Here is a 55,782-nt window from a genome sequence, read left to right as displayed (position 1 = left end):
GGGCGGCATGGAACTTTCCCTGTTCGAGGACCGGCTCTCGGCCCTGGCTTCCACCCGGGCGGAGGCGGCGCGGCTCCTGGCCGAACTGGTCGCCGAGACCGAAGCGCGGATGCAGCTGTGCCGTTCGGTCGGGGCCCGCTCGATTTGGGACCTCCCGGCCAAGCTCCGCAAGATGCCCATCGTCGTCATCGTGGACGAAGTGGCCGAGCTGTATCTGATGGCCACCAGGGAGGACAAGGCCGAAGTCGGCGAGATCTCCACCAACCTGCTCCGTCTCGCCCAGCTCGGCGCTGCACTCGGCATCCACCTCGTCATCGCCGGGCAGCGGGTCGGCTCAGACCTCGGCCCCGGCGTCACGGCCCTGCGCGCCCAGTTGGCCGGCCGCATCTGCCACCGGGTGAGCGACCCCGGCACGGCGGAGATGGCGCTCGGCGACCTCAACAAGGACGCCCTCGAAGCCGCCCAGCGCATCACCCTCGCCGAACAGGGCGTCGCCATCACCACCGACACCGACGGCCAGTGGACCCGAGCGCGTTCGGTCCACGTCACCCCCGAACAGGCCCGCCGCGCCGCCGAGAAGCACGCCCGCCTCGCACCCTCCTGGCCCGGCCTCCACGTGGCGGACGAGCCGACCGAAGGGGTCTACCTCTGATGGCCACCGCCGTCATCCTCTCCGCCGTCCTGGCCCTCGTCACCTACCTCCTGCTCCGCTCCGGCGAACTCAAGCTCTGGCACGTCCTCCTCGTCGGCGTCCTCGGCATCTTCCTCGACCGCATCGGCTGGGCCGACCCCGTCGTCTACGCCGTGATGTGGCTCGTCCAAGGCCTCACCCACACCACCACCTGAAAGCGCGTGATCACCGTGCCAACCCACCCAATCCCCACCGGCGGCCCCACCCCCACCCGCCGGCCCGGCTCCACCTGCCCCAACGCCACCCCCGGCCGAGCCACACACAAGGCCCGGCCGGGGCCCGGCGAACCCTGGCCCTGGAGACACCCACCATGACCCGCACCAACCCGCACAACGACCCCACCGCACGCCGCGCCCTCCTCAGCCGGGAGGCGCGGCTGCGCCAACTCCCGCTCGTTGACCGTGACTTGGTCCGCCTCGGTGAAATGCCGGACCTGAGCCGCTGGCTCGACCAGATCCGCGCCACCGGCGGCTGCGCCGAACCGGTCTACCTTGCCGGGCACACCACTACGCTCGACGCCGAGACCGGCGAAGTCCTGCGCCGCTACTCGACCGCCACCGAACCCGGCGGCCGGCTCGCGGTCCGGTGCCGCAACCGCCGGGCCACCCGCTGCCCGTCCTGCTCGCGCGAGCACAGCGGCGACACCTTCCACCTCGTCCGCTCCGGCCTCATCGGCGGTAAAGGAGTCCCCGAAACGGTCCGGACGCACCCGCGGCTGTTCGTCACCCTGACCGCCCCCTCATTCGGCCCCGTCCACCGCGCCGGCGAATGCCATCCGGCCCGGCGCCGACGCTGCGAACACGGCGGCCGACACGGCTGCGGCCGAACCCACCTGGACACGGACCCGCTCATCGGGCAACCGCTCTGCGCCGACTGCTACGACTACCCGGGTCACGTCCTGTGGAACGCCATGGCCCCGGCCCTGTGGAAGGCCTTCCGCGACAACCTCTACCACCACGTCGCCACCCGGGCGGGCGTCGGCCGGTCGCAGGTGCGCACGCTGGCCCGGGTGTCGGCAACCAAGGTCGCCGAATACCAGAAGCGCGGCGCCGTCCACTTCCACGCCGTCGTCCGCTTCGACGGCCCCAACGGGCCTGCCTCCCCGCCTCCGCTCTGGGCGACAGCGGACCTCCTCCTGGAGACCGTTCACTCCGCGGCTGCGGTTGTAGCGCTGCCGTGCCCCGACTCGGCGGCCTACAACGGCGGACGGCTCCGCTTCGGCGCTCAACTCGAAGCCCATCCGATAGCCAACGGGGACGGCAGACGACTCACCGACGACGCGGTAGCCGCCTACGTCGCCAAGTACACGAGTAAGAGCGTCGAGGCTGCCGGTGCCGTCGATCGCCGCATCGAGTCCCTGGCAGAGATACGTGCACTCCGTGTGACGCCGCATGTACGGGCGCTCATCGCTACCGCCTGGCGTCTTGGTGGCCTGCCCGAACTGGAACACCTGCGCCTGCGCACCTGGGCCCACATGCTCGGCTACCGGGGGCACTGCCTCACCAAGACGCGGGCCTACTCCACCACCCACGGTCAGCTTCGAGCCGACCGCGCCGAACACGTCCACACCATGGCCAGCGTCCAAGACCTGTATGCCGACTGGGACAGCGAGACCGTGGTCGAAGGTGCCTGGCGTTTCGTGGGAGCCGGTCACACTCCCGGCGAAGCGCTCGTCGCCGCCGGCATCGCCAAAGACATCGCCACAAATCGTGAGATCGCGCGCGAAGTGCTGGTGCGCTCCGATCGGTCTCGGGAGCCGCGGTGAGCGCGAGCTACCCGGCTGAGGGCACGCCCCGGACGACTGCGCAGGTCGTCGAGAGTGAGATCGTCATCGTGGACGACGACGGCAATGAGGAGCCGTACGACCCCGCCAAGCACTGACGACGACAGCCCCCGGCTTGATGACCGGGGGCCGTCGCATGTCAGTCGCGGGCGTCAGAGCTTGCCCGCGAAGTGGTCCTCCTTGACGATCAGGCGCTCTCGGTAGTCCTTGGGGATCTTGAGCTTCATCTTCACCTCTGGCGCGCGCTGGCCCTTGATCTTGGTGCGGGTGATCTCGCACCGGATGCCCACCCTGAGCAGGTCGGCCGACATGGCCTCGACGCCGCCGTCCTCCCAGCGCTGCCGGAACGTCTTGCCGTTGGCCACGTTCACCCATCGGTCTTCGGTGGTCTCGGGGTCGATCTCCCCGAGCTCCGCGATCAGCCTGTCCAGCGTCGCTTCGGCCTGCTCGCGGGTGAACCGGGTCTTCGTGAACCGCCCGCCGGGTTCGAGTTCCGTCATGTAGTAGGCGACGGACTGCTCCAGCTGCGCCACCTTGGCGCGGGCCTCGGCGCCTCGCGCGTACTCCCGGACCTGCACGGGCTCATCGCCGAGGACGGAGAGCACGTCGCTGACGAGCTTGGTGTAGACCCCTTCGGGGTTGGGGAAACCCGCGCCCCCGGCCTTGCACCCCTGGCACCGTAGATACGCGTACTCCCGGTCCTTGACGCGGTTGAGCTGCACCGTCATGTTCGTCGTGCAGTCGACGCAGATGAGGACGCCGAGGAACTTGGTGGCTCCGCCCGGCTTGCGCTGCGGCTGGTTCCTGCTGCGCTTGTCGAGGTCTGCCTGGAGCTCGTGGAAGTCGTCGTCCTCGAAGATCGCCGCGGCGACCCGGATGGGTTTCCCGTCCTTGTCGAGGATGAGCTTGGACCGGCGGACGCCGCCCACCTTGTCCTCTTCCACCCGGTAGCCCATCAGCGCGGGGTTGCGCAGCTGACGGAGGAGGGTGGCCGGAGTGAGGCCGTCGCTGCCGAGACCCGCGCGCTTCAGCAGCCGCACCATGCGGCGGGCGGACACGCCACGACGGGCCATCCGCCGACACCAGTGCAGGGCCTTGTGGGCATCTGCCTCGATGACGAGGACGACGTTCCCGTTCTCGTCCTCCGCCGTGGTGTAGCCGAAGGCCGGCTTGCCGACCAGCCACGCGGACTGGGTCTTCGCGTAGTCCCACAGGCTCGCGACGCGCGTGCTGGTGTTGGTGGCCTCGATCTCTGCGATGCCGCCGATCAGCGTGACCATGATCTTGCCGACGACCGTGGTGAGGTCGATCGAGTCGTGCTTGGAGATCAGGTTCTTCCCGTACTTCAGCGCCCAGTCGATCATGGTGTTCAGATCGGACAGTCGACGGATGAAGCGGTCGAGCTTCCAGAACAGGAGCACGTCGAACTCCGGCGCCCGGTTGTTCAGCCATTCACCCAGTTGCTTCCGCTTCCATGGCGGCACCTTCGTGGCCGACACGTTGAGGTCGCTGGCGACGCCGACCACGCGGCAGCCGCGGTTCAGCGCCTCGCGGCGGAGGTCGAGCTCCTGGCGGACGGGGGAGGTGGTGTCTTCCGTAAGCACGGAGAGACGGACTGAGAGCAGAGCCCGGGGCGCGTCGGCCGGGAGGGCGGCCTCGGCCTTCTTCAGCTCTTTCAGCAGCGCCAGATCCGCTGGGGTCCACTCGGCTTCGACGGTGTAGGCCTTCTGCTGCTCGGCACGCGCGGTACGGGAGCGTTTCGCCATGTCGGGGAAACCTATCCATGGTTTTAGGCCCGTATTCGTATAGCCGCAGATGGACACCCACATTCAGGTCGGTCCGACGGGCAAGAAGCTGCTGCCGCTGACGGTCGTCGGCGGCGCCGACCAGCAGAAGTAGGCGACGACGTAAGTGGCACGGTCGGCGAGCTGTGTGACTGACTTCACATCCTCTCGGATCTGAGGCCTTGAGGCCACGCGTAGAGCCCTCCCCGATTCCTTCGGGGAGGGCTCTTGCGTACGCTCCTCTGCTGCCGGCCACGGACTTCCGGTCCTCTGCGCATGTGCTCGGCATAGTCTTCCGCGAATGACAGAGATACGGTCCGCCGCGTACGGCCCGGCCTGGGCCACGCTGACCTCAGTCACCGACGTCGACCGGAGGTCGGGCCTTTCCTGGTTGTCCGGGCTCGGGTTCAACCGTGCGGCACCCGAAGATCTGCTTCTCAGACTGCTGGACTGCGGTGAGGACGCGTTCCTGCACCGTGGAGACCTGCCCGACGCTGTCGTGGACGCTGCCGCTGTCCACCCGACACGGAAAGTCCGCATCGGAATCGCGGAAACCGGTCGCCTGTCACCGGCCCAGTGGGAACAACTGATCGCTGCCTCGCCCGAGTCCGGCCTTCGCGGGCTGTTCGTGCAGCTTGACGAGGAACATCGGGAAGCTCGGCGACTGTCGCGCGGCGGCCGAGGCGTCGGACGCGCACCCCACCCCGACGCCGTGCCGCCCACCACCCCTGACGAGATCGCGTCGATGGCCTCCGGGGTTCCCGACATCGACCCGCAGAGCGTGACAACCGCTTTGTGGTGGGTCGGCGCCCTGCACACCAACGCAGCTGCCATGCGCCAACTTGCGACCTCTCCGAAGCTGCTGATCCGCCGCAGTGTCGCGAGGGCACCGCGTCTGCCCGTCGGGCCGGCATCCGTAGGTCCAGCTCCCGGCGGACCGGCGACGTGGTCCCGTCCGTGAGGACACTCGGCAAGTAGGCGAGCTGTGGTGTGAGTTAGTTCACGGCCTCGGAGGGTTCGGGGCCGGTGCGGAGCCCTTCCCGGGTGGTGTCGGGGAGGGCCCTCGTGCTGCGGGGGCCGGGGCGGGTTCGAGGTGGCGGCTGACCAGGGGCGGAGCGAGGGGGGCGGCGGGGCGCGTACCCTTGAGGTGACAGAGTCCGGGCAGTGGCGGAAACGCGCTGCGCCGGACGGGGACAACTGACTAAAGGACTGAGCGACCCTGGCACGCCGTACGCCCGACGGTCCGCCGCCCGCGCCGACGGTGCAGCGGATTCGTCTCCGCTACACCAAGCGCGGCCGGCTCCGCTTCACCAGCCACCGTGACTTCCAGCGCGCCTTCGAGCGCGCCCTGCGCCGGTCCGCCGTTCCGATGGCCTACTCGGCCGGCTTCACCCCGCACCCGAAGGTGTCCTACGCCAACGCCGCCCCCACCGGGGTGGCGAGTGAAGCGGAGTACCTGGAGATCGGCCTGGCCGCCGTGCGCGACCCCGAGCAGCTGCGGGCGCAGCTGGACGAGTCGCTGCCCGCCGGCCTGGACGTGATCGACGCGGTCGAGGTCCGGACGCCGAACTTCGTGGAGCGGCTGGAGGCCTCCGAGTGGCTGGTGCGCCTGGACGGTGTCGAGCCGGACCAGGCGGCCAAGGCGGTCCGCACGTTCCTCGCCGAAGAGAAGGTCGAGGTCGAGCGCAGGACCAAGAACGGCGTGCGGGTCTTCGACGCGCGCGGTGCGGTGGCGGCGCTGGAGGCCGTCGAGCCGCAGGTCGACGGTGGTAGGGACACGGCCGCCGGAACCGACCGCGATGTTCGGACCGGCCGTCCCTGTGCGATACTGCGCCTGGTAGTACGACACGCCACACCCGCCGTACGACCCGACGACGTATTGTCCGGTCTCCGTGCGACGGCCGACCTGGCGCCGCCGGTCCCCGCAGAGGTGACCAGGCTGGCGCAGGGGCCGCTCGACGAGGAGTCGGGCACGGTGACCGACCCGCTGGCGCTCGACCGCGCCGCGGCCCCGGCCGGCTGAGAAACGGCCGCCGGGCCGCGCGCTACCGCGTCCGCCTAGGGGGCGGAGGCCGGTTCCAGTGCCTCACTGGAACCGACGGTCCTCCAGGGTTCCCGCGGCTCCCCAGGGGAGCGAGCGTCGTCGCAGCACAGGCCGGCCTCTCGGGGCCCGCCGACCAGGACGGTCGGTGGGCCCGGGACCCCTTCCGGGAGCCACCCGGGGTTGGGGGACGGCTCAGCTTGGGAAAACCTCAGAAGACTGGTCAGACCAGAAGACTTTCGACACCCCGCGGAACGCGGGGCGCCGAGCGAGACTACGAGCCCCTGTGCGGCCTCGCGTCCGCGCGGCGGCACCGTCAGAGGGTCCGGCCCGAGCATCCTCGCGATGCCGGCCGCCCACAGGTGCCGCGCCGTGCCCGGATGTGGAGCCCGGGGGCCTGACGGGAGATCCACCCGCATGCTCGATAACACCGATCCGCAGCAGTCTGCGGCCACGGAACAGAACGGAACCGCCGGGACCGGTGGCGAGGGCGCGTCCGCCGCGCCGCCGCGCCGTCGTCGCCGGGCGGTGTCCCGCCCGGCGGGCACCCCGCAGGGTGCGGCCGCCGAGGCGGCCGAGACGGTCCTCCCGGTCGAGGCGCACGTGGCGCCCGCCGCCGAGGCCCCGGCGGCCGAAGCCGCCCCGGTGGCGGAGAAGCCGGTCCGGGCCCGCCGGACCCGCAAGCGGGCCGAGGCCCCGGCGGGTGCGCCGGAGGCCGGCGCGATCGTCGTGACCGCCCCGGAGGCCGCAGTGGCCGCCGTCGAGGAGGCCGCCCCCGCCGAGGCCGAGAAGAAGGCCGAGCCGGAGGCCGGCCGGACGGACGAGAAGGCGGAGAAGCCCGCTCGGGCCCGTCGGACCCGCAAGCGGTCCGAGGCGCCCGTCGCCGAGGTCCCCCTGGCCGAGGAGCCCGCCGTCGTCGAGGCTCCGGCGCCCGTCGCCGAGCCCGTGGCCGAGGAGGCCCCGGCCGCTCCGGCCCGCCGCACCCGCCGCCGTCGCGTGGTCGAGGCCGCGCCGGTGGTCGAGGCGCCGGTCGAGGAGCCGGTGGCCGAGGAGCCCGCCGTCGAGGAGGAGCCCGAGGAGGAGACCGTCGAGGCCGCCGCCGAGGCTCCCGCCCCGGCCCCGGCCGTCGAGGCCGAGCCGCACCACCGGGTGCGCCGCCGTGCCGTCCGCCCGGCCACCGCCGTCTTCCAGGCCCCGGTCTTCCAGGAGCCCGCCCCCTACGTCGCTGCCGCCGCGCCGCAGCAGCCCGCCGCCGCCCCGGCTCAGGTCGAGGCCCCGGCCGCCGCCGAGCAGCGCTCGGAGGAGGACGAGTACGAGTACAGCGGTGTCGGCCGCCGCCGCCGGGTCCGCACCCGGGTCGAGCCGAACCGCCGCAAGCCGGCCGCCGAGGCGCCGGTGAAGGCCGCCCCCGCCAAGGCCCCGGCCAAGGCGCCCGTGGAGGCCCCGGCCGCCGAGGCGCCCGCCGTGGAGGCCCCCGCCGCCGGTCCGGAGACCGAGGGCGAGTGGGAGGAGGACGGCCGTCCGTCCCGCCGTCGCCGTCGCGGCGGCCGCCGCCGTCGCCGTGGCGAGGCCGAGGAGTTCGAGGCCGCCGAGGCCGTCGAGGCCGAGCAGCCCGCCGTCGAGGAGCCGGTCCGGGCCGCCGCCGAGGAGGAGGACGAGGAGGACGACGACGACCTGGCCGCCGGCCTGTCCTCGTCCCGCCGTCGTCGCCGCCGTCGCCGCCGCAGCGGTGAGGCCGGCGCCGTCGAGACCGCCGAGACCACCGAGGACGGCGTCCGCACGGTGGTGAAGGTGCGCGAGCCGCGCCGTCGTTCCACCGAGCCGTCCTTCGACCCGGACGAGGTGCAGTCCATCAAGGGCTCGACCCGTCTGGAGGCGAAGAAGCAGCGCCGCCGCGAGGGCCGCGAGCTGGGCCGCCGCCGGGTGCCGATCATCACCGAGGCCGAGTTCCTGGCCCGCCGGGAGTCGGTCGAGCGCGTCATGGTGGTGCGCCAGAACGGCCAGCGCACCCAGATCGGCGTCCTTGAGGACGGCGTGCTGGTCGAGCACTACGTCAACAAGGAACAGGCCACCTCGTACGTCGGCAACGTCTACCTGGGCAAGGTCCAGAACGTGCTGCCGTCCATGGAGGCCGCGTTCGTCGACATCGGCAAGGGCCGCAACGCGGTGCTGTACGCCGGTGAGGTCAACTTCGGCGCGCTGGGCCACGGCGGCCCGCGCCGGATCGAGTCGGTGCTGAAGTCCGGCCAGTCCGTGCTGGTGCAGGTCTCCAAGGACCCGATCGGCCACAAGGGCGCCCGCCTGACCAGCCAGATCTCGCTGCCCGGCCGCTACCTGGTGTACGTGCCCGAGGGCTCGATGACCGGCATCTCGCGCAAGCTGCCCGAGAACGAGCGCGCCCGCCTGAAGCAGATCCTCAAGAAGATCGTCCCGGACGACGCGGGCGTCATCGTGCGCACCGCCGCCGAGGGCGCCTCCGAGGAGGAGCTGACCCGCGACGTCCAGCGCCTCCAGCAGCAGTGGGAGGACATCCAGAAGAAGGCCGCGACCGGCAACGCCCCGGCGCTGCTGTACGGCGAGCCGGACATGACCGTCCGGGTCGTGCGCGACATCTTCAACGAGGACTTCACCAAGGTCATCGTCTCCGGCGACGAGGCGTGGAAGACCATCCACGAGTACGTCTCCAACGTGGCCCCGGACCTCGCCGAGCGCCTCCAGCGGTGGACCTCCGAGGTGGACGTGTTCGCCACCTACCGGATCGACGAGCAGCTGATGAAGGCGCTGGACCGCAAGGTCTGGCTGCCCAGCGGCGGTTCGCTGGTGATCGACCGCACCGAGGCGATGGTCGTCATCGACGTCAACACCGGGAAGTTCGTCGGCCAGGGCGGCAACCTGGAGGAGACGGTCACCCGGAACAACATCGAGGCGGCCGAGGAGATCGTGCGCCAGCTGCGGCTGCGCGACCTCGGCGGCATCATCGTGATCGACTTCATCGACATGGTCCTGGAGTCCAACCGCGACCTGGTGCTGCGCCGCCTGCTGGAGTGCCTGGGCCGAGACCGGACCAAGCACCAGGTGGCCGAGGTCACCTCGCTGGGCCTGGTCCAGATGACCCGCAAGCGGGTCGGACAGGGCCTGCTGGAGTCCTTCTCCGAGGCCTGCGTGCACTGCAACGGCCGCGGTGTGATCGTCCACATGGAGCAGCCGAGCGCCCACGTCCACGCCCCGTCGGCCGCGGCCGTCGAGGCGGGCTCGGGTGGCGGCAAGCGCCGTCGCCGGGGCAAGGGCGGCGCGGGCCACGAGGAGCCGCAGGCCGTCGAGGCCGGGCCGGTGGCCGAGGCCGTCGTCGAGTCGGTCGTGGAGCCCGCGGAGCCGGTGCGCGAGGAGATCGAGGGCCAGCTGGCCCTGGAGGTCCCGGGCGTCGAGGCGGAGGCCGTCGAGGCCGCGCCGGCCGAGACCGCCGTGGTCGAGGCGCCGGTGGCCGAGTCCCCGGCCGCCGCTCCGGCGGGCCGTCCGCGCCGCCGCGCGGTGCGCAAGGCGACGGCTCCGGCGGGTTCGCCGAAGGCCGCCGAGATCGTGGTGCTGCAGGCGAAGGCCGATGCGGCCCTGGAGGCGGCCCTGGCGGCCGCCGCTCCGGCCGCCGAAGCCGCTGTCGAGGCTGTCGCCGAGGCCGTGGCCGAGACCGCGCCGGAGGCCGCCGAGGAGCTCGTCGTCGCGGAGGCCGTGGTCGTCGAGGCTCCGGCCGCGGAGACCACGGAGGCTGCGGAGACCGAGGCGCCCGTCGAGGCTCCGGCCGAGGCCGAGGCCCCCGCCGAGGCGCAGGCCCCCGCGGAGGAGGCGTCCGCCGAGGAGGCCCCGGCGCCCAAGAAGCGGGCCGCCCGCAAGACCGCCGCGAAGAAGACCGCCGCCAAGAAGACGACCACGGCGGCCAAGAAGACCACCGCCCGCAAGACCGCGACCAAGCGGACGAGCGCGGCGGCCAAGAAGGCCGCGACCGCCGAGGGTGATACGGCGGCCGAGTAGTGCCCACGCCCGGGGCGGGAGTGATCCCGCCCCGGGGCGTACGGGCCGGTTTGCCCCGAGGGCGGCCGGTCCGTATTCTTGACCATCGGCGTGTCTACGCCGCGCTCCCGAGCACATCACCTTCCCGAGAGTCCCGCGCCCAGCGCGGAGCGGTCGGGAAGAGGCCCCTGTGTCCGTACCCAGGTGGCTGGCGTCGGGAGTTCCGACCGAGTTGGGAAAGTAGGTACCGCATGTACGCGATCGTTCGCGCAGGCGGCCGCCAGCACAAGGTCGCCGTCGGCGACGTGCTGGAGATCGACCGTATTGAGGCCAAGCCGGGTGACTCGGTGGAGCTCTCGACCATCCTGGTCGTCGATGGTGACGCCGTCACCTCCGACCCGTGGGTCCTGGCCGGCGTGAAGGCTCACGCCGAGGTGGTCGACCAGACCAAGGGCGACAAGATCGTCATCCTGCGCTACAAGAACAAGACCGGCTACCGCCGCCGTCAGGGTCACCGTCAGAAGCACACCGCGGTGCGCATCACCAGCATCGACTCGGTCAGCAAGTAAGGGGTTAGCGAGATATGGCACACAAGAAGGGCGCAAGCTCTACCCGCAACGGCCGTGACTCGAACGCCCAGCGCCTCGGCGTGAAGCGCTTCGGCGGCCAGGTCGTCTCCGCCGGCGAGATCCTCGTCCGCCAGCGCGGCACCCACTTCCACCCGGGTGCCGGTGTCGGCCGCGGTGGCGACGACACGCTGTTCGCGCTGACCGCCGGTGCGGTGCAGTTCGGCAACCGTCGCGGCCGCAAGGTCGTCAACATCGTGGCCGTCGAGGCCTGAGTCCCAGCGGACTCGCGAGTCGCGCCAGACTCACACTGAAGGGTGGGCCGGAATGTTCCGGTCCACCCTTCGGCTTTACGCAGCAAGCAAGCAGACTCATCCGCACTGGAGGCACAACCATGACCACCTTCGTGGACCGCGTCGAACTTCATGTCGCCGCGGGTAACGGGGGCCACGGCTGCGCCTCCGTGCACCGCGAGAAGTTCAAGCCGCTCGGCGGCCCGGACGGCGGCAACGGCGGCGAGGGCGGCAGCGTCATCCTCACCGTGGACTCCCAGGTCACCACCCTGCTGGAGTACCACCACTCGCCCAAGCGCAAGGCGACCAACGGCAAGCCCGGCGCGGGCGGCAACCGCACCGGCGCGGACGGCGAGGACCTCGTCCTGCTGGTGCCGGACGGCACCGTGGTGCTGGACCGCCAGGGCAACGTGCTCGCCGACCTGGTCGGCCACGGCACCAGCTTCGTCGCCGCCCAGGGCGGCCGCGGCGGCCTCGGCAACGCCGCGCTGGCCTCGGCCCGCCGCAAGGCCCCGGGCTTCGCGCTGCTCGGCGAGCCCGGCGAGGCCCGCGACATCGTGATGGAGCTCAAGTCCGTCGCCGACGTGGCCCTGGTCGGCTACCCGAGCGCCGGCAAGTCCTCGCTGATCTCGGTGCTCTCCGCCGCCAAGCCGAAGATCGCGGACTACCCGTTCACCACCCTGATCCCCAACCTCGGCGTGGTCACCGCGGGCGACACCGTCTACACCATCGCCGACGTGCCCGGCCTGATCCCGGGCGCCAGCCAGGGCCGGGGCCTGGGCCTGGAGTTCCTGCGGCACGTCGAGCGCTGCTCGGTGCTGGTGCACGTGCTCGACTGCGCCACCCTGGAGCCGGGCCGCGACCCGCTGAGCGACCTGGAGACCATCGAGGCCGAGCTCGCCGAGTACGGCGGTCTTGAGGACCGCCCGCGCCTGGTCGCGCTCAACAAGGTGGACGTCCCGGACGGCCAGGACATCGCCGACCTCACCCGCGCCTCGCTGGAGGAGCGCGGCTACCAGGTGTTCGAGGTCTCGGCCGCCTCCCGCAAGGGCCTGCGCGAGCTGAGCTTCGCGGTGGCGAAGATCGTCGCCGAGGCGCGCGCCGCCAAGCCGGCCGAGGAGTCGACCCGGATCGTGCTGCGCCCCAAGGCCGTGGACGACGCGGGCTTCACCATCACCGAGGAGGACGGCGCGTACCACATCCGCGGCGTCAAGCCGGAGCGCTGGGTCCGCCAGACCGACTTCAACAACGACGAAGCCGTCGGCTACCTCGCCGACCGGCTGGCCCGCCTCGGTGTCGAGGAGCAGCTGTGGAAGATCGGGGCGCAGGAGGGCGACACCGTCGTCATCGGCCCCGAGGAGAACGCCGTCGTCTTCGACTGGGAGCCGACCATGGCCGCCGGTGCCGAGATGCTCGGCCGCCGCGGTGAGGACCACCGCTTCGAGAGCCCGCGCCCGGCGGTAGACCGCCGCCGCGAGAAGCAGAAGGGGCGGGACGCGGCCGAGGCCGAGTTCCTCGCCTTCGAGGCGCTCTCCAGCGGCCGGCAGTCCGCCATCGAGGGCGACGACGAGGACTACTGAGCCGGTAGCCGGTAGCCGGTAGCCGTGAAGCGGACGGCCCCGCCACCCAAGGACAGGTGGCGGGGCCGTCCGCTTCGTGCGGTGGTGACGAAACGTCACTTCGTCCAGGCGGCCTGGACCTTGGTGATGTCGCTCGCGTCGCCGAAGCCGACCATCACCGGGGTGACTCCGGCCTGGAAGCTGACGATGGAGCAGCCCTTGAACGCGACGCCCTTGGTGGCGCCGGCCCAGCTCGGGGTGTTGCACTTGGCGACCGGGGTCGACCCGACCGGGTCGGCGCCCATGCCGATGTTGCCCGAGGCGTCGTAGACCTTGAGCTTGGCGGCGGGGTCGCTGAAGGTCAGCTTGGTGTCGCTGAGGTTCGTCGTGGTCCAGCTGACGTAGAACAGCGCGCGGCCGTCCAGGCCGGCGGTGTTGGCCTTGGCGTCCTGGAAGTCCTTGATCGAGCCCGGCTGGATCCCGGTGACGGTCCACTGCAGCTTGGCGGCGGCGTTGGACGTCTTGTCGGTGAAGTCGATGCTGGCCGGCTGGCCGAACTTCACCGAGGTACCGGCCTGCGGCAGCTTGCCGCCGCCCGCGCCGCCGCCGGACGCTCCGGCCGTACCGGCACCGCCGGTCGCCGCACCGCCGGTGGCGGCACCGCCCGTACCGGCACCGCCGGTGGCCGCTCCCGACGGGGCGGCGGTCGAACCGCCGGCCGTGCCGCCGGTGGCCGCGCCGGTCTGGGCCGGAGCCGCTCCGGTGGCGCCGCCCGTGCCGGCCGGGTCCGCGTTGTCCGGACCGCAGGCGGCGAGCGAGAGGGCGGTGGCCGCCGCCAGGGCGGCAACGGTCAGCTTCGTGGTGTACGAACGCATGGTGCGCTTTTCTCCTGGGCGCGCGGCCGCGAACCGTTGCCGGCCTGCCCGTTGCGGCGCCGCCCCGTGTGACGGGAACGTCGAAGACGAGTGGGTACAGCGGGCAAGAAGCCGTCCCCCGATCTGGCTTTCGGTCAGGGACCATACCAGCCATCCGGATTGGCGGGCGGGCTGTGGCGGGCGCGTGACCGTGCCGGGTCCAGCCGGTGAAACACGGTGGGGGTGACCTGCGCGGATCGCGTAGATTTCGGACATGGCGGCCGGGCCCGGCCCCGTCGTACCCGCACCACCGGAAGGGCGTACAGCGAGATGAGCGAGGACTCACTGCGGGAGGAGGTGCTGACCGCACGGCGGATCGTGGTCAAGGTCGGCTCCTCCTCACTCACCACGGCGGCCGGCGGCCTGGACGCCGACCGGGTCGACGCCCTGGTGGACGCGCTCGCCAAGGTGCGCAGCCGCCCGGACGCCCCCGAGGTCGTCCTCGTCTCCTCCGGCGCCATCGCCGCCGGGCTCGCCCCGCTCGGCCTGGACGGGCGGCCCAAGGACCTGGCCCGTCAGCAGGCCGCCGCCAGCGTCGGCCAGGGTCTGCTGGTCGCGCGCTACACCGCCTCCTTCGCCCGGTACGGCATCCGGGTCGGGCAGGTGCTGCTCACCGCCGAGGACGCCAGCCGCCGCGCCCACTACCGCAACGCCTACCGCACGCTGGACCAGCTGCTGGCGATGGGCGCGATGCCGATCGTCAACGAGAACGACACCGTCGCCACCGCCGAAATCAAGTTCGGGGACAACGACCGGCTGGCCGCGCTGGTCGCCCACCTGGTCCGGGCCGACCTGCTGGTGCTGCTCTCCGACGTGGACGGCCTCTACGACGGCGACCCGGCCAAGCCCGGCACCAGCCGGATCGCCGAGGTGCGCGGCCCGCACGACCTGGACGGCATCGAGATCGGCAGCGCGGGCAAGGCGGGCGTCGGCACCGGCGGCATGGTCACCAAGGTCGAGGCGGCCCGGATCGCCACCGGCGCGGGCATCCCGGTGGTGCTCACCGCGGCCAGTCACGCGGCCGACGCGCTGGCCGGGCGGCCCACCGGCACGCTCTTCCTGCGCACCGGCGGCCGCTCCTCCGGCCGGATGCTCTGGCTGGCCCACGCGAGCAGCCCGCGCGGGGCCCTGCACCTGGACGCGGGCGCCGTCGAGGCGGTCGTCTCGGGCGGCGCGTCGCTGCTCCCGGCCGGGGTGACCAAGGTGGACGGGGAGTTCGCCGCGGGTGATCCGGTGGACCTTCTTGCCGAAAACGGCCACATCGTGGCTCGCGGACTGGTCAACTTTGATGCGAGGGAGTTGCCCCGCCTGCTCGGCCGGTCCACCCACGACCTGGCCCAGGAGTTCGGCGCCGCGTACGAGCGCGAGGTCGTCCACCGCGACGACCTGGTCGTTCTGCGCGGCTGACCGGCCGTCCGGTCGGCACCGGCCGGACGGCGCAGTGCGGTCGGCGGGCCGCTCCGTACCGGGAGCGGCCCGGCCGCGGGCGAGGAGGGGCGCAGCCGTACCGGTCGGCCGAGGGCCGACGGGGGCGGTGGGGACGACACGAGATCGCCGAACAGGAGGCCGCCGGTGGAACGCAGGCGCGAGGCAGCGCTGACCGGAGGGACGGCGGGCCGGCGGCTGACCAGCATCGACGGCGGACGCGGGGACGGCCCCGCCGAGCCGGCCGGTCCGCCGCCGCAGGGGCCCGGCGGGGCGCGCGGGCTGCGGCCCCGGCGCACGGAGGCGCCGGAACCGCCCGCGGTGCCGGAGCAGGCGCGGCTGTGGCACGTGGTGCTGAGCGTGGCCGGCCAGGCCACCCCGCTGTCCTCGCTACGGGCCTCGTTGGAGCGGCTGGCACACGACCACTCGTTCTTCCTGACCGCCCGCTACGCGGCCGACCACGCCGAGATCCGCTACTGGGAACAGGCCCGGGACCTGCACGACGCCGCGGCGATCGCGCTGCGGCTGTGGGGCGAGCACAAGGTGACGGCGAACCTGCCACCGTGGGAGATCGTCGGACTGGAGGTGGTCGACCGGGCGACGTACCACAAGCGGGTGGCCGAGGGCTTCGGCGGTCCGCCGCCCCGGCTGGGCGGCGTGTATCCGTACTGACCTGCCCTGTTCGGATGGCGAAACGGCGACCGGCGGTGCGGGGGCAGTCGCTACGCTTGGCGGCATGACCAGCGACCTCACCACCGCCGACAGCCCCGTCCTCGCCGTAGCGCGCCGAGCCCGGGAGGCCGCCGCCGCGCTCGCCCCGCTGCCGCGCCGGGCCAAGGACACCGCGCTGCTGGCGATCGCGGACGCGCTGGTCGCCCGCAGCGCCGAGATCGTCGCGGCCAACGCCGAGGACGTGGCCCGGGCCCGCGAGGCGGGGACGGCCGAGTCGGTGATCGACCGGCTGAGCCTGACCGACGAACGGATCGCCGCGATCGCCTCCGACGTGCGCGACGTGGCCGGCCTGGCCGACCCGGTCGGCGAAGTGGTGCGCGGCTACACCCTGCCGAACGGCCTGGACGTGCGCCAGGTACGGGTGCCGCTCGGCGTGGTCGGCATCATCTACGAGGCCCGGCCGAACGTCACGGTGGACGCCGCCGCGCTCTGCCTGAAGTCCGGCAACGCGGTGCTCCTGCGCGGATCCGCCTCCGCGTACCGCTCCAACACCGCGCTGGTCGCCGTCCTGCGGGACGCGGTCCAGGCGGCCGGGCTGCCGGCCGACGTGATCCAGCTCGTTCCGGGGGAGAGCCGGGACTCGGTGCAGGAGCTGATGCGCGCCCGTGGCTACGTCGACGTGCTGATCCCGCGCGGCGGGGCCTCGCTGATCCGCACCGTGGTCGAGGGCTCGACCGTCCCGGTGATCGAGACCGGCACCGGCAACTGCCACGTGTACGTGGACGCGCAGACCGACCTGGCGATGGCCGTCGGCATCCTGCTGAACTCCAAGGCGCAGCGGGTCAGCGTCTGCAACGCCGCCGAGACGCTGCTGGTGCACCAGGACGTCGCGGACGCCTTCCTGCCGCTCGCGCTGGCCGCCCTGGGCGAGGCCGGGGTGACGGTGCACGGCGACGAGGCGGTGCTGAAGGCCGCCGAGGGCAGCGGCGCCACCGTGGTGCCGGCCACCGACGAGGACTGGGGCGCCGAGTACCTCTCGTACGACCTGGCCGCGGCCGTGGTGCCCTCGCTGGACGCCGCGGTGGAGCACATCCGCCGCTGGTCCTCCGGCCACACCGAGGCGATCGTGACCACCTCGCAGGCCGCCGCCCGCCGCTTCACCCAGCTGGTGGACTCGACCACGGTGGCCGTCAACGCCTCCACCCGGTTCACCGACGGCGGTGAGTTCGGCTTCGGCGCGGAGATCGGCATCTCCACCCAGAAGCTGCACGCCCGCGGCCCGATGGGCCTGCCGGAGCTGACCAGCACCAAGTACATCGTGACCGGGGACGGGCACGTCCGCGGCGAGGGGACGCAGACCGTGGGCGGGGGCGCGGACGCCCGCTGACCGCGGGGCGCGTGGTCCGTCACACGTGTGACGGACCAACTGCCGGGACCCACAGACAAATCGGCCGACCGGTAATACGCTGAATCCGTGGCTGAGGAGGTGGGGGGCTTGCCGTACCCCGACGGCGCCGACCACGGTGGTGCGGACGACGAGTTCGCCACCGTGGTCTTCGATGAGGCCTTCGTCCGGTCCGCCGCCGTGCACGAGCCGACCGCCAAGGAGCGGCAGCTCGCCGCCGCCGAGGCGCGGTTCGAGCCGGACACCGCGGGACCGGGCTGGAGCTACGACGTTCCGGCCGGGGACGGGCTTCCGCTGGAGCTGCGCCCGTACCCGAGCGGACTCGACGAGGACCACCTGTACCCCGACCCGTGGTCGGGCCCGGACCGGGCGGCCGGCCACCGGGGCCGGCGCTGGGGGCGGCGCTGTGACCCGGTGCGCGCCCGCGGGCGGTACGTGGCCCAGCAGCGCTGGCACCGGCCGATGGCCTGGGTGCTGGCCGTGATCATGGGCGTCAGCCTGGTGGCGGTGGCGGTGGCGGTCGCGGCGATCTACCAGGGCGTGGGCGGCCCCTCCGGCGCGCCCCGGCGGCCGGAGTCCGGCAGCAGCAGCCCGGGGACGGACCCGCGGTCCGCACCGGCCGAGCCGTTGCCGGTGGTCACGGCGCGTGCGGGCTGAGGGGGACGGGGGCGTACGCCCGGGGCGGGTGGTCGCCGGGCGTTCCCGGCAATCTGCGCCAGGGCCCTCGTGGCGGGGCTGCGCTCCGCCTACCCTGGTGTTATGGGTGACCCGCGCGAGCCTCCTGAGGGTACGCCCGAGGGCGGTTCCGGCAATGAGGACGAGTTCCGGTCCGTCGTCTTCGACGAGTCGTTCGTCCGGGCTGCCCGGATCCAGGAGCTGTCCGCCCGGGAGCGGCTCGCGGGCTCCTTCGGCAAGGCCACCCGGTCGCGGGTGCGGCTCGGGCCGCTGGGGACGGTGCCGCGCCAGGCGCTCGCCCTGCTGCTGCTGATCCTGCTGGCCTTCGGTGCCGCGGTGTACTTCGGGGTGAACTCGCCCAGGGGTGTCCCGGAGCGCCCGGAGGGCAGTCAACTGACCGTCAGCCTGGTGGCGTTGAGTCCGGCTTCGGCCGTCCGTCCGGTGGCCGACCCGGCTAATCCCTTCGCCGCGCTGCCGTCGGGGTACGGCGAAGGGACGGCCGGGCTGAACACCCCGGCCGGGGCCGCCACCGAGCACTTCAGCAAGGTCGAGGTGACCAAGGCGCTGGACACCGTGCAGCGCTACCTGGTGGCCTCCTCGCTGTCGCCGGCCGCGCTGGTCCGGGGCGCCACCACCGACGTGCGGACCTTCGTGACACCGGGCGAGCAGGCCCAGTTCGACGCCTCCGTCAGCCAGCCGGTGGACGACCGGCACCACGCGGTGACCGGCTGGATCGTGCGCTTCGACCCGGCGCAGGCCGCGCTGGCCACCGACACCGTGAAGGTGGTCGGGGCGATGCGGGTCGACGAGGCGGACAACGGCTCGCTCCAGATCACCACCGACCACACCTTCGTCTACGCGCTGAGGCCGGCCGGTGCCCCGGCCGGGGCACCGGTGACCCTGGAGACCGTGCGGCGCGAGCTGACCTTCCAGTTCGACCGGGTGGACCTGGCCTCGGCGCAGCTGCGGCTGGTGGACTCGGTGCTGCAGGCCGGGCCGGAGCCGTGCACGGCCTCGATGGCGGGCTTCCTGCAGCCGGTGCTGGCCACCGCGCAGGGCATCGTGGTGGCGCCGCCGTCGGCGGTGGACCCGGGCAACCACGCCCGGCCGGCCTGGCAGGTGTGCGGGGTGCTGGCGGGGAGCTGAGAGGGCTGCGTCCATGCGGACGTTCGGTCACTCGGACACTCGGACACTCGGACACTCGGACACTCGGACACTTGGCCATGCGGTCACTCGGTCACTTGGTCATGCGGCTATTCGGTCATGCGGATTTCGGCCGGACGGCCGGTGCCCCCGGGCGGGGCACCGGCCGTCCCGGAGCGTCGGGCGCGGCTGCCGGGACCGGCCGCCGGCTCAGCCGTCGCCGCGCTCCGAGGAGGCGTGGTCCGTCGGGGAGCCACCGCGGCCGTTGCCGGTGAAGGTGTCGCGCAGCTTGCCGCCGACGGTCGCGGCGCCGCCCGCCACGTCGCGCAGCAGGCCCATCAGCGGGTCCTTGCTCTCCTTGACCGAGGTCGTGTAGTGCTCGGCGGCGGCCTTCCACTGCTCGCCGACCGAGGTGTCCCGGTCGTCGGTGCGGCGGGGGTAGGCGCCTGCCATGATCGAGCGGTACTCGTCGCTCTCCGCCCACTTCTTCAGCTGGGCGACCCGGACCACCGCGAACGGGTGGGTCTGCGGCAGCAGCTGGAGCAGCTTGAGCACGCCGTCGCGCAGGTCGCCGGCCTTCTCGTACTCCTCGGCCTGCTCCAGGAAGGCGTCGACGTTCATCTCGGCCAGGTTGTGCCCGCCGGCCAGCTTCATCAGGGCCCGCATGGACGCCTGGAGGTCCTGTCCGGCGAGCAGGCCGGCCCGGTCGCTGGAGAGCTCGGCCTTGCGGAACCACTCCTTGAGCGCGGTGACGACGGCCATGATCGCCAGGTTGCCGAGCGGTATCCAGGCGATCCGGGTGGCGATGTTGGTGAGGATCATCAGCATCGTCCGGTAGACGGCGTGGCCGGACATCGCGTGGCCGACCTCGTGGCCGATGACGGAGCGCAGCTCCTCCTCGTCCAGCAGCTCGACCAGGCCGCTGGTGATCACGATGATCGGGGTGTCGATGCCGATGGTGAACGCGTTGACCGCCGGGTCCTGGGTGACGTACAGGTCCGGGACCTGCTCCAGGTCGAGCACGTAGGCGGCGTCGCGGACCATGTCGTACAGCTCGGGGAACTGGCGCTCGGAGGTCTTCACCGCGGTCGCCAGGAACATCAGCCGGATCGAGCGCTCGGAGACCAGGCCGGCGAGCTTCTTCAGGATGTCGTCGAAGCCGGACAGCTTGCGCAGGGCGACCAGCGCCGAGCGGTCCGCCGGGTGCTCCCAGGCCCGGGTGGAGATCTCGGGGAAGCGCTGGCGACGCCGGCTCGGGGTCTTCGCGGTCGTGTCGGTCATGGTGTGAGTGCCTCCTGTCGACGGCGGCTCCGGCGCAGTGGCCGGCCCCCCCGCTGGTCTTCGCCTGCAACGACTCGTCTGCAACGACTGCCTGTGCAACGTCCGCGGTTGCGTACTCGTCCCCGGATTCGGCGTACGCGGCCCCGGGCGCGGCGCGGGGGCCGGTGGGCGGTGCCGGTGTGAGGCCGGTTTACCCTGAATGCCCTGGAGAACCGGGACCGGACCCGGCCGCGGTACCGAGCAGTTCGAGGAGCCCCTCAGATGTCCACCGAAGCGCTGGTCAGCCTGGCCGCACCCATCTCCGACGAGGCCGGCCCGGGCCTGTTCCTGCGGATCATCGTGGTCGCGTCCTTCGTCGGCATCGGCCTGCTGGTCTGGATCATGGCCCGCGCCTTCCGGGGCCAGTAGGCCCCCTTTCCCGGTCGATCGCTCACGCGCCCGCCTCGCTGCGCTCGGCGGGGGCGTTCGCCCATGCACCCCTTTTTTGATGGCTCGCTCGCTCCGCTCACTCACGCCCGGTCAGCGGCGGTGGGCCGCCGAGCGGTTGCCGTGTAACCCCCCGTACGATGACGGGTGGGCCCTCACCGGCCCGGAACCACCCCCAGGTCCGTTCACCGAGCCGAGAAGGTCCCGCCGACCATGAGCACTGCTGCCGCACTCCCCGTCCTGAACCTGCTCGCCGAGGGCGAGGGGGGAAACCACGACAGCCTGAACCCGCTGCTGACGGGCGGCTCCGCGCTGTTCATCCTGATGCTCCTGCTCTTCATCGTCACCCGCTTCAACCGGGACCGCTGAGCCGGGACCACGGACCGCTCGGGGAGCGTCCGGCCAGTGGGCCGGCCGCTCCCTCACGCATCTGCGGGCAACCCCCACACGGCCGTTCCCGCACCGTGACGGGCGTCGCGTAAGGTGTGGCGGCATGGGAGAGCAGGCCGGGAATCCCGGCGGACCGGAACCGGTGAAGAAGCGCCTCGGCGTGATGGGCGGCACCTTCGACCCGATCCACCACGGCCACCTGGTCGCCGCCAGTGAGGTGGCGAGCGCGTTCCACCTGGACGAGGTGATCTTCGTCCCGACCGGGGAGCCCTGGCAGAAGAGCGACCGCCACGTCACCCCGGCCGAGGACCGCTATCTGATGACGGTCATCGCCACCGCCGAGAACCCGCAGTTCTCGGTGAGCCGGATCGACATCGACCGCCAGGGCCCGACGTACACCGTCGACACCCTGCGCGACCTGCACTCCCTGCACCCGGACGCGGACCTCTTCTTCATCACGGGCGCCGACGCGCTCGCCCAGATCCTGTCCTGGCACGACTCCGACGAGCTCTTCTCGCTGGCCCACTTCATCGGGTGCACCCGCCCGGGACACACCCTGTCGGACGCCGGGCTCCCGGTGGGCGGGGTCTCCCTGATGGAGGTCCCGGCGCTGGCCATCTCCTCCACGGACTGCCGCAACCGGGTCGCCAAGGGCGAGCCGGTCTGGTACCTCGTTCCGGACGGGGTGGTCCGCTACATCGACAAGCGGGCGCTGTACGCGCCGCACGGGACCTGAGCCGGGAGCGGGCGTGAGCGATCGCAACGGCAACGGCGGGCAGCAGCCGCAGGAGTGGTCCACCGGGCAGTACCAGCAGCCGTACCAGGGCCAGGAGTACCAGGGCCAGGAGTACCAGGGCCAGGAGTACCAGCAGCAGGCGCAGCCGCAGGCGTACGAGCAGCAGCAGTACGACCAGTACGGGCAGCCGGTGTACCCCCAGGACCCGTACGGCGGCTACCAGCAGCAGGGCTACCAGCAGGGCCGGCAGACCGGGCAGTTCCCGCAGCAGCAGTCGTACGGGCAGCAGCAGTACGACCAGTACGAGCAGCAGCAGTACGACCAGTACGGGCAGCCGGTGTACGGCCAGGACCCGTACGGCGGCTACCAGCAGCAGGGCTACCAGGGGTACCAGCAGCCGTACCAGGCCACGCCGGTCGCCGCCGAGCCGCAGCCCGAGCCGCAGCCCGAGCCTCCCGTCGTTCCCGAGGCTCCCGCCGCCTCCGCCCCCGCCGCGGTGCCGCCGCCGCGCCGCCGCGCGCCCCGGCCGGCCGCCGAGGCGGCTCCGGCCGCGCCGGAGGCGCGGTCCGAGCAGGTCGCCGGGGCCCGGCCCGGCAGGACCGGCGGCCGGGCGCCCAAGGACGCCTACGCCACGGGCGAGTTCACCTTCGTCGACGAGGAGGCGGAGGAGTCCGAGGACGTCATCGACTGGCTGAAGTTCGCCGAGTCCCGCAGTGAGGTGCGCGCCGAGCGGCGTCGCAAGCTGAAGAACCGGCTGATCGGCCTCGGCGTGGTGCTGGCGCTCGCGGCCGGCGGCGTCGGCGGCTACCTGTGGTTCACCGGCGAGAAGCCGACCGCGGCCGCCGCGGCCGGCGGGCGGCAGGTCAACGTCGTCCACCTGCGCGACCTGCAGGGCAAGGTGTCCAGCGCGTTGCTGGTCGACGACGCCTCCGGGCACAAGGGAACGGTCCTGCTGCTGCCCGACGTGCTGCGGCTGCCCGGCCCCGGCGACCCGCCGGTGACCACCGTCGGCCAGGCCATGGACGCGATCGGCGCCTCGGCGACCCGTGACGGCCTGTCCGCCGTGCTGGGCGCCCCGGTGGCCGGCACCTGGCGGCTGGACACCCCGTACCTGGAACTGCTGGTCTCCCAGCTCGGCGGGATCCGGGTGGACACCAACGCCGCGACCCACGAGGGCGGCAAGCCGGACGGCAAGGAGCTGTCCCCGGCGGGCAAGAACACCCTGCTCAGCGGCAAGGCCGCAGTGGCGTACGCCACCCTCCAGGCGCCCGGCGAGAACCGGGACGCCCAGCTGGCCCGGTTCGGGCAGGTGATGGACGCGGTGGTGCGCACCATGCCGACCGCGTTCAAGGACGCCAAGGACGACGTGCACCGGATGAACGCGGTGCTCGACCCCTCACTGCCCGAGGACGCCCTGGCCGGGGTGCTCGCCCAGCTCGCCCAGCAGGCCAAGGACGGCCACTTCGGCACCACCGCGCTGACCGTCAAGCCGGACGGGACGCTGGACGAGGCGACCGCGGGCAAGCAGGTCAAGGAGGTGCTCGGCGGCACCGTGAAGGCCGCGGCGGCCGGCGACGCCCCCGCCCGGGTCGCGCTGCAGGACGCCTCCGGCAACGATGCGGCGGGCGCCGCCGCACAGGTCCAGATCGTCAACTCGGGCCTGACGTTCATCCCCGGCGGAACCAAGACCGCGCCGCAGGCCACCAGTGAGATCCGCTACACCGACGACGCCAGGCAGGCCGTGGCGAAGTCCCTGGCGACCAGCCTGGGGCTGCCGGACACGGCGGTGAAGAAGGTCGGCGACGCCCAGAACGCGGACCTGGTGGTCGTGCTCGGCAAGGACTACCAGCCGCCGAAGAGCCAGTAGCCGCTCAGGCCGGTCACCGGTGGCCCGGTGACCGGCCTGCGGCGGGTCCGGCCCGGTGTGGACCGGAGGCCCGGGAAATGCGTTCCGGGGCCGACGGGGCGGCGTGAGATCCTGGAAGGCGACCCCGGCCGCGCGCCGGGGCCGCCCCAAGCCGCCGAGCCGGAAGAACACCGTGACCGTCACCGACCACAGCCAGCAGCTCATCACCGTCGCCGCGCAGGCGGCGGCCGACAAGCTTGCGCACAACATCATCGCCTTCGACGTCAGCGAGGTGCTGTCGATCACCGACGCCTTCCTGATCGCCTCCGCGAACAACGACCGCCAGGTCCGCTCGATCGCCGAGGAGATCGAGGACCAGCTGCGCGAGCAGCTGGACATCAAGCCGGTGCGCCGCGAGGGCGAGCGCGAGGGCCGCTGGATCCTCCTCGACTACCTGGACATCGTCGTGCACGTCCAGCACTCCGAGGAGCGCTCCTTCTACTCCCTCGACCGGCTCTGGAAGGACTGCCCCGAGCTGCCGCTGCCCGCGGACGCCATGGAGTCGCGCAACCGTCCCGACGCCATCACCGACGGGGCCGGCAACGCCGTCGCCCCGGCCGACGACTTCGGCAAGCCCGAGGACCTGCACTGAGCAGGGACGCGCGGGGCCCGCGCATCGTCTTCTGGCGGCACGGCCAGACGTCCTGGAACCTCGAATCGAGGTTCCAGGGCACCACGGACATCGAGCTGACCGGGCAGGGCGTCCTGCAGGCCCAGCGGGCGGCCCGGCTGCTCTCCGGCCTGCGCCCCGACCTGCTGATCTCCTCGGACCTCAAGCGCGCCCGGCGCACCGCCGAGGAGCTGTCCGCGGTCACCGGGCTGGACGTGCAGCACCACGAGGGCCTGCGGGAGACGTACGCGGGCTCCTGGCAGGGGCTGACCAACGCCGAGATCCGCGAGCGGTACCCGGAGGAGTACGCGGCCTGGGCGGCCGGGGAGCCGGTGCGGCGCGGCGGCGGCGAGCTGTCCAGCGAGGTCGCCGACCGCTCGGTGCCGGTGGTGCTGGAGGCCGTCGCCAAGCTGCCGGAGAACGGCACCCTGGTCGTGGTCAGCCACGGCGGCACCATCCGGACCATGCTCGGACGGCTGCTGGGCCTGGAGCCGCCCCTGTGGGAGTGCTTCGGCGGGCTGTCCAACTGCTGCTGGTCGGTGCTCGGCAGGGGGGCGCGCGGCTGGCGACTTCTGGAGCACAACGCGGGCACGCTCCCGCAGCCGGTGATCGGCGACGACACCTGACGGCACTCGGTGACGGGGCTTCGCGGGGGCCCGGAAGGAGCGGATTTCGCAGTTCCGGGCCTGACCAGCTAGAGTCTTCCTCGTTCGCAGGGAAGGAACGCGGCCCGGAAGGGAAGCGGGAGATCCGGTGAGTGCGGGGCTATAGCTCAGTTGGTAGAGCGCTTGCATGGCATGCAAGAGGTCTGGGGTTCAATTCCCCATAGCTCCACTCCGCATCGGCGGTCGTGGCCATTGGGAATTCCGGGGCCGGGATCGTCCGTGTCGCGGGGCTATAGCTCAGTTGGTAGAGCGCTTGCATGGCATGCAAGAGGTCTGGGGTTCAATTCCCCATAGCTCCACAGCAGTTCGAGAGGCCGTCACCCGGTGGGTGGCGGCCTCTCGGGTTTCCCCGGCCATCCGCTACGGCGTGCAGGTGTGGGTCCAGCCGCCCGGCGCCAGCGAGTTGAGCCGCTCGACCAGCTCCCGGTCCTCCGGGCTCTCCGGGACGTACACGACGATGTAGCACTCCGGGACGCCCGGCATCGTCAGGTAGGTGGCGTTCAGCCGCATCACGCCGAGCTCCGGGTGGCGGAAGGTCCGCCGCAGGGTGCGCGGCGGCGAGACCTCCTGGCGGGCCCACAGCTCGCGGAACAGCTCGCTGCCGGCCGACAGCCGCTGCACGTGCTCCTCCCAGGCCGGCTCGCCGACGTGCTTGCCGTACGCCGAGCGCAGCACCGCCACCATCCGCGGCAGGGTCTCCTCCGGGTTCTCGCACGGGTTGCAGCAGGCCGGCGCGGTCAGCATGCACCAGAGGCTGTTGAAGAAGACCCCGTGGGACGGGCGCATCCGCTCCGTGCCGAACAGCGACCGGTACGGCCGGTTGAAGCTCAGCACGTCGAACCGGGTGTTGGAGACCGCCGCGGGCAGCGGGGCGAGCGAGTCCAGGATCACCTGGATCGACGGACTCAGCTCCGGCGGGGCCGGCTGCGCCAGCGGCGAGGGCGACACCCCGGCCAGCCGGAACAGGTGCTGGCGCTCGGTGCCGTCCAGCCGCAGCGCCCGGGACACCGCCAGCAGCACCTGCTCGCTCGCGTTGATCGGCCGCCCCTGCTCCAGGGAACTGTTCACCCCCTGGGATACGGGCCGCACGACTGAGGGCCGTATCCCGGCACAGTCCCGGAGGAATTCGGTGCTCCCTAGCCAGTCTGTGAAGAAGACGACCGTTCTTGTAGCTGCCGCCGCTGTGCTGTCGAGCGGCGTGACTCAGGCGACCCCCGAACATCCCCGCGTTGTGGCCATCGCCCGTGATCTCCAGACCCCGGCGAAGGCGGCCCCACAGCCGTCGGCCGTCCGCCCCGAGCTTGCTTTCAGCCTTCGCCTGTCCCGCGCCTCCGATGAGTCTTCCTCGCTGGACGTGCAGCGCCGCGCCTGCCGCGCCAAGGCCGAAGCGCTCGGGTTCGACGCCGAGACGATCGCCGCCGCCGACGCCAACGCCTACGTGGACGACGGCGTATCCGGCGGTTCCGCCCTGGAGTCCCGCAAGCGAGGCATGGTCCGGATCATGGCCGACCGGCCAACCGTCGTCATCGCGTGGAAGCTCGACCGGTTCGCCCGAAGCTGCCGCGAGTTCCACAAGCTCATGGACTGGGCCGACGAGAACGACGTCCGGCTGATCACCTCGGACGGCATGCTCGACAGCGCCGACAAGAGCGGAACGGGCCGCATGGTCGCCAACATCATTGCGGCCGTTGCCGAGTGGGAGTTGGGAATCATCACCGATCGCAGCGAGGCAGCGCACGAGGAACGGCGCACTCAGGGCCGGTGGATCTCCGGCAAGGCACCGTTCCCGTACGTCATGGAGCGCCGCGACGGCAAGGCCTACCTTGCGGAGGACCCCGAGGCGTTCGCGCTGGTACGCAAGCAGGTGGACGCGCTGTTGAAGGGCGGCAAGGGCGGTTCGCTGGCCGCTACCGCCGGACCGTTGCCGATCGGCCGTCAGCAGTGGCGCAAGCTGCTGCGCGGGGTGGTTCTGCGCGGGTGGCGGGAGCACAAGGGAGAGCTTGTGACCGAGGCGGACGGCGTGACCCCGGTGCAGTTCGGCCCCGAGGTGATCGACGCCACGACCTACCGGCGCGTTCAGGACCGGCTCAAGGAACTGGAAGCGGGTGAGCGGGCGGAACGGCGCGACGCTCCGTGGCTGGCGGGCATGGTCGTCTGCCACTGCGGCGCGAACATGAACGGCGGGCTGTCCAGCTACAAGCGGGCACTGTACAAGTGCTCCGGCGGGTGCGGGTCGATCATGGCGGACCGGATAGAGCCGCTGGTGTTCACGGACTTCCGCGACCAGCACGGGGATGAGCCGCTGTATGAGGTGACCTACTCGGGAGGCATCGACCACAGCGCCGAACTCGCCGATCTCACCGAAGCGCGCGCCCGCGTGACCACCGCCGTTGCCAAGGTGAATGGTCCGGCACTGGACACCCTTGTTGCCAAGCTGAACGAGATCGAAGCCACGTACGCCCGCCTGCAAGCCGAGCACGACCCCGAGGTGACCGAGACCGTGACGCGCACGAACACGCTGCTGTGGGAAGCGTGGGACGCCAGCGGGCCGGATGAGCGGCGCGTCATGCTCGACGCCTGGGGATGCAAGGTGACCGTGTACCCGGCTGGGCATCCGGGCGGGCGCGTCACGATCGCATGGCAGCCGGTACAGCGAGACACCGCACCCGCCGACTACGAGAAGGCCGCGTAGGGCCCCTAGAAGCCCGTAGAACGCCCCGGTACGGCTCCGAGCCTGCCGGGGCTCTTTCCTTCCCGCTGAGGGCCCTATTGGGGCCTGAGGCGGCCGCACAGCGGGCCGGGAATGCCCTGCGCTCTCCCACGGATCGGGGAAGGGCGAACGGCCCATCCGTCGGAATCCGTCGCAAGGTCGAACCCCGTACGAGACAACCAAGGAGTAACGACGTATGGACCGTCCCCATTTCGATGCGATACGCCGGGCACTGGAGTCGGCCGAAGCCGCCACCTGGGAAGCTCTGGGCAGCCGGAACCCGGACCGCGTAGAAGAGGCGCACAGACGAGTGCGCGAGGCGCTGAGACTCGCTGAGGCCGTCGATGAAGCGCCCCGATGCGGGCGGTCGGAGTGCTCAAATCCCTTGCCACACAAGGAACGAGGCCGTCCGGCGCTATTTTGCTCTCGGAGGTGCCGGGACCGCACCCGGTACAGGGAGGCGCGGCAGGCTGGGGCCGTCTAGCGGACCCCGTAATCCCTTGAGGTGCCTCGGTATGGCTCTGAGCCTGCCGGGGTGCTCGCACGGCCCACAGATGGCCGTAGAGGGCTTCCGGCTGGGCGCCGTGAGCGCACCGCACGCCACCATGCGCCTCAGCGGGCGGAGCGCGAGCCAAAGACCGGGTACTGCTTTCCAGCGTGACGATGTGACGTTTCGATAGGTCTTTGGGATATCCCAATGAGATCTCACAAGGAAACCCAAACCGGCATCCGAAACGTCACTCCGTCACACGCCCGGGCGGCGCGCCCCCTCCGCTGGCCAGGAGCCATAGAACGGCCTCTAGAAGCCGCTTGCGCCCTACTTGAGACTTAGGGACCGAGAGCTCGCCAGAGGTCCGCAGAGACACCCTGTAGCCCCTTATTGGGCGATCCCTTCATCCCGCTGCACCCCTGGAACGACAGAGGACCACCTACCAACCCTGGTAGGTGGTCCTTGGGCCTTGCTGCGCGTTCTACCCCGCCGACATGCCAAGCAACGCGACCATCGGGCGCGACGGCTGCACGGGAATCCGTTGCGCTCTAGTCAGTTCGAGCCCACCGCTTTACTGCGGCGCTCTGCGCTCGGCGGCGCGCCCACTGATCTTGGCCCTCGTGTACCCGGAATGCATGCCGCCCATAGGCATTCCGGGTCGCGGGGGCCTTTTGTATTTTCCAACCAAGGAATCACCATGAATCCAAGCGAGATGACTCGTCAGCTGAGACCCGCCCCGGATGCCGGACCCGACGCGTTCATTCCGGAGCTGCGCCTACGCCTCAATGTGCTTTCCCTCGCTGCCCTTGAGGTGGTCGAGCGCGACGGCGTCGCGGTCGATGGAAAGCCGCATCCGATGCTTTCCGCCCTTACCTCGCTGGTCGAGGTCGGCACCGATATGCGCCGACTGGCGAATGACCGCCGGATTGCCAACGCGGTTCTGGAGCGACGTGGACAGTGACCGCCTAAGGGCGCGTCCGAACGGCCGCATGAGCCATGCGCTCGCAGTAATTGCCGATCACACCCGCGTGCCCCGTGATCCCCGTACGCGCGCTGAACTGCTCGCCGCATTTCGCACCCTTCACTGCGAAGCGGCCAACCCGACTGAGAACGACAAGGAACCAAATGGATAAGCGAGACATGATCGCCGATCTGCGAGCGAGGCGCGAAATGTCGCGGGATGCGCTGAATCGCATTCTTGAGCGCGCCAAGGCCGGAAATCGCAGCCTCACGCCGGCCGAAGCCAGGAATTTCGATACGACGGAGGCTGAAATTCGCGCCTTCGATGACCGTATCGAGGAACTAGACGAGCAGGTGCGGGCGGATGACGCTGCCGCGCCGATGCAGCGCATGTACGCCCCCCGGGCAGGAGTAAACCACGTGATTACTGAGACCCGTAAGCCGACCATGCCTGGCGCTGCCATCATTACCCGTGAGCCGGAGGTGTATAAGCGCGAGGACGCTAAGACCTCATTCTTCATGGATATGCTGAATGTTCGCAACAGTGGCGACCGGAATGCGCGTGAGCGGCTGGACCGCAACAACAGGATGGTTGCCGACCGGGCCCGCGCGAACGGTGAACTTCGCGCTATCAGCACCACGAACGGCAGCGGCGGCGAATTTGTCCCGCCTATGTGGCTCGAAGTCGAATTTGTCAAGCTAGCCCGACCGAGGCGCGTATTTGCGGACCTGGTGACGAATGATCCGCTACCTCCCGGCACTGATCAGCTCAACCTTCCGAAGGTCAATACTGGCACCGCGACTGCCGTTCAGACTACGCAGAACAGCCAGATTCAGCAGACGGACCTAACGACCACCAGCATTTCAAGCAGCGTAACCACCGTCGCGGGCGGGCAGACCGTTTCCTTGCAGCTCATAGAGCAGAGCCCGCTGAATATTGATGACGTGATCCTCGGCGACCTCGCCGCCGATTACGCGATGCGCCTAGACACGCTCTGCCTTACCGGCCCGGGTACGGGTGGTCAGCCGACCGGAATTCTGACCCTTGCGGGCACCAACTCCGTTGCGTGGTCCGGCACCGCGCTGACTGGCGCCAACTCGCTTTACAACGCGATTGCGTCGGCGATCAGCAAGGTTTATACCTCGCGCTATGAGGCGCCGGACGCGATCGTCATGCACCCGCGCCGGTTTATGTGGATGCTGGCTCAGCAGGACACTCTAGGCCGCCCGGTCATTGTTCCCGCTGAAAGCGGCCCGAACAATGCTCTCGGCGTGCTCGGTCCGAAGCTGAACGCTCAGGGTCCGGCGGGCCGAATGGCTGGTCTGGATGTATACCTCGATGCGAATATCCCCACCAACCTGGGAACCGGCACGAATGAGGACCGAATTCTAGTTCTCAAGTCGGATGACGTTCGACTGTGGGAGTCGCACATTCGGGCTGAGGCTTTCCAGCAGACGTACGCCAATCAGATGTCTGTGTTTGTGCGGCTCTATAATTACGCATCTTTCCAGGCCGCCCGCTACCCTGGTTCAATTTCAGTGATCTCCGGCACTGGCCTTAACCAGGTCCTGTAGGAAATCGACTAACTAGCGCCCGTCGCAGTCGCCTTGCTGGCCGCTGAGGCGGGCGCTTTGCGTTACCCATCCCCGAATCGGCGGCGTGTTACCCAGTGTGACTCCCAAATCGGACAGTAGGGGGTACCGGGGGCGGATCAATCTCAAAATACTGAGCTTTTAGGGACCCGGCCCCAGGGGAAACGCGCATGAACTAACTCCGTGAAACGCACGAAACGAGGAATGGAGGGTTTCCCGTGAACTATGAACACCACCTAGCCTCACTCAGCACGACCGCTCGCACCCTGTGGGACTCCGTAAATTCGGACTACGACCTCACTCCCCAGGAACAGCGCCTCTTGCTGGAAATCTGCCGCACCTCAGACACACTAGACGCGCTCGATGCAGACGTTCAGCGCAACGGCGTCATGCGGGCAAACAAGGTTAATCCCGCTGTGGTCGAATTGCGGCAAACCCGAATCGCCTTCGCCCGCCTGAATGCCGCTCTCGCGCTGCCGGACCTCGAAGAGGACGACGACGCCCCGCCGAAATATCAGCGCCTCGGCACCCGGGGTCCGTACAAGCTTGTGAAAGGTGGCTAACCGTGGCTAAGGCCAAGCGAAAGGCCGAGAATACCGCCGCTCTGTTCCAGCGGACCGAAAGCCAGTGGGAGCGAATCCTCGGCCACGACCGGGGCGCCGCCTTTTTTGCCGCCCTGCCCACAGCGGGAATCGGGGCGCTCATTGAGCGAGGCGAGGCAACCCCCGCCGAGATCGCGATGATTCACGCCGTGGCCGAGGGGCGCGCCGAGCACGAGCAACTGACCGCCGAACGAGCAGTGCGCATCCTCGCGGACATGCCCGCCGACTGACAATGCCCGCGTTGGCTAAGTTGAGTTGGGAACCTCGATCCCTCGGCCGGCGGGGACCAAGTGCCCACCGTGGAACGAGAGTTGCGAGGTGGTGTGACTGGCGCGTGTGCCCAACTCGGACTAGCGGCAACGCCCGTGACAGTTGCCTCAGAACCACAGCAGAAAGCCCCCTGTTCCTTCCGCTGCCCCGTTGGGCGTGGTCGGTGCAGGGGGCTCTTGTGTTTTCGGGTGGCTCACACGTCGCCGAATTCACCAGCCCTCACAGCGGCCACGAAGGCGGCGAAGCCGTCGAGGGAGAAGGTCAGGGCCGGGCCGTGAGGGTCCTTCGAGTCACGGACCGGGACAGCGTGCAAGCGCCCAATTTCACTTGGCGCCCACTCGACGCACTCCCCGCCGCTCTGGCTGTAAGACGACTTCACCCAACCGGCGTTGGCAAGGTCGATACTCATTGAAGTCCCTTTCGGACATTGCTGATCCTGGCGAGCGAAGCCACAGTCGATAGCGACTCCACCTGTAGCTGATCGTAGTCTCTCGCCCATGCCGCGCAGGTGGTCGAGTTCCGTTCCAGGTACCCACGCGCGTGGGTCTCGCTGTAGCCCACCAAGGACCGATCTGCGAGCGTCAACAGCACGACGGGGAAGATGAAGGGCACCATCTCGCCCAGGCTCAGCGGGGCAACTTGCACGGTGATGTTCGGGCGTTCAGCGAGAGCGGCCACATGGTCCAATTGCCGCGCCATCACGGGAGGGCCGCCAACCAGCCGCGTCACGCAGCTTTCGTCCATGACCGTGTGGATGATCGGCGGGTTTGGCCGCTCAAGTACCCGGTGCTGCCGGGCAACCAGGAAGGCAACGCGCTCGTCCGCCTGGTCCTGGGTGATGCTGCCGCGTCGAACGGCTGCGGCTGCCAGGGCTGCCGCGTACTCGGGGGTCTGGAAGAGTCCAGGGATCACGCTCGTCTGGAAGGACCGAAGCTTCCGGCAGCGGGCCTCGCAGTCGGCGAAGTCCTCGAACCCTTCCAGCAGAGCGGCGCCGGTGATGCGTCGGAGCAACTCGACGAACACCCCGCCGGTTTCGAACACTTCATCGGCTTTTAGTGCCAGCTTGGAAGTTGGGGTCTCTTTCCCCCGTTCGATCAAAGAGATCCATGTGTCCGAGTACCCCAGGAGCCCACCAAGCTTCTCCTGTGTCCAGCCGCGCAACCGTCGCAACCTGCGAAGTTCTGCGCCGAAGCGCGCCACCGGGGATGACGTGGAGTCAGAGTCAGGCGTCAACGTGGTCATCAGGAATTTTTACCTGCCGATCTACTACGGGTTGGAGCACTGGCCTTCGGCCCCCTCGGTGCCGATCCTAGTTACGAACCAAGCACGGAGAGGAGCGGCGCTGTCACTTCGACAGCGAGCCCCTCGGCCAGTCGCTGGCAGGCCCAACTCGTGGGCCACTAGGGCGACTTCGCACACAGCGGTAGCGGCGGGAGCCCGCTGACATGGAAGAGGGTGACCTATGGCACCACCTGAGTGCCCCGTCTGCCGCGCGTTTCGGCGGGTCCTGCGGGCGGAGTTGGTAAGGGCGTACCCCGTGCTGAGGCGCCCGGATGTGATCCGTGATCTCAGGATGCTTCGTGCCAGGCACGCACGCAGATGTGAGGCGGTGGCCCGTGTCGCTGTCTGAGGATCAACCACCGTGCGTCACGCGGGCCGAAATCGAGCAACACAAGCAACAGGCCGACGAAGCGGCGGACGCCCTGGAAGCAGCGTTCCGAACCGCCCGGCTGCCCGTCCCGGCGGGTCTGAGCCCGTCCTACGGTGTGATCGATCAGGGATACGGGCCCAGGGTGTACCTCGGCACCGTAGGCGTGCGACAGGCGGAACAGCTGATTCAGGCGCTCAACCAATACTCCCGGCTCCAGGGGTATGTGATGGACGACGAAGCGCTCGGCCTGGCCGCCCAGGTGCTCTGGGAATTCCGGGTTCCCGCGATCTCCAGCGACGGAGTCACGTACGTGCGTAAGGAGTTGGAATGACCGACCCCGAGTGGCTGTTTGGCGACTGGACAGCGTTCCTTGGCGGCCCGGTCAAGTACCCCGACCTGGACGCCCAGGCGCAGCCCAGCGACGACGCGGCGCCGCCCTTGGAGCCGGTGCCCGAATCGCCTACCCTCCGGCGACTCCGCGCCGAACGGCGAAGGGTCAACGACCCTCCTGCGTAGCTAAGTTGGGCAAACGAGGCCCCACATACCCCCGTGCTGGCTGAGCGCACTCACGGCGCGCCGCCGAAGCGGGTCACGCAACTCGCAGCAATCCGAGAGGAGTTCAGCAATGAGTACTACCGCTCAGGAGAGCGCTCCCGTCATGGCGACGGCGCGAAGCCTCATCACCCCCGAAGAGTTCATCGGGGTCGCGTCGACCGTGCAGCGCAACAACCCCGGCATGGCGCTCGACACGGCCGAAGAGATCACGGCCGAAGCGCTCAAGTTCGTTGCGGCGTGCGCGGCTTCGCCCACGTCCGGGCTCAAGCCGTCCCGCACCGTGGACGAGGGGTGGCACGCCCTGATCCTGCACACGGTCGTGTATGCCCGTCTGTGCAAGCGGTTGGGGCTGTTCGTCCACCACGTCCCCGAGCCGCCGGACGTGACCCGCCACGACCCCGGCGCGCTGGCCCGCACCATGGACGCGATCACCGCTGCCGGGTACGAAGTCAACGCGTCCCTGTGGAAGCCGCCGACGGACCGAAGCATCCCGGTTGCTGCCGACTGTGAGCACAGCGAGCCCGCTCCGGCTGGATGCGGATTCGACTGCTCGAACACCGGGCCGAACGTGGCCTAACGCCAACTGGCATGGCAGAACCCAGGTTGCGGCGTATCGGGCATGCGGGTTCTGCCATGCTGGTTGCATGCTGATGTTCAGTGATCTTCCGCCTGGCACGCCCGACTTCGTCAAGGACCACGTCCACGCGATGTGTGAGCTAGCTGCCGGGCGCGTCACCGCTGACAGGCTCATCCACGTTCCCTGGCCGGAGGGAAGCGAGCAGTACGACCACCTGGTGGGCACCTCGCCGGGGTTCCGAACCTCCTGGTACCGGCTCCCGCTGGAAGGTCCCGTGCCAAGGAAGCGGCACCACCGGCGGTCTACAGCGGGTGATGGTTGGACGCTGGACTCACTTGGGGGAGTCAGCTAACGCGCGCTTCTCCGAGCGGTAAGCCGCCCCGTCCGACCTGTCTCCATTGCCCTGGTCGGGCGGGGCCTCGCTGTTTTCCCGAAATCCTGACGGGTGGACAGATCAACTACAGCGGGCTTACCTTTCGATCACAACAAAAAAGCGACCCCGGCGGGTGCTGGTAACACCCCCGGGGCCATGGCCGAAGCCTCTGGAGGGCTACGACATGAACAATCTTATCGTCCTCGCTGTGCTGTGGGCGCTCAGGCTCCTTTTGCCCGCCAAGGGCCGTCACAGGGAGCAGCCCGACCCGCGCCGACTGGTCTGCGGATGGGCCGCCCCCACCCCCGCACACGTGCTCGCCCGCACGATCCCGCTGGACCCCGACGACCACCCCATCGTGCGCCCGTACGTGCTGCTGGCGGAACAAGAACGCAGGCGGCAGGAAGAACGTCGAGACGCGCTGTTCGCCGCGTCGGTCGGACTGCCCGATCCCGGCTACAGCTACCCGGGCGCTCACTCTCTCGCTGGGGCGGTGGCGTCGTGACCGACGAGACCCGCGTCCGGAAGTGCGACGGCTGCTGTGAGACCCGCCGGGACGTGACCGAGGTGGGCCACATCGAAGCGGCCAGCGGCCCCGGGTGGCCCGTCCTCGCCTGCCCTGAGTGTGCGCCCCGTCTGCGGCGGCTCCTGGGCGAGTAGCACCCCGACAACGGCCCCGTCCGACTTACCACCGGGCGGGGCTTCGTGCTGTTCAGGCGAAGACCAGTGAGGACGTATCCCGAGGGGTGTACTGTTCCAGCCACGTGTACCAGGTGACCCCGACCCCGGCGAGCTGGGCGACCTCCTCGCGCCGCAGTCCCGGCGTACGGCGGCGCAGCCCGGGCGGCAGGCCGACGTCCTCGGGGGTGACCCGCGCCCGGCAGGCCTTCAGGAAGCGGGCCAGCTCGGTCCGGCGGCGTTCGCGGTCGCCCGCCGCGGTGGGGGTTTCCTCCAGGACGGTCATGCCGTCCATCGTGCCGCAGCGCGCCCGGGCGATACAGGTGCTGCCGGTACCAGGATCGGCAGGCTCTAACCACCAGTACCGGCCCGGCCCCAGGCTGCTGCCATGACGGACCTCCAGATCCGGCCCGGCGCGGCCGGAAGCACCACCGGGGCCCCGGCCGTACGGCCCGGGCTGCTCCTCGCGCTCGTCCTGTGCGGGCAGTTCATGGCCGTGCTCGACGGCTCCATCGTGAACGTCGCGGCGCCCGCCGTCCGCACCGACCTGGGCGCCTCGGGCGCTGCCCTGCAACTCGTGATCGCCGGCTACACCATCTCCTACGCCGTGCTGCTGATCACCGGCGCCCGGCTCGGCGCCCGCTACGGCTTCAGCCGGCTGTTCCAGCTCGGCCTGGCCGGCTTCACCGCCACCTCGCTGGCCTGCGGCCTCGCCCCGACCACCGGCTGGCTGATCGCCTTCCGGCTGCTCCAGGGCGCGGGCGCGGCACTGATGGTGCCGCAGGTGACGAGCCTGCTGCAGCGCACCTTCACCGGCGCCGCCCGTGCCCGGGCGATCGGCCTCTACTCGGCGGTGCTGGCCGTCGGCGTCGCGTTCGGGCAGGTGCTCGGCGGGGTGCTGGTCAGCGCCGACCTGTTCGGCACCGGGTGGCGGCCGGTGTTCCTGGTCAACGTGCCGATCGGGCTGGTGCTGCTGGCGGCGGGCGCCCGGCTGCTGCCGAAGCTGCCCGGCGACGCCTCGCGCGGCTTCGACGTCCCCGGCCTGGTGGTGCTGGCCGCGGCGCTCGGCCTGCTGGTGGTGCCGCTGGTGCTCGGCCACGAGCTCGGCTGGCCGCTCTGGGGCTGGGTGATGATCGCGGCCGGCGTTCTGCTGTTCGGACTGTTCGTCGTGGTCGAGCGCGGTGTCGCCCGGCGCGGCGGGCAACCGCTGATCTCCGGGCGGGTGCTGCGTACGCCAGGGCTGCGCCCGGCGGCGGCCGGACTGTTCACGATCATGGCGGCCTACGCGGGCTTCATGTTCGCCTTCGCCCTGCACCAGCAGGCGGCCCTCGGCCACAGCGCGCTGCGGGCCGGGTTCTGCTCGGCGCCCGTGGCGATCGGCTTCGGCCTGGCCGGCCTGCGCTGGCACCGGCTGCCGGCCCGGCTGCACGGCGTGCTGCCGTCGGTCGCCGGGGTACTGCTCGGGGGTGGCTACCTGCTGCTGGGGGTGCTGCTCGGCGGCGGCGCCGGGATCGGGGCGGTGGTGCTGGCCGAGACGGCCGCACTCGGCCTGGTCGCGGGCTTCGCGTACGCGCCGCTGTTCGCCCGGGCGCTCGCGGGGGTGGCGCCCGAGGACGCGGTCGATGCCAGCGGGGTGACGGTGACCGTCCTCCAGCTCGGGCAGGTGGTCGGGGTCGCGGTGGTGGGCTCGGTGTTCCTCGGGCAGGTCGACCTGCCGGCACCGGCCGCCGACTCGGGGCGCGCGCTGCTGGTCACCCTGGCGGTGAACGCGGCGGTGGTGCTCGTCGGGGCGGGGTTCGCCGAGCGCAGCCGGCGGGTGGTGCGCTGACGGGGGTCGTCCCCGGGCTGCCCGGTGGCCTCGGGAAACGGATTTCAGGAGCACGCCCCGGACCGTGTAAAGTAGTCGATGTCGCCGAGGGAAACCGGACGGAAACGACGGGAAACCCGGTGACATCGCAGGTCAAGGGGCTATAGCTCAGTTGGTAGAGCGCTTGCATGGCATGCAAGAGGTCTGGGGTTCAATTCCCCATAGCTCCACAGTGGTTGAGAGCCGCCTCCCGATTCGGGGGGCGGCTCTTCGCCGTTGTGTGCATGCCATCGGCGGGCGGGCCGCAAAGAACGCTACCGTCGTGCCATGGCCGATCTGCAGCGAAGGCGGAACGAGGAGCTGGCCCGCATACTGCACCAGCTCGGCTGGAGTCCGGAACGACTCGCCCGTGAGGTGAGCCTCGCCCTGCCGCCCGGCCTGGCGATCAGCTCCACCGCCCCGTACAAGTGGCGCGACCGCGGCATGGTGCCGCGCAGCCCGCACGACCAGACCGTCTGCGAGGTGCTCAGCCGCACCCTCGGCATGGCCGTCACCTACGAACAGCTCTGGGGCCGGATGGGCGGCCACCGCGGCGCCAAGATCCTCTCGCCCCGGCTGCTCACCGACCCGTGGACCGCCGACACCGCCCAGACCGCGCTGCGCGAGGCCGCCACCGACGCCGGACCGGTCCGCCTCACCGACCTGTTCCGCAGCGCCGATCTCGACCACGCCGCCGAACGGCTCTCCTCGCCGCCGCCACCGGTCGGCGGGGGAGAGGGCGCGCTGCGCGTCGACCCCTCGCTGGCCGGCGAACTCGGCCTGTCCTACCGGAGCAAGCAGCGCCTCGAACGCTCCTGCGGCGGCGGCCTCGTCCTCGGCCCCACCCGGGCCGAACTCGCCATGCTGGCCAAGCTGTTGGAGCTCGGCGCGTACGACGAACGGCTCGGCCGCGAGCTGTACGGCACCGCCAGCAGGCTCGCCCGCCTGGCCGGCTGGGCCGCGTACGACCTCGGCCACGACGCGGCCGCCCAGCGGGCCTTCGTCGCCGCGCTGCGCGCCGCCCACGTCAGCGGCGACCCCCGGCTCGGCGTCGCCGGGCTCGGCGCGCTGGTGGTGCTCGCCACCCAGGGCGCCGGCGGACGCGGCCTGGACGCCGTCACCGCGCTGCGCACCGCCCTGGACGCCCACGGCCCCGCGCTCAGCCCCGCCGGCCGGGCCCGCCAGCTCGGCCGGATCGCCCGCGCCCACGGCCGGTGGGGCGAGGCCGAACAGGCGGAGGAGGCCGCCGCCCGGGCCTTCGCCGAACTCGACGGCGTCCCCGGCACGGAGGAGGCCCGGGCCGACCTGGCCGGAATGGTGGGGGAGGGGCGGCTCGCGCTCGGGCGGCACCGAATGGCCAAGGGGCTGCTCGCCGAGGCCGTCGCGGGGCTCGGACCGGGGCGGGCCCGGGCCAAGGCGATGCTGATGGTCCGCCTCGCCGAGGCCCACCGGCACCTCGGCGACCAGCGGGAGGCCGCCCGGACGGTGGGGCTGGCGCGGGCGCTGGCGGCGGGGATGCAGTCGGAGCGGCTGGCCAGGGCGCTGCGGGACTTCGAGGCGGCGGGGCGGGCGGCGGCGGCGCGGTGAGGCGGCGTGCTGAGGCGGCGTTGTGAGGCGGCGTGGTGAGGCGGGCGCGCCCCGGGATCCGGTTCCCGGGCCGGGCGGGGTGCCCGTGGCGGGGGCGGGGTGGAACGGTCAGGAGCCCCCTGAGCTGCTTGCGGTACCCTGAGCCCATGCGAACCGTGCGCCTGCTCCTTAGCCGGCCGCGCTGACCAGGACCGGCTGCGCCCTCGGGCGGTGCCGGAGTCGGCGTGGCGTCCCCTCCTGCGAGGGGATTTTTTGTTTTCCGCCCCCGCCCGCGTCGTGGGACGGGTCCACGGCCGGCCGCGTCGCGGTTCGCCAACTGACACCGATGGAGCTTGAAGGACCATGAGCGAGACGACCCCTGCGTCCGGCGCGGCCGAGACCGCGACCGAGCCGTTCCGGTACAGCGCCGCGCTGGCGGCGGAGATCGAGTCCCGCTGGCAGGACATCTGGGAGAAGGAGGGCACCTTCCACGCCCCCAACCCCACCGGTGAGCTGGCCGACCCGTCCGCCGGTGACGTCGCCGCGAAGCCGCACAGCTTCATCATGGACATGTTCCCGTACCCCTCGGGCGCGGGCCTGCACGTCGGCCACCCGCTGGGTTACATCGCCACCGACGTGTTCGCCCGCTACCAGCGGATGACCGGCCACAACGTGCTGCACACGCTGGGCTACGACGCCTTCGGCCTGCCCGCCGAGCAGTACGCGGTGCAGACCGGCACCCACCCGCGGGTCTCCACCGAGGCCAACATCGCCAACATGCGCCAGCAGCTGCGCCGGCTGGGCCTGGGCCACGACCCGCGCCGCTCGATCTCCACGATCGACCCGGAGTACTACCGCTGGACGCAGTGGATCTTCCTGCAGATCTTCAACTCCTGGTACGACGAGGCGGCCGGCAAGGCCCGTCCGATCGCCGAGCTGGTCGCCCAGTTCGAGGCCGGCACGCGCGAGGTACCGGGCGGCCGCGCCTGGGCCGCGCTGTCCGCCGCCGAGCGCGACGAGGTGCTGGGCGAGTACCGCCTGGCGTACGCCAAGGAGGTGCCGGTCAACTGGTGCCCGGGCCTGGGCACCGTGCTGGCCAACGAGGAGGTCACCGCGGACGGCCGCTCCGAGCGCGGCAACTTCCCGGTGTTCAAGTCCAACCTGCGCCAGTGGATGATGCGCATCACCGCGTACTCGGACCGTCTGATCTCCGACCTGGACCTGCTGGACTGGCCCGAGGCCATCAAGCTGCAGCAGCGCAACTGGATCGGGCGCTCCGAGGGCGCCCGGGTGGACTTCGCCGTCGACGGCGGGAAGATCACCGTCTTCACCACCCGGCCCGACACCCTGTTCGGTGCCACCTACATGGTGCTGGCGCCCGAGCACGGCCTGGTCGACTCGATCGTTCCCGCCGCCTGGCCGGAGGGCGTGCCCGCGGAGTGGACCGGCGGGGCCGCCACCCCGGCCGAGGCCGTCGCCGGCTACCGCGCCGCGGCCGCCGCCAAGTCGGACGTCGAGCGCCAGGTCGAGGCCAAGGTCAAGACCGGCGTCTTCACCGGCGCCTACGCCGCCAACCCGGTCAGCGGCGAGTCCGTCCCGGTGTTCATCGCCGACTACGTGCTGATGGGCTACGGCACCGGCGCCATCATGGCCGTCCCCGCCCACGACCACCGCGACTTCGCCTTCGCCCGCGCCTTCGGGCTGCCGATGCGCTGCGTCGTCGAGCCGACCGACGGGCGCGGCTCGGACCCGGCGGCGTGGGACGACGCCTTCGACACCTACGACTCCGTCATCGTCAACTCGGCCCGGGAGCAGGGCGACCTGTCCCTGGACGGGCTGAGCGTCGTCGACGCCAAGGCCCGCGTCACCGCCTGGCTGGCCGAGCGCGGCATCGGTGAGGGCACCGTCAACTACCGCCTGCGCGACTGGCTGTTCAGCCGCCAGCGGTACTGGGGCGAGCCCTTCCCGATCGTCTACGACGAGGACGGCGTGATGCACGCGCTGCCCGAGTCGATGCTGCCGGTCGAGGTCCCCGAGGTCGACGACTACTCGCCGCGCACCTACGACGCGTACGACTCCGCCTCCTCGCCGGAGACCCCGCTGTCGCGCAACGAGGACTGGGTCAACGTCGAGCTGGACCTGGGCGACGGCGTCAAGCGGTACCGCCGCGAGACCAACACCATGCCCAACTGGGCGGGTTCGTGCTGGTACGACCTGCGCTACGTCGACCCGACGAACACCGAGGCCGTGGTGGACCCGGCCAACGAGGGCTACTGGCTGGGCCCGACCGAGACCAAGCCGGGCGGCGGCGCCGACCTGTACGTCGGCGGTGCCGAGCACGCCGTGCTGCACCTGCTGTACGCGCGCTTCTGGCACAAGGTGCTGCACGACCTGGGCCACGTCTCCTCGGTCGAGCCGTTCCACAAGCTGTTCAACCAGGGCATGATCACCGCGGACGTCTACCGCGACGAGCGCGGCTTCCCGGTGCCCGCCGCGGAGGTCGAGGAGCGCGACGGCAAGTACTTCTGGCAGGGCGAGCCGGTCAAGCGCGAGGCCGGGAAGATGGGCAAGTCCCTGAAGAACGCCGTAGCCCCGGACGACATCGCCGACGAGTACGGTGCGGACACGCTGCGCCTGTACGAGATGTCGATGGGCCCGCTGGACGTCTCCCGTCCGTGGGACACCCGGGCCGTCGTCGGCTCGTACCGCTTCCTGCAGCGGCTGTGGCGCAACGTCGTGTCGGAGAGCACCGGCGAGCTGGTCGTCACGGAGGAGGAGCCGGACGAGGCGACCCTGCGCGCCCTGCACAAGGCCATCGACGGCATCCGCGGCGACATGGCCGGGCTGCGGTTCAACACGGCCGTCGCCAAGGCGATCGAGCTGAACAACTTCCTGGTCAAGCGCGGCTCCACGCCGCGGGCGGTGGCCGAGCAGCTGGTGCTGATGGTCGCGCCGCTGGCCCCGCACATCGCCGAGGAGCTGTGGCGCCGACTGGGCCACGGCGAGTCGCTGGCGCACGCCGACTACCCGGTCGCCGACCCGGCGTACGTGGTCGACGAGACGGTGACCTGCGTGGTGCAGATCAAGGGCAAGGTCAAGGCGCGGCTGGAGGTCGCGCCCGGCATCACGGACGCGGAGCTGGAGGCGCTGGCGCTGGCGGACCCGGCGGTGGTCGCGGCGATCGGTGACGCGGCGGTGCGGAAGGTGATCGCGCGGGCGCCGAAGCTGGTCAACATCGTGACCGGGTGAGATCGGGGCTGATCGTGGTCCGTGGCTCGGTCAGCACGTGATCGACCGGGCGGGTGTCCTTCGGGGCACCCGCCCGGTGCTTTTCCGGGCGGTGGGGGTGCGCGTTCCTCCGGGCGTCCGGTGCTTCTCCGGGCGGTGGGGTCGGGGGGTGGGGCGGGGCGGGCGGGGGTGAGGTGGGTGAGCGGGGTCGGGGTGGGCGGGGTTCGGGCCCTCGGGGAGATCCCCGATCTGTCCCTGATCTCCCTTCGCCGGCCTCGTTCGGACCGCATCGGCCCCGGTGCGGCGGCTACCGTGGAATTCTCGGCATTGCGGCCCGCGTTGGGCCCGTTGGGGGCCGGAACGGTGGCGGAAGGTGGCGCGCGATGGACGTGTTCGGCGTGATGATCGGCTTGGTCCTGCTCCTCGGGATCGCGGCCCTCGTACTGGCGGTGGTCGGTACGGTCAAGGCCGCCAAGGCCGTCGCCGCGAAGGTCGAGAAGCACGAGGCCAACGCCCGGCGCGCCGTCGAGACCGCCACCCTCAAGGCGAAGACGTACACCAAGGTCGGCCCGCCGGCCAAGATCGCCGGCATCCGGCTCAAGCTGCGGACCTCGCTGGACGGCACCCGGCAGGTGCTGGAGTACGGACTGGCGCAGGACGGTCAGCTCGGCGAGTCCCTCGCGCTGCTGACCAGGCTCGACGCGCACGCGGCCGAGCTGGACGGCGAACTGCGGGTCCTGGAGCGCGAACCGGACACCGCGCGGATCGCGGCCAAGCTGCCGGAACTGCGGGAGCGGGCTGAGCGGATCACCCACGCGGCGGAGACCATGCGGTGGGCGGCGCAGGACCGGGCGCACCGGTTCGCGGACGACGAGCTGAGCCGGCTGAGCCAGGAGTGCGAGAGTGAGGCGGGGGCGCTGCGGCACTGGGTCACCGGGGCTGCTGCGGGGTCCGCTTCGGGCGCGGGTGCCGCTTCCGGGGGCGCTGCGGGTGGTGCGGCCGGTTCGTCCGGTACGGCTGGTTCGTCCGGTGTGGCTGGTGCGGCCGGTGGCGGGGCGGCCCGGGCCGGGCTGACGGACGGGAAGGGCCGGCCGAGTGCGGAGGACCTGCTCGGGCTGGCCGACCCGTTGACGAAGCTGGCGCAGCGGCTGCGGAAGCCGTCGGCGGGGCCTTCGGCGGGGACTTCGGCCGGGCCTTCGGCGGGCTGAGTGTCGGTCCGGGGCGGTGCCGTTCCCGGGAGCGGCGGGGCTTCGCCCGGACGCGCAGGGGCCTCGGGCGGAGCAATGGGACGGACGCTGTCTTCCCGGACGAACGGGGAGTAACCTCCGCCTCATGCCCTCCGACCTCGCACTTGTCACCGATTCCACGGCCTATCTGCCGCAGCAGTCCCTCGACCGGCACGGGATCACGGTGGTCCCGCTCAGCGTCGCGGTCGGTGACTCGGTCCTCTGCGAGGGCGTCGAGATCTCCCCGAAGGACGTCGCCGAGGCGCTGCGCGCCAAACAGCGGGTGACCACCTCCCGGCCCAACCCGGAGGCCTTCGCCGCCACCTACCGGGCGGCCGCCGAGGCGGGGGCGAAGGGGATCGTCTCGGTGCACATCTCGGGCGAGCTGTCCGGCACGGTCGAGGCCGCCCGGCTGGCGGCGGCCGAGGCGCCCGTGCCGGTGCGGGTGGTGGACAGCCGGCTGGTCGGCATGGCCCTCGGGTACGGGGTGCTGGCGGCGGCCGAGGCGATCGCGGCCGGCCGGGACCTGGCGGCGGTGGCCGAGGCGGCCACCCGGCGGGCGGCCGGGACCAGCGGCTTCTTCTACGTGGACACCCTGGAGCACCTGCGCCGTGGCGGGCGGATCGGGGCGGCGCGGGCGCTGCTCGGGTCGGCGCTGGCGGTCAAGCCGCTGCTGCACCTGGACGGCGGCCGGATCGAACCGCTGGAGAAGGTGCGGACGGCGTCGCGGGCGATCGCGCGGCTGGAGGAGATCGCGGTCGAGTGCTCAGGGGAGGGCGAGGTGGACATCACCGTCCACCACCTGGCGGCCGAGGAGCGGGCCGAACCGCTCGCGGAGCGGCTGCGGGCTCGGGTGCCGGGGCTGCGGGACCTGTACGTGGGTGAGGTCGGGGCGGTGATCGGCGCGCACGTCGGACCGGGGCTGCTCGCGGTGGTGGTCGCGCCGCGCTGAGGCGGGGCGGGGCGGGACGGGGAAGGGACGGGGACACGGGACGGGGGTGGGGGCGGTCGGGGCTGATGGGGTGGGGCGTGCGGTGAGGTGTCTCTCCTGGCCCGGGACGGTCAACTTGGGCATGGGGCGACCACTCGTGTGAGTGACTGTTTTTATCCACAACCCCCGGGTTTTCCACAGGCTTTCGGTAATTTCTGCGCGCTCGCCGGACGGCTCCTAGCGTCCTCGCCATGACGACCATGGGCCTGGGCGCGGCTAAGCGCCAAGCGATCAACGAGACGGTGCGTCTGCGGATGGCGGCGCTGCTGCCGACGGACGACGAGCCGGTGGGCGCTGCCGCGCCTGCCGTTCCCCCTGAGTCCGGCGTTCCTCCTGCGCCTGCCGTTCGCCCTGAGCCTGGCGTTTCCCCTGCGTCTGCTGTGCCCTCTACGCCTGCGCCGCCCTCGGCGGCCGCCGGAGCAGTGGGGAAGCCGGCGCCCCTGCCGCCAGGGGCAGCCGACCTACCCGATCCTCCCGATGCCGGCGCGCGGCTGCGGTTCGCCTCGCTTCTGGCGCTCGACCGGCGCGCGGTGGCCGGCCTGACCATCCTGCTGCTCTTCGCGGTGGGCTACGCCGTCCAGCACTTCTGGCTGGCAAGGCCGGAAGCGGTGGCCGTCCCGGCGCTGGTGGCGACCTCCGCACCGCCGGAGTCCGGTCCGTCCGCCGCCGGCGCCCCACCCGGCAGCGGGGCCGGTCCACCCGCCGAAGGCCCCTCGGGGCCGGGCGCCGGGCCCGCCGTCGTCGTCGACATCGGCGGCCGGGTCCACCTACCGGGCCTGCACACCCTGCCCGGCGGCTCGCGGGTGGCCGACGCCCTGAAGGCGGCGGGCGGTCCGCTGCCGGAGACGGACACCCACGGCCTCAACCTGGCCCGCGTCCTGACCGACGGTGAACAGATCCTGGTCGGCGAGCCGGCACAGGCCCCGGTCCCCGTCCAGGTCCCCGGAGGCGGCGGACTTCCCGCGGCCGGAGCGCCCCGAGCACCCGTCAGCCTCAACCGCGCCACCCTCGAACAACTCGACGCCCTGCCCGGCGTCGGCCCGACCCTCGCCCAGCGCATCCTGGCCTACCGAGCCTCGCACGGCTCGTTCCGCTCGATCGAGCAGCTCCGTCAGGTCAGCGGCATCGGCGCCCGTACGTTCGCGGAACTCCGCCCGCTCCTCACGCTCTGACAGCCGTTCTGCTTCCACCTGCCGACCTCCGGAGGGAGGTACCGCCATGTCCGCCGCCACCGCGCCGGTCCCCAGCACCCGCTCCCCGGGTGCCGACTTCCGACTGCTACTGCCCGCTGTCTCGGCCTGGCTGGTCACGGCGGTGCTCCTGCCCATCGAGCCGGGGTCGGAGGCGCTGATCTTCTCGCTGGCGGGCGGGGCGGTGCTCGCGGCCGTGCCGCTGCTCATCCGGCCGGGCCTGCTGCGCCGGCGCGGGGCCGCGGTGGCGCTGGCGGCCGTCCTGCTCACCGGTGCCGCGGCCGCGATCGCGACCCCGCTGCACACCGCAGACCTGCACCGGGGACTCCTGCCGGAACTGGCCCGCGCTGCCGAGCACGCGCTGCCCCGCTCCCCGGGTACGCCTGCCCAGGTGGTGGAGGCGGAGCTGACCGTCACGGGGGACCCGAAGGTCCACACCGCCCGGGGCGGCACCACCGGCGGGCAGACCCTGCTCACCGTCGAGGCCGTGGCCGACCGGGCCACCCTCCTCCCGGACGGACGGTCGACCCGGACCCGCACCCCGGTGACCGTGATGGTCCGCGGGCCGGAGAGCGAGCCGTGGCTGCGACTGCTCCCGTCGGAGCGGCTGGCCGTCGAGGCCGAGGTGCGTCCGGCGGGGGAGGGCCACGACACCGAGGCCGCGGCGCTGCTGGTCGTCCACGGGCCGCCCCGGCAGCTCGCACCGCCGAGCCTGCCGCAGCGGATCGCCGGCCGACTGCGCGAGGGCCTGCGCACAGCCAGCGACGGGCTCCCGCCGGACGCGCGGGGGCTGCTCCCCGGGCTGGTCGTCGGCGACACCTCTCGGCTGCCCGACGACCTGGTGGACGCCTTCCGGGCCACCGACCTGGTGCACCTGGTGGCGGTCAGCGGGGCCAACCTGGCGATCGTCCTCGGCGTGCTGCTGGGCTCCCCGGGCCAGGCCGGTACCCCCGAACGGCGCGGACTGGCAGCGCTGTTGGGGCTGTCCCTGCGCACCAGCGCCCTGCTCGGCGCGGGACTGACGCTGGCCTTCGTGACCGTCTGCCGGCCCGAGCCCAGCGTGCTGCGAGCGGCGGGGACGGGACTGATCGGCATGCTGGCCCTGGCCACCGGCCGCCCCCGTCAGGCCGTACCGGCGCTCGCCGGGGCCGTACTGGTCCTCGTCCTGCTGGACCCGTTCCTGGCCCGCTCCTTCGGCTTCCTGCTCTCCGTACTCGCCACCGCCGGACTGCTCGTCCTCGGGCCGCACTGGGCCGAGTCCCTGCGCGCCCGGCGCTGGCCGCACCACCTGGCGGGCGCGCTGGCGGCGACGGCGGCCGCGCAGGCGCTCTGCGCCCCGGTGACGGTGGTGCTGTCCGGGCACATCAGCCTGGTCGCGGTCCCGTGCAACCTGCTGGCCGAACTGGCGGTCGCCCCGGCGACGCTGCTCGGCTTCGGGGTGCTCGTACTGCAGCCGTTCTTCCCGTCCCTGGCGCGGCTGCTGGCCGGACCGGCCGGGGTGCCGGCCGGCTGGCTGGCCTTCGTCGGACGGCGCGGGGCGGAACTGCCCGGCGGCCAACTGTCCTGGCCCGGCGGCTGGTTCGGGGTGGTGACGGTTGCCCTGGCAACCCTGGCCGCCTGCTGGGTGGCACCCCTGCTGCTGCCCCGGCGGGCGGAGAGCGGCCGGCACGCCAGGCCCCGGCGCCGCTGGGCCCGGGCCCTGGTGACGGGCGCCCTGCTGGTGGTGCTGCTGGCCGTACTGCTGCGCCCGCCGCAGCTGGCCCGGATCGCCACGGGCTGGCCGCCGCCGGGGTGGCGGCTGGCGATGTGCGACGTCGGCCAGGGAGACATGTTGGCCCTTGCGGCCGGTGCGCCGGACAGCGCGGTGGTGATCGACACCGGGCCTGATCCCGAAGCGGCCGACCGGTGCCTGCGCGAACTCGGCATCACCACGGTCCCGCTGCTGCTGCTGACGCACTTCCATGCGGACCATGTCGAGGGCGTGCCAGGAGTGTTGCGCGGTCGTCGGGTGGGTTCGGTCGAGGGCACGGCGCTGGACGACCCGCCGGGCGAGGCGGCCCGGGTGACGGCTTGGGCGGCCGGGGCCGGTGTGCCGCTGGCGCGTGCGGGCCGCGGTGAACGGCGGTCGGCCGGTAAGGAGTTGTCCTGGGACGTGGTGTGGCCCGATCCGGGGGCGGCCGTCGAGGCGCCGGGCGCGAACAACGCGAGTGTGGCCCTGCTGGTGACGTTGGGCGGAGGTTTGCGGATGGCCCTGCTCGGAGATCTCGAACCGCCCGCGCAGTCGGCCCTGTTGGGCCGGATCGGCCGGGTCGACGTACTGAAGGTGGCCCACCACGGCTCGGCCCATCAGGACTGGGACCTGACCGGTGCGCTACGGCCGCGGCTCGCCCTGATCTCCTGCGGTGAGGGCAACGCGTACGGGCATCCGTCGCCCCGGACGGTCGACCGGCTGCGTGCGTTGGGCGCCACCGTCCTGCGCACCGACCGGGCGGGGGACATCGCCGTGACCGGCGACTCCCCGGCCACCCTCGCCGTCGCCGTGCACCCCCAGCCCGACCACGGTGCCCGCGCCGGCCACTCCGGCTCCGGCCACTCCACCCGCAGGCCCCGCGCCCCGCCCCTGTGACCCCCGCTCTCCTCTTCCCTCCACGGCGTGGGGTGGGCAGGGGGTAGGGGTGGGGGAGGTGGAGGGAGGGGGCGGGGGCGGGGGCCCGGGGAAAAGGATTGCGGCGCGCCGCCGGGCAGGCCCGGAGCGCGCCGCCGGGAAGCGCCCGAACCACCCCGGGCCACCGCGCCCGGTGGTGAGCCGCCGGGCGCGGTGCCTCAGGACAGCATGTTGATCCGGTACTGCATGATCCGGTAGTTCTTCGGGTCGTACCACTGGCTGACGACGATGTGGAAGTTGCCGAACGTCGAGCCCGGGATCACGAAGCCGCCGTACGGGCTGGCGACGAGGCTGCCGATCTCCTGGCCCGGCGCGCCGGGAAGGATCATGGCCGCGTGCCTCCAGGGCACGGACACGGCGAGGGCCCCGCCGCTCACTCGGTGGGGCCCTCGCGGGGGACACACCGCCGATCCACCCCGGTGGGGTGCGGAGGCGGACGTCGGGCGGTCAGTCGGCCCGGAGCGGTCAGCCGGCCCGGAGCAGGTCGGGCAGCCCGGCGGTGTCGACGAGGTGCGCCCGGGTGGGGAGGACCCGGCGGAGCAGGAGGTCGTGGAGCTCGGGATCGGGGTCGGCGACGGCGTCGGCGAGGACGTGGAGCCGGTAGTCGCGGTCGGCCGCGTCGAGGACGGTGGACAGGACGGCGCCGCTGGTGCTGATCCCGGCGACGACCAGGGCGGTGATGCCGCGTTCGCGCAGCTGCCGGTCGAGGTCGGTGGTGGACATGGCCCCGTACCGGGTCTTGCGGACGACGATGTCACCGCCGAGGGGTGCCAGGCGTTCGTGGAAGTCGGCGGCGGGGTCCGCGTGGTGCAGGGCGCGGTGACGGGCCACTGCGGCGAAGGACTCGTTTGTGTCCGGGACGGTGTCCCAGTCGGCCTCGGTGAAGGCGACGCGCCCGTGGGCGACGGTGCCGTCGGCCGCCCGGACGTCGGCGACGGCCCGCTCGACGCGGGCGAGCAGGGCTTCCCGGACGCCGTCCCCGGGCAGGGCGGCCAGGACGGCGGGTTGGCAGTCGAGGACGAGCAGAGCGGTGTGCGCGGGGTCGAGCGCGGGGGCGGTGTTCACGCGCGGATCCTCCTTCTGGACGGGGTACGGGCGTCGGCCGGTGCGGGCGGCGGCGGCCGACAACCGGCCGCCGCCGTGGTGTCAGGAGTGGCTGAGGGACGGTTCCGGCTCCTGCGCCGGCACCTGTTCCCGTCGCGGGAGCAGCAGCGGGGTCGCCAGGATGAGCAGCCCCGCGACGGCGAGGGCGGTGCGCGGGCCGGTGGCGTCGGCGAGCAGCCCGCCGAGGGCGGTGCAGACGGCGATGGACGCCTGCTGGCCGATCGACCAGGCCGACAGGGTGCGGGCGACCAGGTGCTTGGGTGTCCGTTCGAGCCGGTAGGTGGCGAGCACCGGGTTGTAGAGGCTCATGTTGACGATGATCGCCAGCTCGACGGCCATCACGGTGACCAGGCCGACGACGCCGGGGCGGACGAGGACCAGCCCGATCAGCCAGACGGCGCGCAGGGTGCCGACGGTCCGGAAGACCCGGTGCCGTCCGTAGCGGGCGACGAAGCGTTGGGCGAGCCGGGAGCCGATGAGCCCGCCGAGGCAGGGAGCGGCGAACGCGAGGCCGTACTGCCAGGCGGGGAAGTGCAGTTGGCGCAGCAGGAGTACGGCGAGCAGCGGCTCGGTGGCCATGATCAGGCCGCTGACGAGCAGGTTGTTGAGGTAGAGCGGCCGAAGGCCGGGGTCGCCCAGGATGTGCCGCCAGCCGTCGAGCAGCGCGCCCGCCCGCACGGGGGTCTTGCCGGTGGGCTGCGGGGCCTCCTCCCGGCCCCGGATCGCGGTGATGCCGAGGGCGGAGAGCAGATAGCTGAGGGCGTCGGCCACGACGGTGGTGACCGGACCGAACAGGCCGATCGCGGCCCCGCCCAGGGGCGGTCCGACCGCGATGGAGCTCCAGTTGGTGGATTCGAACCGGGCGTTGGCGACCAGCAGGTCGTCCGGCCGGACGAGGGCCTTGAGGTAAGCGCCGCTGGCCGCGTTGAACGCGATCTTGGCCGCGGCGACCACGGCCGAGACCACCAGCAGCTGGACGAAGTTGAGCAGGCCGAGGGCGTAGGCGAGCGGGACGGTGGCCATGGCGGCGAACCGGGTCAGGTCCATCGTGATCATCACCGGGCGCTTGCGCCGGAACTCCACCCACGGTGCGAGCGGCACGGCGATCAGCGCGCCCACCGCGGGGCCGACCGCGGACAGCGCGGACACCTCGGCCGGTCCGGCGTGCAGCACCAGGACGGCGACCAGCGGCAGGGCCCCGAACCCCAGCCCGGACCCGTACGCGCTGACCGCGTACGCCGCCCAAAGCCAGCCGAACTGCGGCCCGATCCGTTTCCGGCCCGCCCTCCCCGCTCTGCTCGCCCTGCCCGCCCTGCCCGCCCTGCCCGCCCTGCCCGCCCTGCCCGTACCGCCGTCCCCGCCGGTCCTGCTCATCCTGCCCACCATGCCCGGCGCGCTCCCTCGACGTCCCGTTCGAACAAATCCACGTTGACCGGTGAGAGCTAACCGAGCGGCACAACCACAGGTCAAACAACCGTCCTGCAGCCGCGCCACAACCGTTCGTTGTTCGCTAAAGTGGATCGGCGTGGACCTCGAAGCCGTACGCACCTTCGCCGCCGTCGTGGAAGCGGGCCAGTTCCAGAAGGCCGCCACCGATCTGGCAATCACCCAGCAAGCCGTCTCCAAGCGCATCGCCGGCCTGGAGCGCGACCTCGGCGTCCGCCTGTTCACCCGCACTCCGCGCGGCGCCGAGCTCACCATCGACGGGCAGGCCTTCCTGCCCCACGCGCGCGAGCTGCTGCGCGCCGCCGAGCGCGCGGTGGCGTCCGTGGGCGTCGGGCGGCGGCCGCTGCGGGTCGACATGATCGCCTCGCGGGTCGCGCCGTCGGGCCTGATGCGCGACTTCCACCGTGCGCGCCCCGAGATCGACCTCGACGTGGTGATGCTGTTCGACGTGGAGGCGGCCGTCAGCGCCATCCGCTCGGGCGCGATCGACGCGTCCTTCCGTGCCGTCGCCGCGCCCGGCCGGCCCCTTCCCGAGGACATCGAGTCCGTCCGGGTGCTCGACGAGCCGCTCCAACTCCTCACCGGCCCCGCCCACGCGCTGGCGGGCGCCCGCTCGGTGACCGTCGCCCAGCTCGCCGGGCACCGGATCTGGATGCCCGGCATCGCGCCCGGCACCGAGTGGGCGGCCTACTACGACGACCTCGTCGCCGAGTTCGGCCTCGGCATCGAGGTGACCGGGCCCAACTTCGGCTCCGACGCGCTCCTCGACACCGTCGCCGACACCCCGGCGCTGGCCACCTTCATGAGCGAGCAGACCCGTGTGGTCTGGCCTGCCGGCCACGGACTGCGCCGCATCCCGGTGACCGATCCGACGCCCGTGTACCCGCACTCGCTGCTGTGGCACCGGGACAACCCCCACCCCGCCCTGGCCGCCCTCCGTGCCCACCTCGCCGCGACCCGGCCCGCCCTCGACGCCCCGGGCACCTGGCGGCCGGGCTGGGTGCTCCCGCGCTGAGCAGCTGCCGGCCGCGGGAACGGGAACGGGAGCGGGGCCGGAGCCGACGGGCAGGGCGGAAGCGTGGCTGAACCGGACCGCCGGTCAGGCCTCTTCGCGCCAGCCGTCGTAGGAGCCGACGAGGGTGTCGAGGGCGTGCAGCAGGGCCGGGGTCCAGCCGGCGGACGGCGGATCGAGGACGACCAGCCACTGGGCGTCCTCGGCGTCGTCCTCGCCGGCCAGGGCGTCGCGGACGATCTCCGGTTCGCCGAGGTCCGGGTGGGCGGCGCCGAGCTCCTCGGCGGCCTCGTCGGCCGCGTCGCGGTCGGGCAGGACGAGCAGCTGGCGGACGAACGGGTCCTCGACGTCCGGCAGGTCGGTGGTGTGGTTCTCGGTCACCGGGCCATTCTCCAGGTCGGACGGAGCGGCCGGGCAACGCGGTCGACTGGTCCGGCCCGGGCCCGCGGTCCGGCCGGGGCAGCCGCCCGCCCGCCCCTCGGCCGCCGCCCGCCGCCCGCCGTCCGCCCTCGGCCGCCGTCCGCCCGGGCGGGAGTGTCCGCGGCGCGTGGGATGCTGGTAGGCGATGGCCAGGAAGAGTGCACCCGACGACCTGCTCGCCCCGCTGACCCTCGCGGTCGGCCAGGAGGAGCTGCTGCTGGACCGCGCGGTCGCCCAGGTGGTGGCCGCGGCGAAGGCCGCGGACCCGGACACCGACGTACGTGACCTGCCTCCCGGCGGCCTGCAGCCCGGCAGCCTGGCCGAGCTGACCACGCCCTCGCTGTTCGCCGAGCGCAAGGTGATCGTGGTCCGGGCCGCCCAGGACCTCTCCGCCGAGTCGGTGAAGGAGGTCAAGGCGTACATCGAGGCGCCGGCCGAAGAAGTGATCATGGTGCTGGTGCACGCCGGCGGGGCCAAGGGCAAGGGCCTGCTGGACGCCGGGCGCAAGGCGGGCGGGCGCGAGGTGGCCTGCGCCAAGCTGACCAAGGCGAGTGAGCGACTGGCCTTCGTCAAGGGCGAGTTCCGCACCCTGGGCCGCTCCGCGACCCAGGAGGCCTGTCAGGCGCTGCTGGATGCCCTCGGCAGCGACCTGCGCGAACTGGCGGCCGCGTGCAGCCAGTTGACCTCGGACGTCGAGGGCACCATCGACGAAACGGTGGTGGCCCGCTACTACAGCGGCCGGGCCGAGGCGACCGGCTTCGAGGTGGCCGACCTGGCGGTCACCGGACGGGCGGCGGAGGCGCTGGAACGGCTGCGCTGGGCGCTGGCCGTCGGCCAGCCGCCGACCGGCATCACCTACGCGCTGGCCTCAGGGGTGCGCAGCATCGGACGGCTGGCCACGGCCGGGCGGAACATGCGCCCGGCCGATCTGGCCCGCGAGTTGGGCATGCCGCCGTGGAAGGTGGACCGGGTCCGCCAGCAGATGCGCGGCTGGACGGGCGACGGGGTGGCGACCGCGCTGACCGCGATCGCCCAGGCCGACGCCGCCGTCAAGGGCGGCTCGGACGACCCGGCCTTCGCCCTGGAGCGCGCGGTGGTCGCCGTCGCCAGGGCCGCCCGGGCCGGCTCCCGCCCGGCCTACTGACGCGGGGCCCACCGACCCCCGGCGCACGGACGCCCGGGTCCACTGACGCCCGGTCCACTGGCGCCCGGCCCACGGACCCCCGGCCCACGGTCCCCTGGCCCACCGACCCGGCCCACCGGACGCCCGACCCCCTCCTGTGGCCCGCCCCGCGCTATCTGCGCATCGCCCGTACGGCGTTGTCGGCGTCCGCCTGCAGCATGCTGCGCAGCTCGTCCATGGACGGCGGGGTGGCCTTCCCCTGGGTGTAGCTGGCGCTGTAGGTGACGTAGAAGGTCATCCCGCCGTCGCGGACGTCCACCTCGGCGTAGATGTCGCGGTACTTGTCCGACGAGCCGTCGTCCTTGTACACGAAGTACGCGTCCTCGCCGATCCCGGGGGCGGCCGAGATCTGGTAGCCGCGCGACCGGTAGGTCTCCTTGTTGGCCGAGAGCTCGGGCGCGGGGTTGACCGCCTTGTGCAGGTCGGCGCGCAGGTAGACCGAGGCGTACTCGCTGTCGCTGGTGCCGCCGGTCCGTTTGAGGGACATCGAGCAGTTCATGCTGTCCAGGGCCGGATTGCGGTCGGTGTGGTGGCTGGGCGAGGTGCTGCTCGTGTTGACCGTGTACTTCTCCAGCAGCCGGGCGGGCTTGCCGACGGCGCAGAAGTCGTCCGAGACGTGGTAGCTGCCGAGGCTGCGCGGGGCGGAGTCGCCGCCGCTGCCGACCATGCCCGGGATGACCAGGACGGCGGTGGTCCAGCCGGCCGAGGCGAGCAGTGCGCCGACGAAGGCCCAGACGGCGTTGCGCCGCAGATTGCCCCCGGAAGCCCCACCCGCGGGACCGCCACGGCCACCGCCACCGGCGCCGGCACCGGCACCCGGAACGACGGCGGGACCGCCCGGGCCCGGCGAGGCGGTCAGCCCGGCCGGCGGGCCGAAGCCCGGAGCCCCCGGTGCCTGCTGCGGGAACCCGTACCCGGGCCCGCCCGGTGCCGGGGACGGCGGCTGCGGCTGCTGCGGTGGTGGCGTCGTCATGGATGTTCCCCCCTCGGGACCGGCGCCGGAATGCCCCCCGCATCCCCGGTCGCGCGTGATCGACCATAGCGGCCGGGCCGCGGAACGCGACAGGCGCCGCAGTCGGCCCCTGGGGAAGGGACCGGCTGCGGCGCCTGCCGTACAGCTGCTGTGCACCGCACCCGCGTGGCGAACGCAGGCCGCGTGCGGTGCGAGTCTGGCACGCCTCTGGAGCCCGGGTAGAGGGCCGGTTCGTCCGGAGGCGGTGGGGGCCGGAGCCCCCGGTGGCGTCAGGCCTGGGCGGCCGCGTTGACGCGCTTGGTGATGGCCGACTTCTTGTTGGCGGCCTGGTTGGCGTGGATGACGCCCTTGCTCACGGCCTTGTCCAGCGCCTTGGAGGCGGCGCGGGCCAGCACGGCGGCCTTCTCGGTCTCACCGGCGGCAGCGGCCTCGCGGGCCTTGCGCAGAGCGGTCTTCAGCGAGGACTTGACGGCCTTGTTGCGCAGGCGCGCCTTCTCGTTGGTCTTGTTGCGCTTGATCTGGGACTTGATGTTCGCCACGAAGGAGCCTCAGTCTTGTCTAAAAGGTTTGAACGGGCTGCACCCGCAGGCCGCCGGACCAGCTGAGAGGGCATGCCGGGGCCAGGTGCAGCTGACCACGCTACCAGGGGCCCGCCGCCCGCCCCAAACCGGCCGCCGGGCCCGCGGGCGGTCGGGCGGCCGCCCGCGGAGGGGTCAGGCGCTCAGCACCGGCTCCCCGTAGTGCTCGACCTCCGGGAACGGCCGGTAGAACCGGTGCAGCAGCTCCCGCCACCGCTGGTATTCGGCCGAGCCGCGGAACCCCTCGGTGTGGTCGGCGAGGGTCTCCCACTCCACCTGCAGCAGGAAGCGCGAGCCGCGCCCCTCGTCCACGCAGCGGTGCAGCCGGAGGGAGCGGAAGCCGTGCTGGACGGCGATCAGCGGGCGGGCCTCGGCGAAGGCGGCGAGGAACTCCTCCTCCCGGCCGGGCAGGACGTCGAGCAGGGCGCTTTCCAGGATCATGGGAGGCCATCCTGCCCTGCCACGACCGGGGACGGAACGCCCCCGCGGAGCCTTGCGAGGTGCCCGAACGGTGTCCGGTGCCGCGGTCGTGGGAAGATGGGAGGAACTATTTCGATCGGACGAGACTGTCCGGTCCCCGGGATAGCCGGTCAGCGATGATCCGGACACCCCCGGCCCCGGACCAACGGAGAATCGGACCAAGGTGCCCGCGACCCCCAGCAATGTGCCAGAGCCCAGCCGTACCGACCCGGCGCTGATCCGCAACTTCTGCATCATCGCCCACATCGACCACGGCAAGTCGACGCTCGCAGACCGGATGCTGCAGATCACCGGCGTCGTCGACCCCCGGCAGATGCGTGCCCAGTACCTCGACCGTATGGACATCGAGCGCGAGCGCGGCATCACCATCAAGTCGCAGGCGGTCCGCCTCCCGTGGGCCCCGCAGACCGGGCCGAACGCCGGCACGACGCACATCCTCAACATGATC

The 55,782-nt window shown here is 72.0% G+C and carries 51 protein-coding genes, 3 tRNA genes and 2 pseudogenes (2 of these 56 running past the window's edge); 42 read left to right on the top strand and 14 right to left on the bottom strand.

From position 1 onward, the window contains the following. The 3 genes from ACIRVF_RS12145 to ACIRVF_RS12135 form a co-directional block, all read left to right on the top strand. A protein-coding gene (locus ACIRVF_RS12145; protein ID WP_402816263.1) for an FtsK/SpoIIIE domain-containing protein crosses the window boundary here: on the top strand, positions 1–652 show its 3' end. Its footprint begins 653 nt before the window's first position; only the last 652 of its 1,305 coding nucleotides appear in the window; its start codon lies beyond the left edge, outside the window; the stop codon is at positions 650–652. Further along, the gene (locus ACIRVF_RS12140; protein WP_402816199.1) at positions 652–846 is read left to right on the top strand and encodes a hypothetical protein; all 195 of its coding nucleotides are present in this window, start codon (positions 652–654) and stop codon (positions 844–846) included. The genes ACIRVF_RS12145 and ACIRVF_RS12140 overlap by 1 nt, the downstream gene beginning before the upstream one ends. Before the next feature lie 155 nt (positions 847–1,001). After that, positions 1,002–2,456, top strand: a complete 1,455-nt coding sequence (locus ACIRVF_RS12135) for a replication initiator (RefSeq protein WP_402816198.1) — start codon at positions 1,002–1,004, stop codon at positions 2,454–2,456. Positions 2,457–2,626: 170 nt separating this feature from the next. Here ACIRVF_RS12135 and ACIRVF_RS12130 read toward each other — a convergent pair whose 3' ends face one another. Further along, a complete protein-coding gene (locus ACIRVF_RS12130) occupies positions 2,627–4,240 on the bottom strand; it encodes a recombinase family protein (RefSeq protein ID WP_402816262.1) in 1,614 nt (537 codons plus the stop codon). A gap of 319 nt (positions 4,241–4,559) precedes the next feature. Here ACIRVF_RS12130 and ACIRVF_RS12125 point away from each other — a divergent pair, with 319 nt between their 5' ends. From ACIRVF_RS12125 to obgE, 6 genes are all read left to right on the top strand, one after another. After that, a complete protein-coding gene (locus ACIRVF_RS12125) occupies positions 4,560–5,219 on the top strand; it encodes a hypothetical protein (protein ID WP_402816197.1) in 660 nt (219 codons plus the stop codon). A gap of 300 nt (positions 5,220–5,519) precedes the next feature. Then, entirely contained in the window at positions 5,520–6,281 is a 762-nt protein-coding gene (locus ACIRVF_RS12120) for a TIGR03936 family radical SAM-associated protein (RefSeq protein ID WP_402816196.1), read from the top strand. Between the two features lie 435 nt (positions 6,282–6,716). Continuing rightward, a complete protein-coding gene (locus ACIRVF_RS12115; protein WP_402816195.1) occupies positions 6,717–10,322 on the top strand; it encodes a ribonuclease E/G in 3,606 nt (1,201 codons plus the stop codon). A 230-nt stretch (positions 10,323–10,552) separates the two neighbouring features. Beyond that, positions 10,553–10,870, top strand: coding sequence for a 50S ribosomal protein L21 (gene rplU / locus ACIRVF_RS12110; RefSeq protein WP_030233759.1), 318 nt, complete (start codon positions 10,553–10,555; stop codon positions 10,868–10,870). A 14-nt stretch (positions 10,871–10,884) separates the two neighbouring features. Next, positions 10,885–11,142, top strand: coding sequence for a 50S ribosomal protein L27 (gene rpmA / locus ACIRVF_RS12105; RefSeq protein ID WP_030058248.1), 258 nt, complete (start codon positions 10,885–10,887; stop codon positions 11,140–11,142). 119 nt (positions 11,143–11,261) lie between these two features. After that, positions 11,262–12,740 (top strand): GTPase ObgE, encoded by a 1,479-nt coding sequence (gene obgE / locus ACIRVF_RS12100; protein WP_402816194.1) that lies wholly within the window; start codon positions 11,262–11,264, stop codon positions 12,738–12,740. A gap of 95 nt (positions 12,741–12,835) precedes the next feature. Here the strand turns inward: obgE and ACIRVF_RS12095 are convergent, their stop codons facing one another. Continuing rightward, positions 12,836–13,594, bottom strand: coding sequence for a hypothetical protein (locus ACIRVF_RS12095; RefSeq protein ID WP_402816193.1), 759 nt, complete (start codon positions 13,592–13,594; stop codon positions 12,836–12,838). A gap of 309 nt (positions 13,595–13,903) precedes the next feature. Here ACIRVF_RS12095 and proB point away from each other — a divergent pair, with 309 nt between their 5' ends. The 5 genes from proB to ACIRVF_RS12070 all read left to right on the top strand — a co-directional run bounded on the left by proB (position 13,904) and on the right by ACIRVF_RS12070 (position 18,956). Continuing rightward, positions 13,904–15,040, top strand: coding sequence for a glutamate 5-kinase (gene proB, locus ACIRVF_RS12090; RefSeq protein WP_402816192.1), 1,137 nt, complete (start codon positions 13,904–13,906; stop codon positions 15,038–15,040). Positions 15,041–15,205: 165 nt separating this feature from the next. After that, a complete protein-coding gene (locus ACIRVF_RS12085) occupies positions 15,206–15,730 on the top strand; it encodes a hypothetical protein (RefSeq protein ID WP_402816191.1) in 525 nt (174 codons plus the stop codon). Positions 15,731–15,794: 64 nt separating this feature from the next. Further along, complete coding sequence (locus ACIRVF_RS12080; RefSeq protein ID WP_402816190.1) at positions 15,795–17,117, top strand: glutamate-5-semialdehyde dehydrogenase; 1,323 nt, start codon at positions 15,795–15,797, stop codon at positions 17,115–17,117. 87 nt (positions 17,118–17,204) lie between these two features. Beyond that, positions 17,205–17,792: a hypothetical protein gene (locus tag ACIRVF_RS12075; RefSeq protein ID WP_402816189.1), complete on the top strand. Its 588-nt coding sequence runs from the start codon at positions 17,205–17,207 to the stop codon at positions 17,790–17,792. A 102-nt stretch (positions 17,793–17,894) separates the two neighbouring features. Further along, positions 17,895–18,956, top strand: coding sequence for a hypothetical protein (locus tag ACIRVF_RS12070; protein WP_402816188.1), 1,062 nt, complete (start codon positions 17,895–17,897; stop codon positions 18,954–18,956). 207 nt (positions 18,957–19,163) lie between these two features. Here ACIRVF_RS12070 and ACIRVF_RS12065 read toward each other — a convergent pair whose 3' ends face one another. After that, positions 19,164–20,234: a M48 family metallopeptidase gene (locus tag ACIRVF_RS12065; protein ID WP_402816187.1), complete on the bottom strand. Its 1,071-nt coding sequence runs from the start codon at positions 20,232–20,234 to the stop codon at positions 19,164–19,166. A 261-nt stretch (positions 20,235–20,495) separates the two neighbouring features. On the opposite strand from ACIRVF_RS12065, the gene ACIRVF_RS12060 reads away from it, so the two are divergent. The 8 genes from ACIRVF_RS12060 (at position 20,496) to ACIRVF_RS12025 (ending at position 25,266) form a co-directional block, all read left to right on the top strand. Then, positions 20,496–20,642: a hypothetical protein gene (locus tag ACIRVF_RS12060; RefSeq protein WP_157846575.1), complete on the top strand. Its 147-nt coding sequence runs from the start codon at positions 20,496–20,498 to the stop codon at positions 20,640–20,642. 231 nt (positions 20,643–20,873) lie between these two features. Further along, positions 20,874–21,029 carry a hypothetical protein gene (locus tag ACIRVF_RS12055; protein WP_167344932.1) on the top strand — a complete coding sequence of 52 codons (156 nt, stop codon included), beginning with the start codon at positions 20,874–20,876 and terminating at the stop codon, positions 21,027–21,029. Between the two features lie 124 nt (positions 21,030–21,153). Next, a complete protein-coding gene (nadD, locus tag ACIRVF_RS12050) occupies positions 21,154–21,786 on the top strand; it encodes a nicotinate-nucleotide adenylyltransferase (protein WP_030283845.1) in 633 nt (210 codons plus the stop codon). Between the two features lie 13 nt (positions 21,787–21,799). Continuing rightward, positions 21,800–23,653, top strand: a complete 1,854-nt coding sequence (locus ACIRVF_RS12045; RefSeq protein ID WP_402816186.1) for a LytR C-terminal domain-containing protein — start codon at positions 21,800–21,802, stop codon at positions 23,651–23,653. A 172-nt stretch (positions 23,654–23,825) separates the two neighbouring features. Then, positions 23,826–24,284 carry a ribosome silencing factor gene (gene rsfS, locus ACIRVF_RS12040; protein WP_402816185.1) on the top strand — a complete coding sequence of 153 codons (459 nt, stop codon included), beginning with the start codon at positions 23,826–23,828 and terminating at the stop codon, positions 24,282–24,284. Continuing rightward, positions 24,281–24,928: a histidine phosphatase family protein gene (locus ACIRVF_RS12035; RefSeq protein ID WP_402816261.1), complete on the top strand. Its 648-nt coding sequence runs from the start codon at positions 24,281–24,283 to the stop codon at positions 24,926–24,928. Before rsfS ends, ACIRVF_RS12035 begins: the two co-directional genes overlap by 4 nt. A 135-nt stretch (positions 24,929–25,063) precedes the next feature. After that, a tRNA-Ala gene (locus ACIRVF_RS12030) sits at positions 25,064–25,136 on the top strand. Positions 25,137–25,193: 57 nt separating this feature from the next. Further along, a tRNA-Ala gene (locus ACIRVF_RS12025) sits at positions 25,194–25,266 on the top strand. 61 nt (positions 25,267–25,327) lie between these two features. Here ACIRVF_RS12025 and ACIRVF_RS12020 read toward each other — a convergent pair. Further along, positions 25,328–26,035, bottom strand: coding sequence for a transcriptional regulator (locus ACIRVF_RS12020; RefSeq protein ID WP_402816184.1), 708 nt, complete (start codon positions 26,033–26,035; stop codon positions 25,328–25,330). Between the two features lie 79 nt (positions 26,036–26,114). Here ACIRVF_RS12020 and ACIRVF_RS12015 point away from each other — a divergent pair, with 79 nt between their 5' ends. From ACIRVF_RS12015 to ACIRVF_RS11995, 5 genes are all read left to right on the top strand, one after another. Further along, entirely contained in the window at positions 26,115–27,659 is a 1,545-nt protein-coding gene (locus ACIRVF_RS12015; protein ID WP_402816183.1) for a recombinase family protein, read from the top strand. Positions 27,660–28,864: 1,205 nt separating this feature from the next. Then, positions 28,865–29,128, top strand: coding sequence for a hypothetical protein (locus ACIRVF_RS12010; RefSeq protein WP_402816182.1), 264 nt, complete (start codon positions 28,865–28,867; stop codon positions 29,126–29,128). Between the two features lie 164 nt (positions 29,129–29,292). Further along, positions 29,293–30,702 carry a phage major capsid protein gene (locus ACIRVF_RS12005; protein WP_402816181.1) on the top strand — a complete coding sequence of 470 codons (1,410 nt, stop codon included), beginning with the start codon at positions 29,293–29,295 and terminating at the stop codon, positions 30,700–30,702. A 236-nt stretch (positions 30,703–30,938) separates the two neighbouring features. Continuing rightward, complete coding sequence (locus ACIRVF_RS12000; RefSeq protein ID WP_402816180.1) at positions 30,939–31,283, top strand: hypothetical protein; 345 nt, start codon at positions 30,939–30,941, stop codon at positions 31,281–31,283. A gap of 2 nt (positions 31,284–31,285) precedes the next feature. Further along, the gene (locus tag ACIRVF_RS11995; RefSeq protein WP_402816179.1) at positions 31,286–31,552 is read left to right on the top strand and encodes a hypothetical protein; all 267 of its coding nucleotides are present in this window, start codon (positions 31,286–31,288) and stop codon (positions 31,550–31,552) included. Between the two features lie 233 nt (positions 31,553–31,785). On the opposite strand, the gene ACIRVF_RS11990 is transcribed toward ACIRVF_RS11995, so the two are convergent. Together ACIRVF_RS11990 and ACIRVF_RS11985 are read right to left on the bottom strand one after the other, a co-directional pair. Continuing rightward, positions 31,786–32,001: a DUF397 domain-containing protein gene (locus ACIRVF_RS11990; RefSeq protein WP_360461771.1), complete on the bottom strand. Its 216-nt coding sequence runs from the start codon at positions 31,999–32,001 to the stop codon at positions 31,786–31,788. Beyond that, a complete protein-coding gene (locus ACIRVF_RS11985) occupies positions 31,998–32,834 on the bottom strand; it encodes a Scr1 family TA system antitoxin-like transcriptional regulator (RefSeq protein WP_402816178.1) in 837 nt (278 codons plus the stop codon). Before ACIRVF_RS11985 ends, ACIRVF_RS11990 begins: the two co-directional genes overlap by 4 nt. A 374-nt stretch (positions 32,835–33,208) precedes the next feature. Here ACIRVF_RS11985 and ACIRVF_RS11980 point away from each other — a divergent pair, with 374 nt between their 5' ends. From ACIRVF_RS11980 to ACIRVF_RS11965, 4 genes are all read left to right on the top strand, one after another. After that, positions 33,209–33,574, top strand: a complete 366-nt coding sequence (locus ACIRVF_RS11980; protein WP_402816177.1) for a hypothetical protein — start codon at positions 33,209–33,211, stop codon at positions 33,572–33,574. Beyond that, the gene (locus ACIRVF_RS11975; RefSeq protein ID WP_402816176.1) at positions 33,571–33,759 is read left to right on the top strand and encodes a hypothetical protein; all 189 of its coding nucleotides are present in this window, start codon (positions 33,571–33,573) and stop codon (positions 33,757–33,759) included. Before ACIRVF_RS11980 ends, ACIRVF_RS11975 begins: the two co-directional genes overlap by 4 nt. 142 nt (positions 33,760–33,901) lie before the next feature. Then, positions 33,902–34,375, top strand: coding sequence for a glycine-rich domain-containing protein (locus ACIRVF_RS11970; RefSeq protein ID WP_402816175.1), 474 nt, complete (start codon positions 33,902–33,904; stop codon positions 34,373–34,375). Between the two features lie 557 nt (positions 34,376–34,932). Beyond that, positions 34,933–35,253 (top strand): hypothetical protein, encoded by a 321-nt coding sequence (locus ACIRVF_RS11965; RefSeq protein WP_402816174.1) that lies wholly within the window; start codon positions 34,933–34,935, stop codon positions 35,251–35,253. A gap of 216 nt (positions 35,254–35,469) precedes the next feature. On the opposite strand, the pseudogene ACIRVF_RS11960 reads toward ACIRVF_RS11965, so the two are convergent. Continuing rightward, positions 35,470–35,721: pseudogene (locus ACIRVF_RS11960) on the bottom strand (helix-turn-helix domain-containing protein); the annotation flags it as partial. Between the two features lie 93 nt (positions 35,722–35,814). On the opposite strand from ACIRVF_RS11960, the gene ACIRVF_RS11955 reads away from it, so the two are divergent. The 8 genes from ACIRVF_RS11955 (at position 35,815) to ACIRVF_RS11920 (ending at position 48,099) form a co-directional block, all read left to right on the top strand. Continuing rightward, the gene (locus ACIRVF_RS11955; protein WP_402816173.1) at positions 35,815–37,254 is read left to right on the top strand and encodes an MFS transporter; all 1,440 of its coding nucleotides are present in this window, start codon (positions 35,815–35,817) and stop codon (positions 37,252–37,254) included. Positions 37,255–37,390: 136 nt separating this feature from the next. Next, positions 37,391–37,463 (top strand) — tRNA-Ala (locus tag ACIRVF_RS11950). 97 nt (positions 37,464–37,560) lie between these two features. Next, the gene (locus ACIRVF_RS11945; RefSeq protein WP_402816172.1) at positions 37,561–38,859 is read left to right on the top strand and encodes a hypothetical protein; all 1,299 of its coding nucleotides are present in this window, start codon (positions 37,561–37,563) and stop codon (positions 38,857–38,859) included. A gap of 342 nt (positions 38,860–39,201) precedes the next feature. Beyond that, complete coding sequence (gene leuS / locus ACIRVF_RS11940) at positions 39,202–42,087, top strand: leucine--tRNA ligase (RefSeq protein ID WP_402816171.1); 2,886 nt, start codon at positions 39,202–39,204, stop codon at positions 42,085–42,087. A gap of 362 nt (positions 42,088–42,449) precedes the next feature. After that, positions 42,450–43,274 (top strand): hypothetical protein, encoded by an 825-nt coding sequence (locus tag ACIRVF_RS11935; protein WP_402816170.1) that lies wholly within the window; start codon positions 42,450–42,452, stop codon positions 43,272–43,274. Positions 43,275–43,398: 124 nt separating this feature from the next. Then, positions 43,399–44,244, top strand: a complete 846-nt coding sequence (locus tag ACIRVF_RS11930) for a DegV family protein (RefSeq protein WP_402816169.1) — start codon at positions 43,399–43,401, stop codon at positions 44,242–44,244. Positions 44,245–44,813: 569 nt separating this feature from the next. Next, positions 44,814–45,455 carry a helix-hairpin-helix domain-containing protein gene (locus ACIRVF_RS11925; RefSeq protein WP_402816168.1) on the top strand — a complete coding sequence of 214 codons (642 nt, stop codon included), beginning with the start codon at positions 44,814–44,816 and terminating at the stop codon, positions 45,453–45,455. Positions 45,456–45,501: 46 nt separating this feature from the next. Beyond that, positions 45,502–48,099, top strand: coding sequence for a ComEC/Rec2 family competence protein (locus ACIRVF_RS11920; RefSeq protein WP_402816167.1), 2,598 nt, complete (start codon positions 45,502–45,504; stop codon positions 48,097–48,099). Between the two features lie 197 nt (positions 48,100–48,296). On the opposite strand, the pseudogene ACIRVF_RS11915 reads toward ACIRVF_RS11920, so the two are convergent. From ACIRVF_RS11915 to ACIRVF_RS11905, 3 genes and pseudogenes are all read right to left on the bottom strand, one after another. After that, a pseudogene (locus ACIRVF_RS11915) lies at positions 48,297–48,467 on the bottom strand (hypothetical protein); the annotation flags it as partial. Positions 48,468–48,603: 136 nt separating this feature from the next. After that, entirely contained in the window at positions 48,604–49,203 is a 600-nt protein-coding gene (locus tag ACIRVF_RS11910) for a cysteine hydrolase (protein ID WP_402816166.1), read from the bottom strand. A gap of 81 nt (positions 49,204–49,284) precedes the next feature. Then, positions 49,285–50,616 (bottom strand): MFS transporter, encoded by a 1,332-nt coding sequence (locus ACIRVF_RS11905; RefSeq protein ID WP_402816165.1) that lies wholly within the window; start codon positions 50,614–50,616, stop codon positions 49,285–49,287. 151 nt (positions 50,617–50,767) lie between these two features. On the opposite strand from ACIRVF_RS11905, the gene ACIRVF_RS11900 reads away from it, so the two are divergent. Next, on the top strand, positions 50,768–51,703 hold the full coding sequence (locus ACIRVF_RS11900; RefSeq protein ID WP_402816164.1) for a LysR family transcriptional regulator: 936 nt from the start codon (positions 50,768–50,770) through the stop codon (positions 51,701–51,703). Positions 51,704–51,787: 84 nt separating this feature from the next. Here ACIRVF_RS11900 and ACIRVF_RS11895 read toward each other — a convergent pair whose 3' ends face one another. Further along, the gene (locus ACIRVF_RS11895) at positions 51,788–52,081 is read right to left on the bottom strand and encodes a hypothetical protein (RefSeq protein ID WP_402816163.1); all 294 of its coding nucleotides are present in this window, start codon (positions 52,079–52,081) and stop codon (positions 51,788–51,790) included. A gap of 184 nt (positions 52,082–52,265) precedes the next feature. Between ACIRVF_RS11895 and holA the strand changes: the two genes are divergently transcribed. Next, positions 52,266–53,264 carry a DNA polymerase III subunit delta gene (holA, locus tag ACIRVF_RS11890; RefSeq protein WP_402816162.1) on the top strand — a complete coding sequence of 333 codons (999 nt, stop codon included), beginning with the start codon at positions 52,266–52,268 and terminating at the stop codon, positions 53,262–53,264. A gap of 151 nt (positions 53,265–53,415) precedes the next feature. On the opposite strand, the gene ACIRVF_RS11885 is transcribed toward holA, so the two are convergent. The 3 genes from ACIRVF_RS11885 to ACIRVF_RS11875 all read right to left on the bottom strand — a co-directional run bounded on the left by ACIRVF_RS11885 (position 53,416) and on the right by ACIRVF_RS11875 (position 55,295). Further along, positions 53,416–54,276 carry a hypothetical protein gene (locus tag ACIRVF_RS11885; protein WP_402816161.1) on the bottom strand — a complete coding sequence of 287 codons (861 nt, stop codon included), beginning with the start codon at positions 54,274–54,276 and terminating at the stop codon, positions 53,416–53,418. A 269-nt stretch (positions 54,277–54,545) separates the two neighbouring features. After that, on the bottom strand, positions 54,546–54,815 hold the full coding sequence (gene rpsT, locus ACIRVF_RS11880; RefSeq protein WP_030283880.1) for a 30S ribosomal protein S20: 270 nt from the start codon (positions 54,813–54,815) through the stop codon (positions 54,546–54,548). A 174-nt stretch (positions 54,816–54,989) separates the two neighbouring features. Beyond that, complete coding sequence (locus tag ACIRVF_RS11875; protein ID WP_402816160.1) at positions 54,990–55,295, bottom strand: antibiotic biosynthesis monooxygenase family protein; 306 nt, start codon at positions 55,293–55,295, stop codon at positions 54,990–54,992. A 202-nt stretch (positions 55,296–55,497) separates the two neighbouring features. On the opposite strand from ACIRVF_RS11875, the gene lepA reads away from it, so the two are divergent. Continuing rightward, positions 55,498–55,782, top strand: partial view of a translation elongation factor 4 gene (lepA, locus tag ACIRVF_RS11870; RefSeq protein WP_402816159.1) — the beginning only. Its footprint extends 1,584 nt past the window's final position; the window shows 285 of its 1,869 coding nt (coding positions 1–285); it begins with the start codon at positions 55,498–55,500; its stop codon lies beyond the right edge, outside the window.

Origin of the sequence: Kitasatospora sp. NPDC101157, assembly GCF_044768255.1 — a bacterium.
Lineage (GTDB): Bacteria > Actinomycetota > Actinomycetes > Streptomycetales > Streptomycetaceae > Kitasatospora.
Note: the sequence above shows the minus strand (reverse complement) of the source record. Positions and strands in the feature narration are given on the sequence as shown.

Coding starts and splice junctions, on each gene's coding strand:
- ACIRVF_RS12140 (WP_402816199.1), top strand. CDS start 652: ATGGCCACCGCCGTCATCCTCTCCGCCGTCCTGGCCCTCGTCACCTAC.
- ACIRVF_RS12135 (WP_402816198.1), top strand. CDS start 1,002: ATGACCCGCACCAACCCGCACAACGACCCCACCGCACGCCGCGCCCTC.
- ACIRVF_RS12130 (WP_402816262.1), bottom strand. CDS start 4,240: ATGGCGAAACGCTCCCGTACCGCGCGTGCCGAGCAGCAGAAGGCCTAC.
- ACIRVF_RS12125 (WP_402816197.1), top strand. CDS start 4,560: ATGACAGAGATACGGTCCGCCGCGTACGGCCCGGCCTGGGCCACGCTG.
- ACIRVF_RS12115 (WP_402816195.1), top strand. CDS start 6,717: ATGCTCGATAACACCGATCCGCAGCAGTCTGCGGCCACGGAACAGAAC.
- rplU (WP_030233759.1), top strand. CDS start 10,553: ATGTACGCGATCGTTCGCGCAGGCGGCCGCCAGCACAAGGTCGCCGTC.
- rpmA (WP_030058248.1), top strand. CDS start 10,885: ATGGCACACAAGAAGGGCGCAAGCTCTACCCGCAACGGCCGTGACTCG.
- obgE (WP_402816194.1), top strand. CDS start 11,262: ATGACCACCTTCGTGGACCGCGTCGAACTTCATGTCGCCGCGGGTAAC.
- ACIRVF_RS12095 (WP_402816193.1), bottom strand. CDS start 13,594: ATGCGTTCGTACACCACGAAGCTGACCGTTGCCGCCCTGGCGGCGGCC.
- proB (WP_402816192.1), top strand. CDS start 13,904: ATGAGCGAGGACTCACTGCGGGAGGAGGTGCTGACCGCACGGCGGATC.
- ACIRVF_RS12080 (WP_402816190.1), top strand. CDS start 15,795: ATGACCAGCGACCTCACCACCGCCGACAGCCCCGTCCTCGCCGTAGCG.
- ACIRVF_RS12070 (WP_402816188.1), top strand. CDS start 17,895: ATGGGTGACCCGCGCGAGCCTCCTGAGGGTACGCCCGAGGGCGGTTCC.
- ACIRVF_RS12065 (WP_402816187.1), bottom strand. CDS start 20,234: ATGACCGACACGACCGCGAAGACCCCGAGCCGGCGTCGCCAGCGCTTC.
- ACIRVF_RS12060 (WP_157846575.1), top strand. CDS start 20,496: ATGTCCACCGAAGCGCTGGTCAGCCTGGCCGCACCCATCTCCGACGAG.
- ACIRVF_RS12055 (WP_167344932.1), top strand. CDS start 20,874: ATGAGCACTGCTGCCGCACTCCCCGTCCTGAACCTGCTCGCCGAGGGC.
- nadD (WP_030283845.1), top strand. CDS start 21,154: ATGGGAGAGCAGGCCGGGAATCCCGGCGGACCGGAACCGGTGAAGAAG.
- ACIRVF_RS12010 (WP_402816182.1), top strand. CDS start 28,865: ATGAATCCAAGCGAGATGACTCGTCAGCTGAGACCCGCCCCGGATGCC.
- ACIRVF_RS12005 (WP_402816181.1), top strand. CDS start 29,293: ATGGATAAGCGAGACATGATCGCCGATCTGCGAGCGAGGCGCGAAATG.
- ACIRVF_RS11990 (WP_360461771.1), bottom strand. CDS start 32,001: ATGAGTATCGACCTTGCCAACGCCGGTTGGGTGAAGTCGTCTTACAGC.
- ACIRVF_RS11985 (WP_402816178.1), bottom strand. CDS start 32,834: ATGACCACGTTGACGCCTGACTCTGACTCCACGTCATCCCCGGTGGCG.
- ACIRVF_RS11975 (WP_402816176.1), top strand. CDS start 33,571: ATGACCGACCCCGAGTGGCTGTTTGGCGACTGGACAGCGTTCCTTGGC.
- ACIRVF_RS11970 (WP_402816175.1), top strand. CDS start 33,902: ATGGCGACGGCGCGAAGCCTCATCACCCCCGAAGAGTTCATCGGGGTC.
- ACIRVF_RS11965 (WP_402816174.1), top strand. CDS start 34,933: ATGAACAATCTTATCGTCCTCGCTGTGCTGTGGGCGCTCAGGCTCCTT.
- ACIRVF_RS11955 (WP_402816173.1), top strand. CDS start 35,815: ATGACGGACCTCCAGATCCGGCCCGGCGCGGCCGGAAGCACCACCGGG.
- ACIRVF_RS11945 (WP_402816172.1), top strand. CDS start 37,561: ATGGCCGATCTGCAGCGAAGGCGGAACGAGGAGCTGGCCCGCATACTG.
- leuS (WP_402816171.1), top strand. CDS start 39,202: ATGAGCGAGACGACCCCTGCGTCCGGCGCGGCCGAGACCGCGACCGAG.
- ACIRVF_RS11935 (WP_402816170.1), top strand. CDS start 42,450: ATGGACGTGTTCGGCGTGATGATCGGCTTGGTCCTGCTCCTCGGGATC.
- ACIRVF_RS11930 (WP_402816169.1), top strand. CDS start 43,399: ATGCCCTCCGACCTCGCACTTGTCACCGATTCCACGGCCTATCTGCCG.
- ACIRVF_RS11920 (WP_402816167.1), top strand. CDS start 45,502: ATGTCCGCCGCCACCGCGCCGGTCCCCAGCACCCGCTCCCCGGGTGCC.
- ACIRVF_RS11905 (WP_402816165.1), bottom strand. CDS start 50,616: ATGAGCAGGACCGGCGGGGACGGCGGTACGGGCAGGGCGGGCAGGGCG.
- holA (WP_402816162.1), top strand. CDS start 52,266: ATGGCCAGGAAGAGTGCACCCGACGACCTGCTCGCCCCGCTGACCCTC.
- ACIRVF_RS11885 (WP_402816161.1), bottom strand. CDS start 54,276: ATGACGACGCCACCACCGCAGCAGCCGCAGCCGCCGTCCCCGGCACCG.
- ACIRVF_RS11875 (WP_402816160.1), bottom strand. CDS start 55,295: ATGATCCTGGAAAGCGCCCTGCTCGACGTCCTGCCCGGCCGGGAGGAG.